55 protein-coding genes and 3 tRNA genes are annotated in these 57,671 nt (G+C 42.2%); 53 read left to right on the top strand and 5 right to left on the bottom strand.

Annotation, left to right across the window (positions count from 1 at the left end; genetic code table 11):
* Nucleotides 1-134 precede the first annotated feature (134 nt).
* The 7 genes from FC30_RS00450 (at nucleotide 135) to FC30_RS00420 (ending at nucleotide 3,814) form a co-directional block, all read left to right on the top strand.
* Entirely contained in the window at nucleotides 135-371 is a 237-nt protein-coding gene (locus FC30_RS00450; RefSeq protein WP_004048435.1) for a hypothetical protein, read from the top strand.
* A 20-nt stretch (nucleotides 372-391) separates the two neighbouring features.
* Entirely contained in the window at nucleotides 392-667 is a 276-nt protein-coding gene (locus tag FC30_RS00445) for a hypothetical protein (protein WP_010688561.1), read from the top strand.
* A gap of 46 nt (nucleotides 668-713) precedes the next feature.
* Nucleotides 714-798 (top strand) — tRNA-Leu (locus FC30_RS00440).
* A gap of 155 nt (nucleotides 799-953) precedes the next feature.
* Nucleotides 954-1,409: a universal stress protein gene (locus tag FC30_RS00435; protein ID WP_010688562.1), complete on the top strand. Its 456-nt coding sequence runs from the start codon at nucleotides 954-956 to the stop codon at nucleotides 1,407-1,409.
* 31 nt (nucleotides 1,410-1,440) lie between these two features.
* Nucleotides 1,441-1,779 (top strand): hypothetical protein, encoded by a 339-nt coding sequence (locus FC30_RS00430; protein ID WP_010688563.1) that lies wholly within the window; start codon nucleotides 1,441-1,443, stop codon nucleotides 1,777-1,779.
* Between the two features lie 40 nt (nucleotides 1,780-1,819).
* Complete coding sequence (locus FC30_RS00425) at nucleotides 1,820-2,152, top strand: hypothetical protein (RefSeq protein WP_010688564.1); 333 nt, start codon at nucleotides 1,820-1,822, stop codon at nucleotides 2,150-2,152.
* A 234-nt stretch (nucleotides 2,153-2,386) separates the two neighbouring features.
* Nucleotides 2,387-3,814, top strand: a complete 1,428-nt coding sequence (locus FC30_RS00420) for an APC family permease (RefSeq protein ID WP_010688565.1) — start codon at nucleotides 2,387-2,389, stop codon at nucleotides 3,812-3,814.
* 53 nt (nucleotides 3,815-3,867) lie between these two features.
* On the opposite strand, the gene FC30_RS00415 is transcribed toward FC30_RS00420, so the two are convergent.
* Nucleotides 3,868-4,428, bottom strand: a complete 561-nt coding sequence (locus FC30_RS00415) for a nucleotidyltransferase family protein (protein ID WP_010688566.1) — start codon at nucleotides 4,426-4,428, stop codon at nucleotides 3,868-3,870.
* A gap of 164 nt (nucleotides 4,429-4,592) precedes the next feature.
* Here FC30_RS00415 and FC30_RS00410 point away from each other — a divergent pair, with 164 nt between their 5' ends.
* The 10 genes from FC30_RS00410 to FC30_RS00365 all read left to right on the top strand — a co-directional run bounded on the left by FC30_RS00410 (nucleotide 4,593) and on the right by FC30_RS00365 (nucleotide 15,654).
* Nucleotides 4,593-5,042 carry a universal stress protein gene (locus tag FC30_RS00410; RefSeq protein ID WP_010688567.1) on the top strand — a complete coding sequence of 150 codons (450 nt, stop codon included), beginning with the start codon at nucleotides 4,593-4,595 and terminating at the stop codon, nucleotides 5,040-5,042.
* 131 nt (nucleotides 5,043-5,173) lie between these two features.
* A complete protein-coding gene (locus FC30_RS00405) occupies nucleotides 5,174-5,377 on the top strand; it encodes a hypothetical protein (protein WP_010688568.1) in 204 nt (67 codons plus the stop codon).
* 165 nt (nucleotides 5,378-5,542) lie between these two features.
* Nucleotides 5,543-8,149, top strand: a complete 2,607-nt coding sequence (mutS, locus tag FC30_RS00400) for a DNA mismatch repair protein MutS (protein WP_010688569.1) — start codon at nucleotides 5,543-5,545, stop codon at nucleotides 8,147-8,149.
* A 15-nt stretch (nucleotides 8,150-8,164) separates the two neighbouring features.
* Nucleotides 8,165-10,153, top strand: coding sequence for a DNA mismatch repair endonuclease MutL (gene mutL / locus FC30_RS00395; RefSeq protein WP_010688570.1), 1,989 nt, complete (start codon nucleotides 8,165-8,167; stop codon nucleotides 10,151-10,153).
* Nucleotides 10,154-10,224: 71 nt separating this feature from the next.
* A complete protein-coding gene (gene ruvA / locus FC30_RS00390) occupies nucleotides 10,225-10,830 on the top strand; it encodes a Holliday junction branch migration protein RuvA (RefSeq protein ID WP_010688571.1) in 606 nt (201 codons plus the stop codon).
* Nucleotides 10,831-10,849: 19 nt separating this feature from the next.
* The gene (gene ruvB / locus FC30_RS00385) at nucleotides 10,850-11,857 is read left to right on the top strand and encodes a Holliday junction branch migration DNA helicase RuvB (RefSeq protein WP_010688573.1); all 1,008 of its coding nucleotides are present in this window, start codon (nucleotides 10,850-10,852) and stop codon (nucleotides 11,855-11,857) included.
* Nucleotides 11,858-11,871: 14 nt separating this feature from the next.
* Nucleotides 11,872-12,915, top strand: a complete 1,044-nt coding sequence (gene queA, locus FC30_RS00380; RefSeq protein WP_010688574.1) for a tRNA preQ1(34) S-adenosylmethionine ribosyltransferase-isomerase QueA — start codon at nucleotides 11,872-11,874, stop codon at nucleotides 12,913-12,915.
* 129 nt (nucleotides 12,916-13,044) lie between these two features.
* A complete protein-coding gene (gene tgt / locus FC30_RS00375) occupies nucleotides 13,045-14,190 on the top strand; it encodes a tRNA guanosine(34) transglycosylase Tgt (protein ID WP_010688575.1) in 1,146 nt (381 codons plus the stop codon).
* A gap of 81 nt (nucleotides 14,191-14,271) precedes the next feature.
* Nucleotides 14,272-14,619 (top strand): preprotein translocase subunit YajC, encoded by a 348-nt coding sequence (gene yajC / locus FC30_RS00370; protein ID WP_010688576.1) that lies wholly within the window; start codon nucleotides 14,272-14,274, stop codon nucleotides 14,617-14,619.
* Nucleotides 14,620-14,739: 120 nt separating this feature from the next.
* Nucleotides 14,740-15,654: an L-lactate dehydrogenase gene (locus FC30_RS00365; RefSeq protein WP_010688577.1), complete on the top strand. Its 915-nt coding sequence runs from the start codon at nucleotides 14,740-14,742 to the stop codon at nucleotides 15,652-15,654.
* 134 nt (nucleotides 15,655-15,788) lie between these two features.
* On the opposite strand, the gene lacZ is transcribed toward FC30_RS00365, so the two are convergent.
* Nucleotides 15,789-18,785 carry a beta-galactosidase, LacZ type gene (lacZ, locus tag FC30_RS00360; RefSeq protein ID WP_010688578.1) on the bottom strand — a complete coding sequence of 999 codons (2,997 nt, stop codon included), beginning with the start codon at nucleotides 18,783-18,785 and terminating at the stop codon, nucleotides 15,789-15,791.
* Between the two features lie 294 nt (nucleotides 18,786-19,079).
* On the opposite strand from lacZ, the gene FC30_RS00355 reads away from it, so the two are divergent.
* On the top strand, nucleotides 19,080-21,008 hold the full coding sequence (locus FC30_RS00355) for a sugar MFS transporter (RefSeq protein ID WP_010688579.1): 1,929 nt from the start codon (nucleotides 19,080-19,082) through the stop codon (nucleotides 21,006-21,008).
* Between the two features lie 129 nt (nucleotides 21,009-21,137).
* Complete coding sequence (gene glyA, locus FC30_RS00350; protein ID WP_010688580.1) at nucleotides 21,138-22,376, top strand: serine hydroxymethyltransferase; 1,239 nt, start codon at nucleotides 21,138-21,140, stop codon at nucleotides 22,374-22,376.
* Nucleotides 22,377-22,436: 60 nt separating this feature from the next.
* Here the strand turns inward: glyA and FC30_RS00345 are convergent, their stop codons facing one another.
* The gene (locus FC30_RS00345) at nucleotides 22,437-23,447 is read right to left on the bottom strand and encodes a LacI family DNA-binding transcriptional regulator (RefSeq protein WP_010688581.1); all 1,011 of its coding nucleotides are present in this window, start codon (nucleotides 23,445-23,447) and stop codon (nucleotides 22,437-22,439) included.
* Nucleotides 23,448-23,694: 247 nt separating this feature from the next.
* On the opposite strand from FC30_RS00345, the gene FC30_RS00340 reads away from it, so the two are divergent.
* The 29 genes from FC30_RS00340 to trxA all read left to right on the top strand — a co-directional run bounded on the left by FC30_RS00340 (nucleotide 23,695) and on the right by trxA (nucleotide 52,919).
* The gene (locus FC30_RS00340) at nucleotides 23,695-24,858 is read left to right on the top strand and encodes a galactokinase (protein WP_010688583.1); all 1,164 of its coding nucleotides are present in this window, start codon (nucleotides 23,695-23,697) and stop codon (nucleotides 24,856-24,858) included.
* A 19-nt stretch (nucleotides 24,859-24,877) separates the two neighbouring features.
* Entirely contained in the window at nucleotides 24,878-26,359 is a 1,482-nt protein-coding gene (gene galT, locus FC30_RS00335) for a UDP-glucose--hexose-1-phosphate uridylyltransferase (protein WP_056938448.1), read from the top strand.
* A gap of 28 nt (nucleotides 26,360-26,387) precedes the next feature.
* Nucleotides 26,388-28,586 (top strand): alpha-galactosidase, encoded by a 2,199-nt coding sequence (locus FC30_RS00330; protein WP_056938447.1) that lies wholly within the window; start codon nucleotides 26,388-26,390, stop codon nucleotides 28,584-28,586.
* A gap of 115 nt (nucleotides 28,587-28,701) precedes the next feature.
* On the top strand, nucleotides 28,702-29,553 hold the full coding sequence (locus tag FC30_RS00325; RefSeq protein WP_010688587.1) for an alpha/beta hydrolase: 852 nt from the start codon (nucleotides 28,702-28,704) through the stop codon (nucleotides 29,551-29,553).
* Nucleotides 29,554-29,941: 388 nt separating this feature from the next.
* Nucleotides 29,942-30,379, top strand: a complete 438-nt coding sequence (gene fabZ / locus FC30_RS00320) for a 3-hydroxyacyl-ACP dehydratase FabZ (RefSeq protein ID WP_033193014.1) — start codon at nucleotides 29,942-29,944, stop codon at nucleotides 30,377-30,379.
* Between the two features lie 78 nt (nucleotides 30,380-30,457).
* Complete coding sequence (locus FC30_RS00315; RefSeq protein WP_010688589.1) at nucleotides 30,458-30,898, top strand: MarR family winged helix-turn-helix transcriptional regulator; 441 nt, start codon at nucleotides 30,458-30,460, stop codon at nucleotides 30,896-30,898.
* A 22-nt stretch (nucleotides 30,899-30,920) separates the two neighbouring features.
* Complete coding sequence (locus tag FC30_RS00310; RefSeq protein ID WP_010688590.1) at nucleotides 30,921-31,898, top strand: beta-ketoacyl-ACP synthase III; 978 nt, start codon at nucleotides 30,921-30,923, stop codon at nucleotides 31,896-31,898.
* A 21-nt stretch (nucleotides 31,899-31,919) separates the two neighbouring features.
* Nucleotides 31,920-32,165, top strand: a complete 246-nt coding sequence (locus FC30_RS00305; RefSeq protein WP_010688591.1) for an acyl carrier protein — start codon at nucleotides 31,920-31,922, stop codon at nucleotides 32,163-32,165.
* Between the two features lie 15 nt (nucleotides 32,166-32,180).
* On the top strand, nucleotides 32,181-33,110 hold the full coding sequence (locus FC30_RS00300; RefSeq protein WP_010688592.1) for an ACP S-malonyltransferase: 930 nt from the start codon (nucleotides 32,181-32,183) through the stop codon (nucleotides 33,108-33,110).
* Nucleotides 33,111-33,112: 2 nt separating this feature from the next.
* Nucleotides 33,113-33,844, top strand: coding sequence for a 3-oxoacyl-[acyl-carrier-protein] reductase (gene fabG / locus FC30_RS00295; protein ID WP_010688593.1), 732 nt, complete (start codon nucleotides 33,113-33,115; stop codon nucleotides 33,842-33,844).
* A 27-nt stretch (nucleotides 33,845-33,871) separates the two neighbouring features.
* On the top strand, nucleotides 33,872-35,104 hold the full coding sequence (fabF, locus tag FC30_RS00290) for a beta-ketoacyl-ACP synthase II (RefSeq protein ID WP_029507294.1): 1,233 nt from the start codon (nucleotides 33,872-33,874) through the stop codon (nucleotides 35,102-35,104).
* Nucleotides 35,105-35,109: 5 nt separating this feature from the next.
* The gene (accB, locus tag FC30_RS00285) at nucleotides 35,110-35,553 is read left to right on the top strand and encodes an acetyl-CoA carboxylase biotin carboxyl carrier protein (protein WP_010688595.1); all 444 of its coding nucleotides are present in this window, start codon (nucleotides 35,110-35,112) and stop codon (nucleotides 35,551-35,553) included.
* Nucleotides 35,554-35,976 carry a 3-hydroxyacyl-ACP dehydratase FabZ gene (gene fabZ / locus FC30_RS00280; RefSeq protein WP_010688596.1) on the top strand — a complete coding sequence of 141 codons (423 nt, stop codon included), beginning with the start codon at nucleotides 35,554-35,556 and terminating at the stop codon, nucleotides 35,974-35,976.
* A 13-nt stretch (nucleotides 35,977-35,989) separates the two neighbouring features.
* Complete coding sequence (accC, locus tag FC30_RS00275; protein ID WP_010688597.1) at nucleotides 35,990-37,369, top strand: acetyl-CoA carboxylase biotin carboxylase subunit; 1,380 nt, start codon at nucleotides 35,990-35,992, stop codon at nucleotides 37,367-37,369.
* The gene (gene accD / locus FC30_RS00270) at nucleotides 37,356-38,216 is read left to right on the top strand and encodes an acetyl-CoA carboxylase, carboxyltransferase subunit beta (protein ID WP_010688598.1); all 861 of its coding nucleotides are present in this window, start codon (nucleotides 37,356-37,358) and stop codon (nucleotides 38,214-38,216) included. The genes accC and accD overlap by 14 nt, the downstream gene beginning before the upstream one ends.
* Complete coding sequence (gene accA, locus FC30_RS00265; protein ID WP_010688599.1) at nucleotides 38,206-38,985, top strand: acetyl-CoA carboxylase carboxyltransferase subunit alpha; 780 nt, start codon at nucleotides 38,206-38,208, stop codon at nucleotides 38,983-38,985. The genes accD and accA overlap by 11 nt, the downstream gene beginning before the upstream one ends.
* 18 nt (nucleotides 38,986-39,003) lie before the next feature.
* Nucleotides 39,004-39,768: an enoyl-ACP reductase FabI gene (gene fabI / locus FC30_RS00260; protein WP_010688600.1), complete on the top strand. Its 765-nt coding sequence runs from the start codon at nucleotides 39,004-39,006 to the stop codon at nucleotides 39,766-39,768.
* A 256-nt stretch (nucleotides 39,769-40,024) separates the two neighbouring features.
* Nucleotides 40,025-41,503, top strand: a complete 1,479-nt coding sequence (gene zwf, locus FC30_RS00255) for a glucose-6-phosphate dehydrogenase (RefSeq protein ID WP_029507295.1) — start codon at nucleotides 40,025-40,027, stop codon at nucleotides 41,501-41,503.
* Between the two features lie 74 nt (nucleotides 41,504-41,577).
* On the top strand, nucleotides 41,578-42,660 hold the full coding sequence (gene dinB, locus FC30_RS00250) for a DNA polymerase IV (protein WP_010688602.1): 1,083 nt from the start codon (nucleotides 41,578-41,580) through the stop codon (nucleotides 42,658-42,660).
* A gap of 66 nt (nucleotides 42,661-42,726) precedes the next feature.
* Nucleotides 42,727-43,677 carry a DHH family phosphoesterase gene (locus FC30_RS00245; protein ID WP_010688603.1) on the top strand — a complete coding sequence of 317 codons (951 nt, stop codon included), beginning with the start codon at nucleotides 42,727-42,729 and terminating at the stop codon, nucleotides 43,675-43,677.
* 14 nt (nucleotides 43,678-43,691) lie between these two features.
* A complete protein-coding gene (locus FC30_RS00240; protein ID WP_010688604.1) occupies nucleotides 43,692-45,023 on the top strand; it encodes a DEAD/DEAH box helicase in 1,332 nt (443 codons plus the stop codon).
* Between the two features lie 273 nt (nucleotides 45,024-45,296).
* A complete protein-coding gene (alaS, locus tag FC30_RS00235) occupies nucleotides 45,297-47,942 on the top strand; it encodes an alanine--tRNA ligase (protein ID WP_056938446.1) in 2,646 nt (881 codons plus the stop codon).
* Nucleotides 47,943-48,116: 174 nt separating this feature from the next.
* On the top strand, nucleotides 48,117-48,380 hold the full coding sequence (locus tag FC30_RS00230; RefSeq protein WP_010688607.1) for an IreB family regulatory phosphoprotein: 264 nt from the start codon (nucleotides 48,117-48,119) through the stop codon (nucleotides 48,378-48,380).
* Nucleotides 48,380-48,820, top strand: a complete 441-nt coding sequence (gene ruvX / locus FC30_RS00225) for a Holliday junction resolvase RuvX (RefSeq protein WP_010688609.1) — start codon at nucleotides 48,380-48,382, stop codon at nucleotides 48,818-48,820. Before FC30_RS00230 ends, ruvX begins: the two co-directional genes overlap by 1 nt.
* Before the next feature lie 19 nt (nucleotides 48,821-48,839).
* Nucleotides 48,840-49,130, top strand: a complete 291-nt coding sequence (locus FC30_RS00220; protein WP_005920432.1) for a DUF1292 domain-containing protein — start codon at nucleotides 48,840-48,842, stop codon at nucleotides 49,128-49,130.
* A 270-nt stretch (nucleotides 49,131-49,400) separates the two neighbouring features.
* Complete coding sequence (gene zapA / locus FC30_RS00215) at nucleotides 49,401-49,652, top strand: cell division protein ZapA (RefSeq protein ID WP_005920434.1); 252 nt, start codon at nucleotides 49,401-49,403, stop codon at nucleotides 49,650-49,652.
* Between the two features lie 7 nt (nucleotides 49,653-49,659).
* The gene (locus tag FC30_RS00210) at nucleotides 49,660-50,178 is read left to right on the top strand and encodes a CvpA family protein (RefSeq protein WP_010688612.1); all 519 of its coding nucleotides are present in this window, start codon (nucleotides 49,660-49,662) and stop codon (nucleotides 50,176-50,178) included.
* Complete coding sequence (locus FC30_RS00205; RefSeq protein ID WP_010688613.1) at nucleotides 50,168-52,528, top strand: endonuclease MutS2; 2,361 nt, start codon at nucleotides 50,168-50,170, stop codon at nucleotides 52,526-52,528. Before FC30_RS00210 ends, FC30_RS00205 begins: the two co-directional genes overlap by 11 nt.
* A 79-nt stretch (nucleotides 52,529-52,607) precedes the next feature.
* Entirely contained in the window at nucleotides 52,608-52,919 is a 312-nt protein-coding gene (gene trxA / locus FC30_RS00200) for a thioredoxin (RefSeq protein ID WP_010688614.1), read from the top strand.
* Nucleotides 52,920-52,986: 67 nt separating this feature from the next.
* On the opposite strand, the gene FC30_RS00195 is transcribed toward trxA, so the two are convergent.
* Entirely contained in the window at nucleotides 52,987-53,472 is a 486-nt protein-coding gene (locus tag FC30_RS00195; protein ID WP_010688615.1) for a YslB family protein, read from the bottom strand.
* A gap of 134 nt (nucleotides 53,473-53,606) precedes the next feature.
* Here FC30_RS00195 and FC30_RS00190 point away from each other — a divergent pair, with 134 nt between their 5' ends.
* The 4 genes from FC30_RS00190 to FC30_RS00175 all read left to right on the top strand — a co-directional run bounded on the left by FC30_RS00190 (nucleotide 53,607) and on the right by FC30_RS00175 (nucleotide 55,530).
* Nucleotides 53,607-54,209: an XTP/dITP diphosphatase gene (locus tag FC30_RS00190; protein ID WP_010688618.1), complete on the top strand. Its 603-nt coding sequence runs from the start codon at nucleotides 53,607-53,609 to the stop codon at nucleotides 54,207-54,209.
* A 1-nt stretch (nucleotide 54,210) separates the two neighbouring features.
* The gene (locus FC30_RS00185; protein WP_010688619.1) at nucleotides 54,211-54,744 is read left to right on the top strand and encodes a metallophosphoesterase family protein; all 534 of its coding nucleotides are present in this window, start codon (nucleotides 54,211-54,213) and stop codon (nucleotides 54,742-54,744) included.
* A 221-nt stretch (nucleotides 54,745-54,965) separates the two neighbouring features.
* A tRNA-Glu gene (locus FC30_RS00180) sits at nucleotides 54,966-55,038 on the top strand.
* A gap of 162 nt (nucleotides 55,039-55,200) precedes the next feature.
* Complete coding sequence (locus FC30_RS00175; protein WP_010688621.1) at nucleotides 55,201-55,530, top strand: thioredoxin domain-containing protein; 330 nt, start codon at nucleotides 55,201-55,203, stop codon at nucleotides 55,528-55,530.
* Nucleotides 55,531-55,664: 134 nt separating this feature from the next.
* On the opposite strand, the gene FC30_RS00170 is transcribed toward FC30_RS00175, so the two are convergent.
* A tRNA-Gln gene (locus tag FC30_RS00170) sits at nucleotides 55,665-55,737 on the bottom strand.
* A gap of 208 nt (nucleotides 55,738-55,945) precedes the next feature.
* Here FC30_RS00170 and yjeM point away from each other — a divergent pair.
* The gene (gene yjeM / locus FC30_RS00165) at nucleotides 55,946-57,436 is read left to right on the top strand and encodes a glutamate/gamma-aminobutyrate family transporter YjeM (protein ID WP_010688622.1); all 1,491 of its coding nucleotides are present in this window, start codon (nucleotides 55,946-55,948) and stop codon (nucleotides 57,434-57,436) included.
* Nucleotides 57,437-57,671 lie beyond the last annotated feature (235 nt).

The raw sequence follows: 57,671 nt of genomic DNA, 5'->3' as shown, positions 1-57,671 counted from the left end.
AAAATGTGAAGCTGGGATTACTTGAGATAAGGACCGCGGGCCATGTTTGCGGTAATTATAGAAGGGAAAAACTATATTTCTTTCGCAAGTATGAACGATGTACTTGTTTGCATTTTATATAGCAGGGATTTAAGATGAAGAAAGGTTTTTTGGAAAAGAATTCAGCCCAAAGCGATGAGAAAACAACACTATTTAAAGTTTTAAGTCGGCGTGAAGATCTTTTTTTGCGAGTTGATAACAGCTTGTTGCCTAAATTAGACGATGATGCCAAGCTAAAAAAGATGCTTGATACTTTATTACGCAAGCGGTCTAAGGCAAATCGGCGCGAGATCATAAATATCACTCAGCATAATTACCGAATCTTTCTTTAATGATCAATGAGGTGAAGCAATTGTTTTTAACTACAGGTGAAGTCAAGCAAGCTTACACGATCAAAGGGATCGTAAATGCGACCGTCAAGAAAACTTTGACAGCAGAACAACTTGATGAAGTTGATAATTTCGATGAGCTCTATCGGCAAGTTCAAGATATTTTGATCGAACGCGCAGTCGCTAAAGACGGTGACGGGATCATTGGTGTTAGTTTTGAGCCCCAGATCGTCCGCGTTTCAGTGGGGCCTAAATATTTGATGTTGCATGGTTACGGAACTGTGATCAGTTTAAACTAGGTTGCTTGACTATTTGGGTTTTTAGTGTAAAATAGTAGAAGTTAATGCCACTATGGCGGAATTGGCAGACGCGCAACGTTCAGGTCGTTGTTTGGTTTATCCAAGTACAGGTTCGACTCCTGCTAGTGGCATAAGACTTTACCGTTCTTGTAGACTTGTAGGCCAGTGTTTACTGGCTTACAGGTCTTTTTTTAGCTTACATGTGTCGCTCAGGACAATTAACAGAAAAAATGCTATAATCTAAGTGTAGTTAAACATTTAAATAACCAGTTGGGAGTGGAGAATTATGGAATTGATCAAACAAGAATACCGCAACATTTTAGTGCCAGTTGATGGTTCCAAAACAGCTGAAAAAGCTTTAGAGCGTGCAACTGAGATCGCGTTACGAAATAAAGCACACTTAGATATTTTAAATGTGATCGATCTCAAGCAATTTTCCGTTAGCTTTGGTGGGATGGTCGACGCTAATGGTGATGCAGTCTACCAAGCATTTGAAGATGTTGAAGGCTATTTGAATACCTTAGTTGAACGTGTAAAAAAACAGGGGCTAGAAGATGTAACGGCTCACGCACGTTTTGGATCGCCACGGGCCGTGATCGCGCGCGAATTTCCTGATGACCATGAAAATGATCTCATCATCATGGGACCAACTGGCTTAAATCCAGTCGAACGGTTATTAGTTGGGGCGGTAACTGACTATGTTACTCGTGTCGCTAAGTGTGATGTTATCATTGCACGTTAAGAATTAATCTATTTTCAGAGAAAGGTCAAGAATGCAAATCAATACTATTTCACTTGTGATCTATGCAGCACTGATCGTTTTATCGGCGTATAATTTACGCTTAGCTTGGCGTTTATCTAAATTACAGACTTCGGCCTTGTTGCGCCGACCAGAAGATATTTTGCCTGATGAAAGTGCGCGCTTGCAAGCGATCAATCAAGACAAGAAGAAATGGAATATTTTAGGGCGAGTCTTTTTTTGGGTGGCGTTGTTAGTTGCTTTTGTCGGTGAGATGGAAGAATTAGCGTTCTTTCTCAGTTTATATTCTATCTGCAATATCGTTGTATTGCGTGGAAATATTGCAACCCTAAATATTTTAGTAGCTAAATAATAAGTTTGTATGTGAGGCAGAGAAAATCAAACGATACAGTATGATATTATTAGATGGACTAGCGGCTGTGATCGTCTTATTGGCGTTATGTCGTTTAGTGCCTGACCAAGCTTGGCGGTCAGTATTGTATTACTATACGATCAGTAATTATTTGATGTTATTTCCATATAACCGACGCCAACAACTACTAACGAAACAAAGTAAGGTAGTCGTTGAAGAGAGTGGCCCATTGCGCCGTTCTAAACCCAAGACAAAGCGTCAGATCGATAGTGAACTTTTAACTAATTTAGTAAAATCATTTGCGAAAATTTGTTTAGAGATAATTATAGCTCCGTACTATTTTATGGGCTATTACTTTAAGACTGAAAAATAGTGACTTCGATGAGTGAAGTCACTATTTTTTTAGGCTTTATTAAATTAATTTACTATTAATGACTAGTAGAAGAAGAGATCGAAAAGGAGAAAATGCTGGTAGAGATTCAGAAGAGATATGAAAATATAATGAAATTTATTTAATTTTTCGTATTGACTAATCTCTAAATGCTTTGCTATAATCTGTTTATTCTAATGTAAACTTTCAGAAAAAATTTATATAGGGGGATTTTCTATGGGTAAACTGTGGAAAAAAATGACGCATAAAAAAGATCCGAAAGAGTATCAAAAAAAGGATGCCCATCTACTTCAAGTTTTAGGTGTTAAGGACTTTTTAGCGTTAGGTGTAGGGACGATCGTATCGACCTCAATTTTCACACTTCCAGGGATCGTGGCAGCACAACATGCGGGTCCTGCCGTTGTTTTATCCTTTTTAGCAGCAGCAGTTGTTGCAGGGCTAGTTGCCTTTGCATATGCTGAAATGTCTTCGGCTTTACCATTTGCTGGTTCAGCTTACTCTTGGATAAACGTTGTCTTTGGTGAAGGCTTTGGCTGGATAGCTGGTTGGGCTTTGCTAGCTGAATACTTTATCGCAGTCGCCTTTGTTGCTTCGGGACTTTCAGCCAATTTACAAGGTCTTTTGGAACCACTAGGCTTTAAATTACCAGTGCAGTTATCCGCAGCTTTTGGAACTAATGGTGGTGTAGTTGATATTTTGGCGATCTTAGTGGTCGTTTTAGTTGCTATTTTACTTTCACGCGGAACATCTGGTGCGGCAGCTGTTGAAAATTTATTGGTTATCTTGAAAGTGGCTGCGATCTTAGTTTTCATCGCTGTTGGTGCAACAGCTATCAAAACAGCTAACTATCATCCATTTATTCCAGCTCACAAAGTCAATGCTGATGGGACTTCGTTTGGTGGTTGGCAAGGGATCTATGCCGGTATTTCATCGATCTTTTTATCATATATCGGTTTTGATTCGATCGCAGCTAATGCGGCCGAAGCTAAGAATCCGTCTAAAACGATGCCACGCGGGATCTTGGGTTCCTTGTTGATCGCGGTCGTGTTATTCTCAGGTGTTTCTTTAGTCTTAGTCGGGATGTTCCATTATTCAAACTATGCTGGTAACGCTGAACCAGTTGGTTGGGCGTTACGCCATGCCGGTTATCCGATCGTTGCGACAGTTGTCCAAGCAATCGCTGTGATCGGGATGTTTACTGCTTTGATCGGGATGACCTTAGCAGGTTCGCGTCTGCTCTATTCATTTGGGCGTGATGGATTATTACCTAAGTGGTTGGGTGAGTTAGATAAGAATAACTTACCAAATCATGCGTTGATCTTACTGTCTGGTGTTGCGATCGTTTTAGGGGCAGTCTTCCCGTTTGCCTTTCTATCACAATTGATCTCAGCTGGAACATTGATCGCCTTCATGTTTGTGACGATCGGGATCTACCGCTTACGTCCCCGTGAAGGTAAAGACTTACCAGTGCCAGGATTTAAGATGCCACTTTATCCGGTCTTACCAGCAGTAGCATTTTTAGGTGCGTTGTTTGTTTTCTTAGGTTTAGATCACATGGCAAAATTTGTTACCGGGATCTGGTTTGTCCTAGGACTTTTAGTTTATATTTTCTATGGAATGAATAATGTAGAAAAACAAAAATAGGTAAGAAAAAATGCGTGAAAATCTTTCACGCATTTTTTGTTTCTAAAAGGGTATCAAGGCAAGACTAAAGTTGTATTTTCAAAGTTTTGCAACCATTTTTTACGCTCGACTCGCTTTTGAAAGGCTTCGAGCGTATTTTTTTCAAGATAAGCCGGTGTAGGGACGATCTTTTCTGAAAATAGATCAGTTAGCCCGTATGGCGCAATGAATTCAAAATCTGTTGCTGGCGAGTGGCAGATCCCAACGGCACTACAGGTTTCGGGGAAAGTTGCGATCACGTCAGCTATCGTATCTTTACCTTGAAAGTCTGGTCTATGAGGATTATTAAGCGAAATATTAGTCAATTCCCACAGATATTTAGAGTGACGCTGATTTAGTTCAGTTTTACGGGTTAGATATTGTTCATAGGACTCATTAGGATCACGGTAATAGATGTCTAAATTTCCAAGCATCAAATTGAATGGTTTTTCTTCGCGTTCAGACCAAACTAGGTCGCGGATACTGCCAGCACAAAGAAAAGCGTCTCCGAGATGCATTTTATCTAAGATCGTAAAAACTTCACGAAATTCAGGTCTTTTCTGGATCAATGTTAACAATTGTTCATCTAATGTCATAGGTAATGCGGCTTCCTTTCAAAGTGTTTCGCATTTTTCTACAATAGCACATCAGTTTGGATTTGGCAAAAAGAAAAAAGCAGTCTTTTTGCTGTTAATTGTCAAGGGATTGAACTAAAATATAAGCGAAGATGTAGCTATATTTTGAAAAGAGGTCTTTACAGATGAAACACTATAAAACGATCTTAGTTGGCCTAGATGGTTCGACTAATTCACTTAGTGCCCTTGAAAAAGCCGGGGAATTGGCACAACTCATGGATGCTAAGTTGGTTTTGGTCACTGTAGTCAAACCAGAACTTCAAGTTGGTTTTGGTGGACCTGGACTTGAGGTCAACACTTTGTCAGCTAAGCAACTTGAAGAAAAACAAGCGCAAGCACAAAAAATGTTGACCGAATATCAAGCAAAGCTACCTGGGCAAGTCAAGCAGCAAGCAGTGGTCGTTCTCGGTGATCCTAAGGTGATGTTGAGCGAAACATTACCGCAGAAGTATCAAGCTGAATTGGTGATCGTTGGTGCAACTGGCTTAAATAAGCTCGATCGTTTTATTTTAGGTTCGACGGCATCGTATGTAGTTCGAAATACCAAGGCAGATACGCTGGTCGTCAATGAATAGTTAAATTTTTTGATTATTACAGACGAAACTTTTTTGTAACGAAATCTTAAAAAAAGATGGTTAACAAATGCATTCAAAAGTGGTAAATTAGTCAAGTCGAGATCAATTTATATTTTTTGGGAGGATTTGTGATGGGCAACAAACTTGATATTTTACATGAGTATCAGTTAGCGGAGCAAAAATGTGCCGAGCTCACCAATGTTTGCGAAAAATTACATGGAACTAAACGTGGTAGCCATCTGGTGGCTGTATATGATGCTAAGCTAAAAGATACAAAAGACCGCCGAGATCATTTAGGTGTGATCTTAAAAGCGATGGATGCTGCAGAAGATTAGAATTTGAAAAACAATTACGGGAAGTGATACGTCGCTTCCTGTTTTTTTTAGCATCTGACAGCATGGTGCAAAATGTAGCTTAAAATGATAAAATTAACAAGAGAATCAGTTTAGTAAGTGGGTGGAGCGGGCCCATTTTTTAGTTTAGAAAGGATTTTTGGATAGATGCCACAAAAGACAAAAAAGACGCCAATGATGGAACAGTATTTGGCGGTCAAAAAACAGTATCCCGACGCCTTTTTATTTTATCGTTTAGGGGATTTCTATGAAATGTTTTACGACGATGCGGTCAAGGGAGCTCAGATCCTTGAGTTGACTTTGACGACGCGCAATAAAAATGCGGTCGATCCGATCCCGATGTGTGGTGTACCGCATCATGCTGCACAAAATTACATTGATATTTTAGTTGACCAGGGCTATAAGGTAGCGATCTGTGAACAAGTCGAAGATCCTAAGACAGCTAAGGGAATGGTCAAGCGTGAAGTGGTCCAACTAGTGACACCTGGGACGATCATCGACCAAAATGCAAGTGAAGCTAAAGAAAACAACTACTTAACAGCGCTACACGAAGAAAAGGGACAGTATGGTTTTGCGTATGCTGATCTATCGACGGGGGAGATCAAAGTTGCGACCTTAACAAGTACCGAATCGCTCTTAAATGAATTGATGAGTTTGCAGACTAAAGAAGTCGTGATCGATGATTCACTCAGTCAGCCAACGCAAACATTATTAGAACAGTTGAAAGTTTTGACGTCAACTCAGCCAGAAGTGACACCAAGTGCAGAAGTTTCGTATGTAAGTCAAGACCTCCAACAGACTTTAGAAAAGCAAACGGTCAAGCAATTGCTAGCATATTTGACGACAACGCAAAAACGCTTTTTAGCCCATCTACAAAAAGCTGTCCACTATGAACCATCCCACTATTTGAAATTAGATCACAATGCCCAACGTAATTTAGAATTATTGAAAAATTTACGGACACATAAAAAATCCGGGACCTTACTTTGGCTGTTAGATGAGACTAAAACAGCCATGGGAGCGCGTTTATTGAAACAATGGATCGGGCGCCCATTATTAGATCTCAAACAGATCGAGCAACGCCAAGCGATCGTGGAAGATCTATTAGATAATTATTTTGAACGCTCTGGGATCATTGAACAATTGACCCAAGTTTATGATCTTGAGCGTTTAGCCGGGCGCGTAGCATTTGGCAATGTCAATGGTCGCGATTTAGTCCAGTTGCGGACCTCACTCGCTCATATTCCGCAGATCCGCTATATTTTAGAACAACTAGATCAAGATATTTATCGTGATTTCTTAGCTGAATTAGATCCAGTCGAAGACGTCGCTGATCTGATCGAACAGGCGATCGTCGACGAGCCACCACTGTCGATCACTGAAGGTAATTTGATCAGAGCTGGCTATAATTCTCAGTTAGATGAGTACAACGATGCGATGAAAAATGGTAAACAGTGGTTAGCTCAGTTAGAAGCGCGCGAACGTCAAGTAACAGGGATCTCAAATCTAAAGATCGGTTTCAACCGGGTGTTTGGTTATTATATTGAAGTTTCGAAAGCTAATGTCAAAAAACTTCCGCAAGATCGTTATCAACGAAAACAAACGCTGACAAATGCTGAGCGCTTTATCACGCCTGAATTAAAGGAAAAAGAAGAATTGATCTTAGGTGCGGAGACTAAAGCTTATGAGCTAGAATATCAATTATTCACCCAGATCCGTGACCAGATCAAAGATCAGATCAAACGCCTGCAAAAATTAGCAGCTAAGGTCGCTCAATTAGATGTCTTGCAAAGTTTTGCGACTGTTAGTGAGGATAACCATTTTGTCCGCCCAGTGTTGAGTCAAAATGAGCGAACTTTGGATATCGTTGAAGGTTGGCATCCAGTCGTCGAAAAAGTTTTAGGTAAGCAAAGTTATATTCCAAATGATGTCAAAATGTCTTCGGAGTTGGATATCTTATTGATCACTGGGCCAAATATGTCTGGGAAAAGTACCTATATGCGACAATTGGCACTCAGTGTGATCATGGCGCAGATGGGATGTTTTGTACCAGCTAAACAAGCCAAAATGCCGATCTTTGACCAGATCTTTACCCGGATCGGGGCAGCTGATGATCTGATCTCAGGGGAATCCACTTTCATGGTCGAAATGAAAGAAGCTAATTTAGCTTTAAAACAGGCGACCCCAAATAGCTTGTTGCTCTTTGATGAGTTAGGACGTGGGACGGCTACTTATGATGGAATGGCCTTAGCCCAAGCGATCATCGAGTATGTGCATGATAAAGTCAAAGCTAAGACATTATTTTCGACGCACTATCACGAACTGACTGTCCTCGAACAAGAATTACCACATTTGGCAAACATTCATGTTGGCGCAGTCGAAAAAGACGGTGAATTAGTCTTTTTACACAAGATGCAAGCCGGTCCAGCTGATCGCTCTTATGGGGTCCATGTTGCAAAACTAGCTGGTATGCCCGCAAGTTTATTGACCCGAGCCGATACGATCTTACATCAACTAGAAGGAAAAGAGGCACCTAAGATGACGACCACACTTAAGGAGGTCGCTCCAGTTCAAGTTGAAGCTGATGATAGTGAGGCCCAACTTTCGCTCTTTAGTCCCGAAGTTGTAACAACAAAAGAACCTGTTGGCAAAGAAATGGACGTCTTAAACGAGATCTTGGATCTGAATTTAATGGCAATGACGCCGATGGATGTAATGAATGCAGTCTTTAAGTGGCAAGAAAAATTAAAATAGCAAGGTGAGACGAAAATGGCTAAAATCCATGAGTTAGCGACTGTTTTAGCCGATCAGATCGCAGCCGGCGAAGTTGTTGAAAGGCCAGCCTCAGTGGTCAAAGAGTTGGTCGAAAATGCGATCGATGCTAACAGTACGCAGATCGATATTTATGTTAAAGAAGCAGGTATCAAAGAAGTTACTGTGATCGATAATGGTGAAGGGATCGCTGCTGAAGATGTCCCACTGGCATTTTTTAGGCATGCGACAAGTAAGATCAAGGATCGCCAAGACCTTTTTCAGGTAAATACGTTAGGCTTTCGGGGCGAAGCATTACCAAGTATTGCCTCAGTGGCCGACGTTTGTTTGGAGACTGCACTTCAGACTGAAACGCAGGGGACATTTTATCACGTGCGTGGCGGCGAAGTTACGGCTCATAAGCCAGCAGCCATGCGCCAAGGTACAAAGATCACGGTAACTGATCTATTTTATAATACACCTGCCCGTTTAAAGTACCTCAGTTCGCTTCAGACCGAGCTAGCAGCGATCAGTGATATCGTCAACCGTTTGGCTTTAAGTCATGGTGAGATCGCTTTTGCACTATATAATAATGGTAAGCGGATCTTGCAAACGGCAGGAAATGGGAAATTGATCCAAACGGTAAGTGCGATCTACGGGATCCAAAATGCCCGACAGATGGTGGCCTTTTCGGGCGAAGACCTAGATTTTAAGGTCCAAGGTTACGTGTCGTTACCTAAATTGACGCGTGCATCCCGAAATTATATCAGTTTACTGATCAATGGCCGGTACATCAAAAATAAGCAATTGCTAAAAGCAGTTTTACAAGGCTATGGCTCAAAGTTGATGGTCGGACGCTATCCCATTGGAGTTATCGATATCCACTTGGATCCTTTGTTAGTTGATGTCAATGTGCATCCGACCAAACAAGAGGTCAGGATCAGCAAAGAAGAGCAGTTAGCAAATTTGATCGAACAAACGATCTACGCGCGTTTAGCTAAAGAAAATCTGATCCCGAGTGCCTTAGAAAATCTCGGCTCAAAACCTAAAACTAAACGTGAACCTAAAGCCGAACAGTTGGATTTTACCTTAGCTGAAACTAGTGATAGTTATGAAGTAAAGCCAAAGCCAAAGCGTTCAACGGCTGAAATAACCCAGGTTTTAATGGGGAGCTCTTTAGCACAGACTCAAGAAACTACGCCTAAGCCTGCTAAAGCACAAGATGTGGCGCTAACTAAGCCAGTGATCATTGAAGATAAGCGCCAACTGGATTCTGACGAACTCAAAGCGTGGGATGAAAAGTATCGAGCAAAAGTGCAAGCCAAGCCAATAAATACCGCTGAGTTAGAAGTTGAACATGCTGATGATCAGAGTAGTCAAACGCCGGTAAAAGAAAAATTTCCTGGGTTAACTTATATCGGACAACTCCATGGAACTTATTTATTGGCGCAAGCAGCAGATGGCTTATACTTAGTTGACCAGCATGCTGCCCAAGAGCGGTGTAAATATGAATACTACCGTGAAGCGATCGGTGAAGTTTCCAAAGCTCAGCAGGAGTTGTTAGTGCCGATCATCTTATCTTATCCGACGACAGATACGCTAAAGATCAGTGAAAATCGCGCTAAATTAGCCGAGTTAGGGATCGAACTAGAAGAGTTTGGACAAAACACTTTTATCGTAAGGCGTCACCCGACATGGTTCATCAAGGGACAAGAAGAAGACACGATCAGAGAAATGATCGAATGGTTTTTAGAAGATCATAAATTGACAGTTGCAAAATTTCGCGAAAAAACAGCGATCATGATGAGCTGTAAACGATCGATCAAGGCCAATCACCATTTAGATGATTTCCAAGCTAAGGCTTTATTGGAACAGCTGGCTAAATGTAATAATCCATTCAATTGTCCGCATGGTAGACCAACTTTAGTGCATTTTAGAAATTCAGAGCTTGAGCGGATGTTCAAACGGATCCAAGATCCCCACCAAGGAAAACAGACAGAATTGTAAAAAAGTTCGGTCAAGGTGCTGTTTCTGTGGTAACATTAAAAGGCATGTAGAAAAAGAACAGGTGAAAATTTATGTATGAATATATCATTGGGACGATAGTTAAAGTTACTCCGCGTTATATCGTAGTCGAGCGTGATCAAATGGGGTATTTAGTCTTTGTGGCTAATCCATTTCGCTATCAAGTCGATCTTGAGCGCCAGCAAAAGATCTATTTGCACCAAGCTGTTCGTGAGACTGAGATCATGCTTTACGGTTTTGTCGACGAAGCTGAAAAGCAACTTTTCTTGAAGTTATTGAATGTTTCAGGGATCGGGCCGAAAAGTGCGCTAGCGATCTTAGCTAGTGAAGACCACAGCGGTTTGATCAATGCGATCGAACAAGAAGATGATGGTTATCTGACTAATTTCCCTGGTATTGGTAAGAAAACGGCTAAGCAGATCATTTTAGACTTGAAGGGCAAGTTAAATGATCTAGACCAGACTAAGTTCGTCGGCCAACAAGGGATCGAGTTGACCACGACTGAGCAACCATATTTACAAGAGGCGATCGAAGCCTTGACCGCATTAGGGTATACGAAAAATGAGATCAAGCGCGTTGCTAAGAAGTTGGAAAATTACACTGGCGATTCGACCGATGCTTATTTGCGGCAAGGTTTACGCTTGATCATGAAAAAATAAGTAGAAGGGACTGATTTGGATGGAAGATGAGCGTCTGATCTCAAATGCGGCTTTTGATCAAAATGATGAGCAAACAGAATTGAGTCTACGTCCGCAAAAATTAGCGCAATATATCGGCCAAGAAAAGATCAAGCAAAAAGTGGCGATCTATATCGAAGCTGCCAAAAGTCGCCAAGAGTCACTCGATCATGTCTTGCTCTATGGGCCACCTGGTTTAGGTAAGACGACATTAGCGACGATCATTGCTAATGAATTGGAAGTTAAGATCAAGACGACGACAGGGCCTGCTATTGAGCGACCAGGTGATCTAGTGGCGTTATTAAATGAGCTTGAACCAGGCGATGTGTTATTTATCGATGAGATCCATCGGATGCCAAAGAGTATTGAAGAGATGCTTTATTCGGCGATGGAAGATTTTTATATCGATATCATCGTTGGCCAAGATGCGACCGCTCATCCAGTCAGATTCCCGTTGCCACCATTTACTTTGATCGGAGCTACGACTAAGGCTGGCATGTTGTCGGCCCCTTTGCGCGCGCGTTTTGGGATCGTCGAGCATATGAACTACTACACTGATGCTGAACTAGCGCAGATCGTTACCCGGTCTGCAAGTGTTTTTTCAACTGCGATCAGTGAGCAAGGCGCCTTGGAGATCTCGCGCCGTTCGCGGGGGACTCCGCGGGTGGCTAACCGCTTATTAAAGCGTGTGCGTGATTTTGCACAAGTAGCGGCCAAAGATCAGATCGACCTTGAGATCGTGAAATTTGCTTTGGAAATGCTACATGTTGATGATCGGGGCTTAGATGAGACCGATCATAAAGTTTTAAGAACAATGATCGAATTATACGGCGGTGGGCCAGTGGGCTTGAACACTTTAGCTGCCAATATCGGTGAAGATACGGAAACGATCGCCGATATGATCGAACCTTATCTCTTACAGATCGGGTTTATCAAACGAACTGCTCGGGGGCGTGTGGTGACCCCGTTGGCGTATGAGCATTTACACCTACCACATAACAAAAATTAAAGAGGATGATTTTTTTGACAGAAGAACATTTAACGACCGAAGATTTTGATTATGATCTACCCGAAGAATTGATCGCACAAACACCGTTAGAGCATCGCGACCAATCACGGATGTTAGTTTTAGATTCTAAAACAGGAGAATATCAAGATGACTATTTTTACAATGTGATCGACCGCTTAAACCCTGGTGATGCTTTAGTCATGAACGATTCACGCGTTTTACCAGCTCGGATCTATGGCGTCAAACCAGATACTGGTGGACATTTAGAAGTGCTACTTTTAAATAATATCAAAGGTGATCAATGGGAGACCTTGGTCAAACCAGCTAAACGGGCTAAAGTTGGTACTAAGATCAGCTTTGGCAACGGTGAATTAACGGCCGTTGTCAAAGAAGAACTTGAACATGGAGGTCGCATCGTTGAATTTGAATACGACGGTATCTTTCTAGAAGTCTTAGAAAGCTTGGGTGAAATGCCATTACCACCATACATCAAGGAAAAATTAGACGATCCTGAAATGTATCAAACAGTTTATTCTAAAGAAGTCGGTTCGGCAGCTGCTCCTACAGCTGGGCTCCACTTTACGGAAGAATTACTGGCTAAGATCGAAGCTAAAGGTGTCAAATTAGTCTATCTGACACTACATGTTGGTTTAGGAACTTTTAGACCAGTCAGTGTGGACAACATTGAAGAGCACAAGATGCACAGTGAATTTTACCGTTTGTCAGAAGAAGCAGCAGAAACATTAAATGAAGTTCGCAAAAATGGTGGTCGGATCGTAGCTACGGGTACGACTTCGATCCGGACGCTAGAAACGATCGGAAGCAAGTTTAACGGTGAGATCAAGGCTGATAGCGGTTGGACCGACATCTTTATCAAGCCAGGTTACGAATGGAAAGTGGTCAATGCCTTTATCACTAATTTCCATTTACCAAAATCAACCCTAGTAATGTTAGTTTCAGCCTTTACAGGGCGTGAAAATATTTTGAATGCTTATCGCCACGCAGTTGAAGAAAAGTATCGCTTCTTTAGCTTTGGTGATGCAATGTTTATTTATTAAAACAAGTATGAGTTCCCTAGAAAGATGAAATGTGGGGGATAAGATAAACAAGAATCAAGAAAGGAAGTATATAATTCTTTCTAAATGGCATAATGTATATGCTATTCCACATTTTTATAGCACGAATAGATGACTGAACCAGCAATTAAATATCGTTTGATCAAAAAAGAAAAACATACTGGCGCACGTTTAGGTGAGATCATCACCCCACATGGAACATTCCCAACACCGATGTTCATGCCAGTTGGGACCCAAGCGACCGTAAAAGCTATGTCACCAGAGGAACTAAAAGCCATGGGGGCTGGGATCATTTTATCCAACACCTATCACTTATGGTTACGTCCTGGTGAAGATCTAGTCAAAGAAGCCGGTGGTCTGCATAAATTTATGAACTGGGATCAAGGTATCTTGACTGATTCCGGTGGCTTTCAGGTCTTTTCACTAGCTGATATGCGTAATATTACAGAAGAAGGCGTCCATTTCAAGAGCCACTTGAATGGGGCACCGCTTTTCTTGTCACCGGAAAAGGCGATCCAGATCGAAAATGCTTTGGGCTCGGATATCATGATGAGTTTTGATGAATGCCCACCGTTTTACGAAAGTTATGATTACATCAAAAAATCAGTTGAACGGACAAGTCGTTGGGCCGAACGTGGCTTAAAAGCACACCAAAATCCTGAAAAGCAAGCATTATTCGGGATCGTTCAAGGGGGCGGGCACGAAGACCTACGTAAGTTAAGCGCCCGTGACCTCGTTTCGTTAGATTTCCCAGGTTATTCGATCGGGGGACTATCAGTTGGTGAATCTAAAGCCGAGATGAATCGCGTCTTAGACTTTACGACACCGTTACTTCCTGAAGACAAACCACGTTACTTGATGGGTGTCGGTTCCCCAGATGCTTTGATCGATGGGGTCTTACGTGGGGTCGATATGTTTGATTGCGTCTTGCCAACACGGATCGCACGCAATGGTACATGTATGACATCACATGGACGTTTAGTCGTTAAAAATGCTAAATATGCGCGTGACTTCTCACCGATCGATGATAACTGTGATTGCTACACTTGCCGCAATTACACACGCGCTTATGTGCGTCACTTGTTCAAAGCTGATGAGACCTTTGGCTTGCGTTTGACGAGTTATCATAACTTGTATTTCTTGCTCAATTTGATGAAGCAAGTTCGCCAAGCGATCATGGATGATAATCTGCTCGAATTTAAAGAACATTTCTTTGAAGAGTACGGTTTGAATGTTAAAAATCCAAAAAACTTTTAGTTCTTAAGGCAATTACGCTAGTTTTTAACAGATTTTTTTGATACAGTTATAAAGAACACATATACTAAGGAGGCAAATATTGTGAATTCTTCAATTTCAACAATTGTAATGTTTGTTGTTTTGATCGGTTTGATGTATTTTATGATGATCAGACCACAAAAGAAGCAACAACAACAACATCAAGAAATGATGAACGCATTGAAACCAGGCGATGAGATCGTAACTATCGGTGGTTTACATGGGGTCGTAAGTGAAGTAAATGCAGATAAAAACATCGTAACGATCGATTGCGATGGGGTTTACCTTGACTTTACTCGTTCAGCTATCGCACGCGTTTTAAAGAAAGCGGCTGAAACAACGACAACAGCCACAACGACTGAAGCCAAAAATGACTCAGTTGTGGCAGATGAAACAAAAGAAGATAAATAATTTTGGGGGATGTCTGTGTGACATCCTTTTTTAGTAGACTTTACTTGCGAGTTTTAGTAAAACGGAGTATTATGAAACAAACTAAATTGATGCCTGAGCATCAGCGGGGAGGAATTTTAAATGAGAAAATTAGGTGTTATCGGAATTGGTAATGTTGGTGTAACTGTGGCTTATACGATCGTTTCTCAAGGGATCGCTGATGAACTTGTGATGATCGATGCCAATGATAAAAAAGTCTTGGCTGAAAAGTTGGACTTTGAAGATGCAATGCCACGGATGCCATATCACACCGAGATCAAGATCCAAGATTATGCTGATCTAAAGGATGCCGATGTTGTGATCACTGCCTTTGGTGATATTCAAGCCAGTGTCAGAACCGGTAATCGTTTTGCCGAATTTGAGATCAACAGCAAAAATGCGGTCGAAGTAGGGCGTAAGTTAAAAGAAGCTGGTTTTAATGGGGTCTTGATCAATATTTCCAACCCATGTGATGCGATCACGACGATCTTGCAACAAGAGACTGGTTTACCCCGCAACCGTGTCTTTGGAACGGGGACTTTCTTGGATACCGCGCGGATGCAACATGTAGTGGGTGACTACTTGCATCAAGACAGTCGTAATATCGATGGCTATGTTCTAGGTGAACATGGTAATTCCCAATTCAACGCTTGGTCAACGGTTCGGGCTAATAATAAGCCGATCACGGAGATCTTGAGTCAAGCTGAGATCGAAGCTTTGGATAGTAAACCATCTGAAGGGGCTTGGACCGTGGCAAGCGGTAAGGGTTATACTTCTTATGCGATCGCAACTTGCGGGGTGCGTTTAGCGCAAGCAGTCATGTCTAACGCTAAATTGTTTGCTCCGGCTTCAGTATATGTTGAATCTCTAGGGACATACATCGGTTATCCAGCGATCATCGGAGCTGATGGGGTCGAAGAAGTAGTTGAGCTCAAGTTGAATGCTAAAGAAGAAGAACAATTGGCACGCTCAGTCCAATATATCAAAGATCACGTAGCCCAACTCGGTAAGGATTAAACCAAGCGTGTGAGAGCCTAAAGAAACGTCAGGATGCAAGTGCATTCTGGCGTTTTTTTAGTATTTGTTAGGTGTTATAGCATAAAAAAATAGGCACCTTGCCAACGCAAAGTACCTATCTAAAAATTAAACTTTTAATTTAAAGGTTCGAGTGTAAAACTAAGTTCCAGTGGTTTATCAGCTTTGAGCCAGTAAGCTTCGTGAACTGGTGCGCCCCAAGAATCATCCCCGCCGACACCCATTTGGTCAGCCATGAGACGTAACCAAGCAAAGCGCATTGGTGGTAATTCATCTTGATGGAGCGCTTCTTCAAGCATCATCGTGCTATACGGTAAAAGGCTAGCTGAAAATGCGTGTTTATCAGCGCTGATCGTTAAGCCAAGGTCTTTGTCATCCGTAAGTGCTAAGGCACGGACATCACAGTGGTTACCGGTCTCTTGTGGAACTAAATAAGGAGCGACACTATCTTTTGCAGTCGTAGTAAATGTTCCTAAGCGAGCTCCTAGTTTACGGTCGAGATAATTTTCGGCTGGACCGCGACCATAGTAAGTCATGTTGTCGTACTTAGCAGGTAACTTGAATTCAAGCCCAAATGTCGGTAAGGATGGCAAGTCGGGATGCCCTGGATATTTGGCATTGACGTTGACTTTACCTGTCCCATCGACCAAATATGTGACCTGAACAGTGACTTGCTTTGGTAATGGCAGTTCATAGGTGTAGCTTACTTCAACGGCGTGTTCTTTAGGTGTGACTTGAAGATCAACGACCTTGGCAAATTTGCCAGCACCTAACCACATTGCACGTTCAAAGCCATGACCACAGCCACGGTCATTATCAGTCATTGGACGCCAGAATAATAGTTGTGGCGTTCGCGTGATAAATTCTTGGCCACTGTATTTAAGTGAGACTAAACCACCTTTGTCTTTAGATAAGAGCACTTCGAAGTTCTTACCCGAGATCCCGATATTGACATCACCCATAGCGACTTTAGGTGTACCCTGAGCTTTAAATTTAGGTAAGGCTTGGCGGATCACTGTTTGTCCAAAGTTGATCTCAAAGCCAGCTTTAGCCCAAGCTGTATCCTTGGCTAAATGTTGTTGAACTTCATAGATGATCTCACCTGTTTCGGGTAGTGGAAGCTCAAGGTCAAAGTGCTTGCTTTCTTGCGGTAAGACGATCAATTGATAGTCTTTTTCAAAAATAACTTTGCCGTCTTGTAAGACCCGAGCAGTAAAGTAGCTATCGGCACTATTAGTGAACAAGCCATCATTAGTCAAGGTGACACCCGTTTCATCGGGTTCGATCTTAATGTCAGCGTATAGATGCTTGACTTCCTGGGCTTTAGGTGAGATCGTCCGGTCAGCAAAGACCAAGCCATCGCCACAGAATTCATAATCACTTGGGCGGTCGTTAAAATCGCCCCCATAAGCTAAGCGCGTCGTATCACCTAATTTTTGATAGATCGCTTGGTCAATGTAATCCCAAATAAAGCCACCTTGATAGTGTGGATATTTTTCGAGTTTAGTGTAGAGGTCTAAGCCACCGACTGAGTTCCCCATCGCATGCATGTATTCACATGAGATATATGGCTTTTTAGGCTCGTTTTGGAGATATTCTTCGATCTCATGTGGTTTAGCGTACATTCGACTTTCGATATCTGTAATGTAGTCAAATTCGCGGTTCCAAGTCACACCTTCGTAATGAACGACACGGGTTGGATCTTTGTGACGTAAATAATCGCCCATGGCTGCAATATCTGTTCCAGCATAAGATTCATTACCTAACGACCAGATGAGCACGCTAGGGTGGTTTTTATCACGTTCAAACATGCTGTTTGTACGATCGATACAGGTCGGTTCCCATTCTGGGAGGTTGCCAGGGATGTTCCACGATGGTTCGCAGGCACCGAGTTTTTGCCAAGAACCGTGGGATTCAAGGTTAGCTTCATCGATCAAATAGATCCCATATTCATCACATAAACGATACCAAAGCGTTTGGTTAGGGTAGTGCGATGTCCGCACGGCGTTAATGTTATGGCGCTTCATAAATTTGATATCCCATAGCATATCTTCTTTGGTGATCGCCCGGCCGAGTTTAGGATCAAATTCGTGGCGGTTGACCCCTTTAAAGAGGATACGTTTACCATTTAACAACATTAGCCCATCTTGGATCTCGAAGCGTCTAAAGCCGACTTTTTCCGGAACAAATTCGAAAACAGCTCCGTCTTTATCTTCTAAAGTCAATTCGAGTGTATATAGATTTGGAAGTTCAGCACTCCAAGGCGCTACTTGACTCAATTCTTGGCCTAAATTGATCGTTTGGGTCAAAGGTACTTTGGTCTCAAAAGCAACGCGCTTATCGGGATCTAAGAGGCGCGCATGTAAAAAGTTATCGTCAGTTTGCCCAGTTACAGTTGCTTTTAGTTCAAAAATGCCGGTCTCGTAATCATCATCTAAGTTTGCGGTAACATGGATATCAGCTAGATGAGCTTTAGGCAAAGCATACAAGAAGACATCCCGGAAGATTCCGTTCAAGCGCCAGAAATCTTGGTCTTCGATCCAGCTAGCACTGCTGTATTTAAAGACTTCAACGGCTAAGTGGTTTTGACCTTCAACTAAATATGGTGTCAGATCAAAGTCACTTGGAGTAAAGGAATCTTCACTATAGCCGATAAAGTGGCCGTTCAACCAAACATAAAAGGCAGTCGCGACCCCTTGAAATGAAATATGAACGGGCTTATCTTTTAGCGCATGATCTAATTCAAAGGTCTTGATATAAGATGCGATCTTATTTTTCTTAGGTAATTTAGGGGGCCGGAGTTCTTCGTGACCATCCCATGGATATTGGGTATTAACATATTTATGACCATCAAATCCTTGTGTTTGCAAATGACCGGGAACTTGAATGTAGTCAAAACGGCCAAAGTCAAAATCTGGTTTGATAAAATCAAGTTTTTGACTAGCGATATCAGGTTCGAGATGAACGCGCCAAGTTCCATTTAGACTTTGGTTTAGTGAATTTTTACCTGTTTTAGCACTGTAAAACTCGTGGTCGGAATGAGCGGCTAAACGATTTACGGCAAAGACAGTTGGGTCTTCAAGCCAAGATAATTTTGGTTTTGTTACATGCATCAGTAGGCTTCCTCCTTGGATAGATAGTAATTTTTAAGTTCTTGCTACATCTCTATCGTAAACGATTACATTTAGATATTCAAGTTATATTTAGTAAAAATATTACTTTTTAGGAAAAATTAAATTACTAAAATATCTGATAGGTTATGGATAGAGTGCAGTGTTAAAAGTCAAGTGATACGACTTCAAATATGAATTTAAGTAATTTTTAGTAAATAATCCTTGATTTATCTTTTGAAAGCGGTTAATATTAGAGTTGTAAAAGAAATAGTAATTATAGTTAGGAGAATTATGATGGAAACAAAAGAACGCCCTGTAAGTAAATTTACTTCACGTTTATCATATACTTTTGGCGCTTTTGGTAATGACGTATTTTATGCTGCCTTATCAAGTTATTTGATCATGTTCATTACCTCACACCTTTTTAATACAGGTGATAAAGCAACTAATAACCGTTTGATCAGTTATGTGACTTTGATCATCATGATCTTGCGGATCGTTGAGTTATTGATCGATCCTTTTATCGGAAATGCGATCGATCGAACAAAAACGCGTTGGGGACATTTTCGTCCTTGGGTCGTAGTCGGTGGGACGATCAGTTCGATCGCACTTTTGATCTTATTTACTAATATGGGGGGCTTGAATAAATCAAACCCTTGGTTATACCTCTTTATCTTTGCCGTATTGTATATCACGATGGACATCTTTTATTCCTTTAAGGATATCGGTTTTTGGTCGATGCTACCAGCGCTTTCCTTTGATTCACGGGAACGTGAAAAGATCGCAACGTTAGCTCGTATCGGTTCAACGATCGGTGGTTCTTTAGTCGGGGTCGTCGTAATGCCATTGGTGTTATTCTTCTCACTTCAAAGTAATGGTGGGACTGGTGATGATCGTGGTTGGTTCTGGTTTGCCTTTATCGTCTGTGCTACCGCCTTTCTTAGTGCGTTGGCTGTTGGTTTTGGGACCCGCGAAGTTGAAAATGATCTCCGGAAAAACGAAGAAGATACAGCTGGTATCGGCGCTGTCTTAAAGATGTTAGTCAAAAATGACCAATTGTTATGGGTAGCGATCGCTTATCTCTTCTATGGTATCGGGATCAACTTGGTAAATGCGCTTGAATTGTATTACTTCACGTATATCATGGGCTTTTCTAAAGGCTTCTCGATCCTTTCATTCATCAATATGATCGTCGGGCTTTTCTCGGTCGCTTTCTTCCCATTCTTAGCGAAGAAGTTCAGCCGTAAGCCATTATTTATCGGATGTTTAACAATGATGTTGATCGGTCTAGCAGTCTTTTCTGTTGCCGGAAGCAATTTGGCTTTAGTTTTATTTGCAGCTGAATTGTTCTTCATCCCACAACCAGTCGTCTTCTTGATCATTTTGATGATCATCACTGACTCAGTTGAATATGGTCAATGGAAATTAGGTCACCGTGATGAATCATTAGCCTTATCCGTTCGTCCGTTAGTCGATAAATTCGGTGGGGCTATCTCCAACGGTGTTGTTGGTCAGATCGCTGTTTTAGCTGGGATGACTACGGGTGCGACAGCTTCTTCTATCACAGCAAGCGATCAATTTACCTTCAAGATCATGATGTTTGCGATCCCAGCAGTCATGATGTTGATCGGGATGTTTATCTTTGCTAAGAAGATCACTTTGACCGAAGAACGTCACGCACAGATCGTGGCTGAGTTGGAAAAAACTTGGGGTGATCAATTTAGCAGTGAAAGTAGCGAAGCCGGTGTCTTGATCAAAGATGATGAATTGACAGCCATGGTACCTGTAGCTGGTAAAGTAGTAGCTTTAAATGATGTCTCTGATCCAACCTTTGCTTCGGGCAAGATGGGAGCCGGTGTTGCGATCGTTCCTAGTGATGGTAAAGTTTATGCTCCATTTGATGGGGTCATCAAGACAGTCTTTGTCACACGCCATGCGATCGGCTTAGTTTCCGACAATGGGATCCCAGCCTTGATCCACGTTGGTATCGGAACTGTTAAGATGAAAGGGACAGGTTTTGTAACTTATGTCAATGAAGGACAACATGTGACAAAAGGTGAACAGATCATGGAATTCTGGGATCCAGCGATCAAGAAGGCTGGCTTAGATGATACGGTGATGTTTACATTTGCTAACTCAGATCTCTTTGAAAAATTTGAAGTTGAAGTCAAGCCTGGGACAGAAGTAAGTCATACAGATGTCGCAGTCGAGATCGAAAAATAGTTTTACTAAAAACCTCGCTGGTAACCCGGCGAGGTTTTTTGCGGTCGATAAGTAAACTATTTTAGTTGAAAAAAGTTTAATTTTCGGCTACAATACAGGAAATTATACCAACGAAAAGAGGGCGCTTAGATGAACTATCAAGAACAAGATCCACAATTATGGGCAGCTATTGCAGCAGAAAAGAAACGCCAACAAGGAAATATCGAGTTGATCGCTTCAGAAAATATCGTTTCTGAAGGGGTCTTAGCAGCGCAAGGCAGTGTTTTGACCAACAAATACGCTGAAGGTTATCCAGGGAAACGTTATTACGGTGGTTGTGAGTACATCGACGTTGTAGAAGACTTGGCGATCGACCGTGCAAAAGAACTTTTTGGAGCTAAATATGCTAATGTTCAACCGCACTCTGGTTCACAAGCTAATGCAGCCGCATATCGTTCCTTGATCGCACCAGGTGATACGGTCTTGGGGATGGATCTTGCTAGTGGTGGTCATTTGACGCATGGATCGCCCGTCAACTTTAGTGGGCAAACATATAATTTTGTCAGCTACGGTGTTGATAAGGAGACAGAACGCTTAGATTATGATGCGATCTTAGCTTTAGCCAAAGAGGTCAAGCCTAAGTTGGTCGTAGCTGGTGCCAGTGCGTACCCACGTGAGATCGATTTTGAACGCTTTGGTCAGATCGCTAAAGACGTCGGAGCTTACCTGATGGTCGATATGGCGCATATCGCAGGCTTAGTTGCAGCGGGTAAACACCAAAATCCAGTGCCGTATGCTGATATCGTAACGACTACGACACACAAAACTTTACGCGGACCACGGGGCGGTTTGATCTTGACCAACGATGAACAATTGGCTAAGAAGATCAATAGTGCTGTTTTCCCTGGCTTACAAGGTGGTCCTTTAGAACATGTTATCGCGGGTAAAGCAGTTGCTTTTGGTGAGGCATTGCGTCCCGAATTTAATGATTACGCTGCTCAAGTTATCAAGAATGCTCAAGCGATGGCAGAAGTGTTTGCACAAAATGATAAAGCCCGACTGATCTCTGGTGGGACAGATAATCATTTGTTATTAGTTGATGTTTTAGGCTTTGGCTTGAATGGTAAAGAAGCAGAGCAATTGCTCGACAGTGTTTCTTTGACCGTCAACAAGAACTCGATCCCATTTGAAACGCTTAGTCCATTTAAGACGAGTGGGATTCGCTTAGGTACGCCAGCAATCACGAGCCGTGGCTTTGATGAAGCCGATGCTAAGCAAGTTGCTGAATTGATCTTAGCAGTCCTTGAATCAAAAGGTGAAGCCGAAGTTTTAGCTGATGTGAAAGCTAAAGTAGCTCAGTTGACAGCCACTCATCCGATCTATGAATAGAAAATAATACAAAAGACCGTAAAAACGCAACCACGTTTTTACGGTCTTTTTTGGTATGAACTAATTTAAGCTACTGTCACGCTTGATCAATTTAGTTGCCAAGGTCACCATTTCGGGTGTCTCTTGATCTTGTTCAGCTAAGGTACTGAGTAAAGTCACCGCTGAACGTCCCATTTGTTCGGTGAAGACTTTGATACTGCTGAGAGCGGGGAAAGCAAATTTAGCTAAAGATGTGTCATTAAATGAGATCAAGCTGACACGCTCGGGTACAGGAATATCATTTTCTTGTAATGCGCGTAAAGCTCCGACGGCGATCGCATCGTTAGCGATGAAGAAAGCTTGCGGTAAGTCTTCGCCTAACTCTTTGATCGCTTGATTCATCATCTGATAACCTGATTCAGGTGAGAATTTTCCGATGTAAACATAACGCGGATCGTAAAGTTTTAGATCGCTCAAATAGTTTTTAAATGATCTAAAACGGGGATCGATCAAGGAATCGGTTTGATCGGCGGTTTTTTCTTCCCCCGCTAAAAGTCCGATCTTGGTTTGGTCTTGGTTCAAAAAGTGGTCTAAAGCCATTTTAACAGCACCATCAAAATCAGAAACGACACAATTGTAGCCCAAATTCAAAGTGTTGCTATCGACAAATACTAAATTTGAGTTTAAAGCAGCAATGTCGTGGCTTTCTTGGCGACTGTATTTCCCGATCGCGATCACGCCATTAGCTTGGGTAGCTTTTTCCAAAGGATCATTATGGAAGATCCGTGTGATCTCATAACCGAGCTTGTGAGCTTGTTTTTCGATCCCCAAGCGGATCGCGTAGTAATAAAGATCGTGGACTTCTTCTTGTTCGGTGTACCATTGAATGATCGCTAAACGTTTCTCTAAAGGTCGATCTGTTATTTGCTTTTTATTTTGAGTGTGCTTGACGTAATTTAGTTCTTCAGCGATCTTAAATATCCTGTTTCGAGTATCAGGACTGACAGACATTGTTTCGTCATAGTTTAAAACGCGTGAGACTGTAGCAGCAGAAACACCTGCTTTAATTGCGATATCTTTGATCGTAGCCATATTTTCCTCCATTCATGATCGTTACGTATAAGTATATGTAATCTAGTATAGCATAAGCTTAGTAAAAAAACGCCTACAAGTTGTATATATTTTAGTAAAGGCCAGAATGAGCTTTTTTAAGAATGGGAAAAGAGACAGATTTATTTTTTACTAAATTTTAAGTAAAAAAGTTGATAAATTCCGAAATTGTCTCTATAATTATAACTGTAAATAAAACGCTTGCACAAATGAAGAGAGGTAATAAAAAATGGAAAAAACAGAATTAAAACAACGCTTTGAAGAGATCTTTGGTCGGCCCTCAGAGGCAGAATTCTTCTCACCTGGTCGGATCAATTTGATCGGTGAACATACCGATTACAATGGAGGCCATGTTTTTCCATGTGCGATCACTTTAGGGACTTATGGTGCTGCTACTAAACGTGACGATCAAACATTGCGCTTTTACTCAGAAAACTTTGCGGATGAAGGGATCATTGAAGTTCCATTAGCTGACCTACATTTTGATAAAGCCGATAAATGGACGAATTATCCTAAGGGCATGATCCATTTCTTAAAAGAAGCTGGACATAAGATCGATACTGGGATGGATGTCTATGTCAACGGTAATATCCCTAATGGTTCCGGTCTATCATCATCAGCTTCATTGGAATTGTTGATGGGTGTCATTGCCCAACATTTATTTGATCTCGACCTTGAACGCCTCGATCTAGTAAAGATCGGGATGAAGACTGAAAATGACTTCATCGGTGTAAATTCAGGGATCATGGATCAATTTGCCGTGGGTATGGGCCAAGCAAACAAAGCGATCTTGTTAGATACTAACACTTTGAAGTATGATCTTGTGCCTTTGGACCTAAAAGACAACGTGATCGTGATCATGAATACAAATAAACGCCGTGAATTAGCTGATTCTAAGTACAATGAACGTCGCAGTGAATGTGAGACTGCGTTAGAAGAGTTGAACACTAAATTAGCTGCTAAGAGCTTAGGTGCTTTGGATGAGCAAACATTTGATGAATACAGTTATTTGATCGCTGATGAAGATCGTTTGAAGCGCGCACGGCATGCAGTTTGGGAAAATCAAAGAACTTTACAAGCACGTGAAGCTTTACAAGCAGAAGATCTCGAAAAATTCGGGCGTTTAGTAAATGCCTCACACGTTTCATTGGAACACGACTATGAAGTAACGGGTAAGGAATTGGATACGCTAGCTCATACAGCTTGGCAACAACCAGGCGTTTTAGGTGCCCGGATGACAGGTGCTGGTTTTGGTGGTTGTGGGATCGCGATCGTAAATAAAGCCGATGTGGAAGCCTTTAAGGAAAATGTTGGTAAAGTTTACGAAGAAAAGATCGGCTATGCACCAGCATTCTATATTGCTGAGATCGCCGACGGAACAAAGAAATTGTAAAAAAATGGGGGCATAAGAGATGAAGGTAGATGTAGTGGCACGCTTTGTAGATGGCGTTATCGCAAATAGTGACTATACCCAAATGGATAAGCCTTACCTGTATAATCGAGTTTTAGCGCTAGTTGGTGAAGGCGAGCTTGAACAAGAAGTGGAAACGACTGACTTGATCGCGTTGAAAGATGAATTATTAACCATCGCGGCTAAAAATGGTAAAGTGGGCGAAACTCAAAATGAACGCGATAATTTAGGCGCTGAATTGATGAATTTCATCATGCCAGCACCGAGCGTTTTGAATCAACGTTTCTGGCAAACATATGAAACAGATAAACAAAAGGCGATCGCAGATTTCTATGCTTTGAGTAAACAAAATGATTATATCAAAACTAAAGCGATCGCTAAAAATATCGCCTATAGTGTGCCGACACAATATGGTGATATCGAGATCACGATCAATTTATCTAAGCCGGAAAAAGATCCTAAAGCGATCGCAGCTGCTAAAAAGATGAAACAAACAGGTTATCCTAAGTGCCAATTATGTATTGAAAATGAAGGTTATCAAGGGCGGCTCGATTATCCAGCACGGGCTAACCACCGGATCATTCGCTTTGATCTAGGTAACAAGACCTGGGGCTTTCAATATTCACCTTATGCATACTTTAATGAACATTGTATCTTTTTAGATGGCAAACATGAGCCAATGGCGATCACAAACAAGACATTTAGCCAATTATTAGCGATCGTGGACCGATTCCCAGGCTACTTTGCTGGGAGCAATGCGGATCTGCCGATCGTTGGTGGTTCGATCTTGACACATGAACACTACCAAGGTGGTAACCATGAATTTGCGATGCAAAAAGCACCGATCGAAAAAGCCTTACATTTTGCGGGCTTTGCCGATGTTGAGGCTGGGATCGTTAAATGGCCGATGTCTGTCATCAGACTACGAGCTAAAGATCAAGCTCGCCTAGTTGAACTAGCAAGTAAGATCTTGGATAAGTGGCGCACTTATTCGGATGAGAGCGTGGATGTCTTAGCCAGCTCAAATGGCGAACCACACCACACGATCACTCCGATCGCACGTAAGTCAGGTGCTGAATTTGAACTAGATCTAGTGTTACGGGATAATCAAACTTCCGCTGAATATCCAGATGGTATTTTCCATCCCCATCAAGATGTACAACACATTAAAAAAGAAAACATTGGTCTGATCGAAGTGATGGGCTTAGCGATCTTACCACCACGTCTAAAAGACGAGCTGACTGAAGTTGAAAAATACTTACTAGGAAAGCCCAACCAAATGGCCGACTACCATGCTAAGTGGGCTGAAAAGATCAAGGCTGATCATCCAGAAGTAAGTGAACAAAATGTTGATAATTTAGTCAAAGCTGAAGTCGGTAAAGTCTTTGCACGCGTTTTAGAGGATGCAGGAGTCTTTAATCGCGACCAAAAGGGGCAAGCAGCATTTGTGAGATTTGCTGAATTTGTAGGCTTAGAGGGGTAATTTAATTTAGAAAGTAGAGAGTGTATTGATGAACAAGTTGATTGAATTTGATGAAAAAAATAAAGTCTTTCATTTGCATAATGATAAGATCTCATACATTTTATCGGTAGAAGAAGGTGGCTATTTAAGTCACTTATACTTTGGGAAAAAAGTGAATGGGTATCATGGTCAGTTGCGTTATCCGCGGGTAGATCGAGGCTTTTCAGGGAATTTACCTGAGAGTCTAGACCGGACATATTCACTTGACTCGTTACTTCAAGAGTATAGTGGTGTTGGGAATTGTGATTATCGCACACCGGCTTTGGATCTACAAAATGCGGATGGTTCATTTGCAGCTCGTTTAGTCTATCAAGGCTACGAGGTCACAGCGGGTAAACCTAAACTTGAAGGCTTGCCAGCGGCCTATGCTAACGCTGATGAAGCTCAGACCCTAGCGCTCTTTCTTAAAGATGAGGTCAGTGGTGTCGAAGTTACCTTGTTATACACGATCTTCAAAGATCTAGCCATTGTAGCCCGTTCCGCTAAGGTCACTAATGCAGGTGCTGAACCGGTAGAACTCAAAAAAGTCGCTTCTATGCAACTTGATTTTATCAAACAAGATATGGATGTCATCTCCTTACCTGGAGCTCATGCTAATGAACGCCATATCCAACGTGAGGCGATCGGACAAGGTAGAAAAGTCTTTGAAAGTCGCCGAGGTGCTTCAAGTCACCAAATGAACAGTTTTATCGCGGTCTTAGAGCACAACGCCGATGAATTTTCGGGTGAAGTTTACGGCTTTAACTTAGTGTATTCCGGTAATCACAGTTTTGAGATCGAGAAAGACCAATTCGAACAAACACGTGTGGTCGCTGGGATCAACGATTATAATTTTAGCTGGCACTTAGAAGCCGGTGAAAGCTTCCAAGCACCGGAAGTTTTACTAGCTTTCTCAGCTAACGGCTTGAATGAGATGAGTCAAAATTACCATGAATTGATCAGAGAACATATCGTCCGTGGTAAATTCAAACATCAAGAACGTGAGATCCTCGTAAATAACTGGGAAGCAACGTATTTTGAATTCAATGAAGATAAGTTAAAGACGATCGTTGATGATGCTAAAGAATTAGGGATCGAAATGTTTGTCCTAGATGATGGCTGGTTTGGTCATCGAGATGATGATAATACTTCGTTAGGGGATTGGACCGTTTATGAACGTAAATTCCCTCAAGGCATCAAGCATTTTGCTGATTATGTCCACGAACAAGGCTTGAAGTTTGGACTTTGGTTCGAACCAGAGATGATCTCCATCGATTCAAAGCTCTACCAAGAGCATCCTGAATATTTGATGCAAGTTCCTGGAAGAAAGCCAAGTCCTTCGCGAAATCAATTTATCTTGGATCTAACGCAAAAGGCTGTACGTGAAAACGTAGTAGCCCAATTGAGTGCTCTATTAGATGGTGGCTTTATCGATTACATCAAGTGGGATATGAACCGTCATATCTCAGATGTTTATTCGGTGTCCTTGCCAAAACAACGCCAAGGCGAAGTCTACCACCGCTATATGCTAGGGCTTTACGAGATCTTAGAAACATTGACGACCAAATATCCAGATATCTTATGGGAAGGTTGTTCAGGTGGCGGTGGCCGTTTTGACACGGGTTATGCTTATTACATGCCACAGTCATGGACAAGTGATAATACCGATGCGATCGCACGTCAAACGATCCAATATGGTACTTCACTAGTTTATCCACCATCTGTCTTCACCGCGCATGTTTCGGCCGTGCCTAACCATCAAACTGGGCGGATCACGCCATTTGAAACTCGTGGTGCAGTAGCAATGAGTGCCGTCTTTGGTTATGAGCTCGATCTGACTCAATTGACAGCCGATGAAAAGGAAGCGGTCAAAGAACAGGTCAAGACTTATAAAGCGATCCGACCATTAGTCCAATTTGGTGATTTTATCCGCTTGAAAGATCCAGCTAAGGGTAACCAATGTGCCTGGATGTTTGTTTCCAGAGATAAAAATGAAGCTTTGGTCTTTGTCTTTGACCGCTTAGCTTCAGCACAACCAACCTTGACCTTGACTAAGTTAGCCGGTTTAGACCCAGCCAAAAATTATCAAGATCAAAAAACTAAGGCGCTCTTTAGTGGGAACGAATTGATGGAGTTAGGGTTCTATGATCCCGTTAAACGCCATGATTTCACGGCGGATATGTACCACTTTAAAGCCGTAACAGATTAATAATATCTCTTTTAAGGGCAAACTCATATGATGGAGTTTGCCTTTTTAGCTTGAAGAATAACCTTAGTATATGGTATCTTATCCGATAAACAGGCATAAGAAAGGAAGGTCGTGGATGAAAAGAAAGTTTTGGTGGCCGATATTACTATTGGTAGTCCTCATTTTTGGTGGCTGGTTGATCGTTTCACAAAGTTTACGTGATAATGCAAGCCAGCAATATGAAAAAACTAAAGTGCCAACTTTATTTTTGCACGGTTATGGCAGTAGTCATCGTGCAGAAGAGCATATGACGCAGGCAATCGTCAAGGCCGGAGTTACCCAAAATGTGATCCGGGCGACAGTGGCTAAAGATGGGACAGTCAAATTGCAAGGGGCGCTACCGCAAAGTGCATATAATCCACTAGTCGAAGTGGAATTTGAAGATAATAAAAATGCGAATTATCGTCAAAATGGGGTCTGGCTCAAAAATGTTTTGGTCAAACTCCAAAAAACGTATGGCTTTAAGAAATTTAATGCTGTTGCGCATTCGATGGGAAATCTGACTTTGGCCTACTACATGTTGGATAATGGTCAAAATAAAAAATTACCTCAATTGCAAAAGCAAGTCAATATTGCAGGGCATTATAATGGGATCATTGGTATGGATGATCAAGCCAATCAAATGCAGTTAGAAGAAGATGGTGCTCCTAAACAGATGACAGGAACTTACCAACAGCTATTGAAATTGGATGATAGTTATCCTAAAAAGCAGGTCTCGGTCCTAAATATCTATGGTGATCTAAATGACGGATCTGATTCTGATGGTCGAGTAAGCAATAATTCTTCACGATCAGAGAAATATCTTTTGCAAGAGGTTTACCGCAGTTACCAAGAGCTTGAGATCAAAGGTGAAGGCGGACAACATAGTAAGTTGCATGAAAATCGTCAAGTTGACCGAGCTATCATTAATTTTATTTGGAAAAAATAGTTTAAAAGAGATGTTTGCTGCAAAAACGAGTGGTAGGCATCTTTTTTATTATATTTTAATTAGAATTTTGGATAACAAAATAAATATCAGGAGAACAAGTTGCTAAAAAACATTTGTTATTTTTTATTGATGGATAATTTTTTTGTTAAGTATAAAGTGTGGATAAATATCAGTTCATTGGACAAAAAATGTGATCACAAGTCATTTATTTTGAAGTTATTAACTATTTTTCGGTTTTTTAGATAAATATAAATTATTTTAAATATCATTCGATATAAGAGCGGTTTTTTAGCAGTTTGACACCCAAAGCTAAATATAATAACATTCGACTATCGAATATTTTGGTATTCGAAATAAATTGAAAGAGGTGGCGTGTTTGAAAAAGTTAATGGACGCTCAAGAAGTAATGGAGTTGATCCCTAACCGCTATCCGATCTGTTATATTGATTATGTCGAAGAATTGGTTTTAGGTGAGAAGATCACCGCTGTGAAAAATGTGACGATCAATGAGTCATTTTTCCAAGGCCATTTTCCTAAAAATCCAGTCATGCCTGGGGTCTTGATCATTGAGACCCTAGCGCAAGCGGCTTCGATCATGATCTTAAAAGATCCTAACTTTTTAGGTAAGACCGCCTATTTAGGCGCAATCCATAATGCACGTTTTCGTCAAGTAGTTCGTCCAGGGGATGTCTTACAACTGGAAGTAACGATGGACAAACAAAAAGAAAACATGGGGATCGTCAAAGCTAAAGCCCTCGTTGAAGGGAAAAAGGTCTGCACGGCTGAGTTGATGTTTATCGTTGGTCAGTCTAAGGATAAAATTTAATGGTGTTAGGTACTTTTTTCTGGTATTATTTTGATAACCAAACAATATGGTAATCAAAATATTCAAGGTGAGGTAGTTATGGATAAAAGAAGTAGGTACATCAATGATGCTTTGGTCAAGATCTATAGTGATATTCTTTGGATCGAGGAAAAAGAACTTAAGAAGAGCCGTTTCAATGATTTAACGATCAAGGAGATGCATGCGATCAGTGCTATTTCAATGTATAACCATAAAACTGCTTCTGAAGTGGCTAAAGAACTCCATTTAACACCGGGTTCGTTAACTGCGACCGTTGATCGCCTCGTTAAAAAGGGTTATGTTGATCGGATCAGAAGTAGTGATGATCGCCGGGTCATTCGCTTAGGTTTGACTAAAAAGGGCCGCGTAATGTTTCGCGCACATGATGCTTTTCACCATAAAATGGTCGAAGGGTTTCTCAAGGATACGACGCCGGCTGAGTTACAAGTGGTCGAAAAAGCGATCCGAAATTTGGAGTCGTTCTTAGCCGAGCATTCTTAAATCAAAAGACGGAAGTGGCGTAATGGACGAATTGAAAATTGTTGCAAGTGCGAGTTATATACCGCCAACAGTCATCACAAATGACCAATTAGCACAAATAATGGACACTTCAGACGAATGGATCACGACGCGAACGGGGATAAAAGAGCGTCGCGTGAGTTTGAAGGCAAATACGTCAAGTCTGTGCGTCCAAGTTGCTAAAGAATTATTAAAAAAAAGTAAGATCAAGGCAGAAGAAGTCGATCTGATCATCGTGGCTACCATGTCACCTGATAGTAATACACCGGCAACTGCTGCGATCGTGCAGGGAGAAATTGAAGCTAAAAATGCATTTGCCTTTGATATCTCGGCTGCTTGCTCGGGCTTTGTCTACGGGTTAAAAGTGGCAGCTAATTTCTTAAAGGATGAACAGATCAAAAATGTTTTGTTGATCGGAGGCGAGGTCTTATCCAAGTTAGTTGATTGGACTGACCGCAAGACAGCTGTTTTATTTGGCGATGGAGCGGCAGGAGTTTTACTGACTAGTGCTGACACACAGCAGAGTTATTTATTGAGCTCTGATATCAAAACTTTTGGAGCTTCGCATGCTAAATTGACGGCTGGATGTGACCAAGTATCACCCAGCTTTCCGCCTACTGGACCACAAAGACCGACAGCTTTTGGGATGGATGGACGTGAGGTCTATAACTTTGCGACCCGTCAAGTACCTAAGTCATTGGTCCGGGCCTGTGAACAAGCGGGGCTGACGCCAGATCAAGTCGATCTATTTTTATTACATCAAGCAAATGCACGGATCATTCAAAGTGTAGCTAAGAAGATGAAGTTACCATTGGAAAAATTTCCAACTAATATCGCTAAATATGGAAATACCTCGGCGGCAAGTATTCCGCTTTTACTAGCTGAGCTAAGTGAGCAGGGCGTGCTTGAACGCGGGCAGATCATTGCCTTTAGTGGTTTTGGTGGGGGCTTGACTTTGGGGACAGTTATCATCAAGTATTAATGATTTTTGGAGGAATAAAAAATGACAAAAGAAGAAATTTTAAACAAAGTACAAGAGATCGTAAGTGAACAATTAGATGTTGATGCAGCTGATATCGTTTTGACAGCTGACATCAAAGAAGATCTTGAAGCTGATAGCTTAGATGTGTTTGAGATCATGAACGAGCTTGAAGATGAATTGGATATCCAACTTGAAGCAGATGAAAGCATCAAAACGATCCAAGATGTTGTTGACCATGTGGCTAAACAACTCGAAGCTAACGACTAAGGTCAGGTGAGCTAAATGAAAAAAGCGGTCATCTTATTTAGCGGTCAAGGAGCGCAATTTGATGGAATGGGGCTTGATTTTTATCAAGCAGATCCTGATTTTCAAGCTGGGATCGCTCGAGCCACACAGCTGACGGGGCTTCCGCTACTAAAAATCTTTCAAAACAGCCAACAAGCAAGTACGTTAGAATTACAACCCGCCTTGACTGCTTTTGCATATAATGTCTATCAGCTCTTGGCCCGTGATCTAAAGCTTGAAGTTGGCGGTGCTTTGGGCTTGTCATTGGGGGAATATCCCGCTTTGATAGCTAGTCGAGCGCTGAGTGAACAAGCTGGTCTAGAGCTAGTGAAAAAGCGAGCTCAATACATGGAAGCAGAAGTAGCTCAAAAGCCAGGGGCGATGTTAGCTGTGTTAAAGCCCGAGCTCGCTGAATTGGAGCGGTTATGTGTCAAATGCAGTACCCCAGAAGAAGGTGTTTGGATCGCAAATTACAATGCGCCCAAACAAGTTGTTGTTGGGGGACATAAGCCAGCAGTTGACAGGTTAGCTCAAGCTTTAGCTGCTGCAAATAAAAAAGTGATCGCTTTGAACGTAGCTGGGGCATTTCATACACCACTTTTTTCAACATCTGAACAGCAATTAAAACAAGCTGTCGTCCAGATCGAGTGGCAAGAACCGGGATTTACAGTCTTTAGTAATACGATCGAAGCTCCATTTACCAAGGCTAACTTAGCCCAGATCTTACCAAGACAAGTTGCTGCCCCGACCCATTTTGCGACCTGTCTATCTCAGATCGTTGCCCAAGAAAAGCCAGATGTCTTACTTGAGATCGGACCGGGTGATGCCTTGAGCAAATTTGCGCGTCAGATCGCTAAAAAAATCCCACGTTATCGGTTGGATACGTGGGAGCATTATCAAGCCACATTGGCAGAATTGAGGAATTAAAGATGGAATTAACGGGAAAAAATGTTTTTATCTCGGGTTCTTCGCGCGGGATCGGAGCTAGCATGGCGGTCGCTTTTGCTAAAAAAGGAGCTAATGTTGCGCTTAACGCTCGCAAAATAGTCCCAAGCGAATTGCTTGATGAATTAAAGCAGACTGGTGTTCAAGTCGAAGTTATTTTAGGTGATATTTCCCAGCCCGCTGACGTTAAGCGAATGGTCAAAGAAGCTAAAGCCAAATTTGGTCAGATCGACATTTTAGTCAACAATGCGGGGATCACCGATGATAAGTTACTGATCGGTATGAAAGAAGCAGATTTTACCAACGTGATCGATGTTAACTTGACGGGAACATTTCGCATGACGCAAGCTTTTTTAAAGCAAATGTATAAAAAACGTCAAGGGGTGATCATCAATGTCGCTTCTGTGGTCGGGCTTTACGGCAATGTAGGTCAGGCTAATTATGCTGCCAGCAAGGCGGGGATCATTGGCTTGACCAAAACGACGGCTAAAGAGGGTGCTTTGCGCAACATTAGATGTAATGCGATCGCACCGGGAATGATCGCCAGTGATATGACAGCTATCTTAAGCGATAAAGTCAAAGACCAAGTTAAAGAGCAGATCTTATTAAAACGCTTTGGGACACCGGATGAAGTGGCACATGCAGCGATCTTTTTAGCTGAAAATGATTATTTGACAGGCCAAGTGCTCACGGTCGATGGTGGGTTAGCCTTTTAAAGCAGAACAAAACGAGAGGTGTTTTAGATGACAAGAGTAGTAATTACAGGAATGGGGGCGGTCACCCCGATCGGTAATGATGTGACTGAATATAGTGACAATTTATTTCAGGGAAAGTTGGGGATCGCTCCGATCACTAAATTTGATGCCACTGAGACTGGAGTCACCAATGCGGGTGAAGTCAAAGATTTTGATACCACTTTACGGGTCGGTAAAAAAGCGGCCAAACGCATGGATCTTTTTTCACAATATGCCGTTGATAGTGCCCTTCAAGCAGTGAAGCAAGCTCAAATCACCTCTGAAAATACCGCTTCTAAAGATCTTGGCGTTATTTTTAGTTCGGGGATCGGGGGCTTGACGACGATCCAAGAACAAGTGATCAAGATGCATGAAAAAGGTCCTAAGCGGGTCTCACCGATGTTTGTTCCGACCTCGATCGTCAATATGGCAGCCGGGAATATCGCTTTGCGGATCGGGGCTAAAAATATCTGTACTTCGATCGTAACGGCATGTGCTTCAGGGACCAATGCGATCGGTGAAGCTTACCGCCAGATCAAAGAAGGGCGGGCCAAGGTGATGGTCGCTGGTGGGGCAGAAGCATCAGTCAATGAGATCGGGATCGCTGGTTTTGCAGCATTAACGGCTCTATCGACGCAAACTGATCCGCAAAAAGCCTCTATCCCATTTGATAAAGACCGCTCTGGCTTTGTCATGGGCGAGGGTAGTGGTGCTTTAGTCTTGGAGAGTTTAGAACATGCTAAGGCACGGGGCGCTAAGATCTTAGGTGAGGTCGTTGGTTATGGTAGCAACTGTGATGCCTTTCATATGACGGCACCTGATCCGACGGGCGAAGGAGCTGCGACTGCAATGCAACTGGCCCTCGCTGAAGCAAAGATCGAGCCAGCGCAAGTTGATTATATCAATGCTCATGGGACGGCAACTAAAGCTAATGATGCTGCTGAAGCAAAAGCGATCAATTTAGTTTTTGGTGAAGATAGTAAAGTTTTAGTCGGAAGTACCAAAGCGATGACAGGGCATTTATTAGGTGCTGCTGGGGCGATCGAAGCCATTGCGGTAGTTGCTAGCTTACAAAAGGGGCAATTACCTGTTAATATAGGTATGACAGAACAAGATAAAGAGTGTAAAGTTAATGTAGTAACACAGGCTAAAGCCCACCCTGAAAAACTTGAATATGCCTTGAGCAATTCATTAGGTTTTGGGGGCCATAATGCAGTTTTAGCTTTTAGAAAATGGAGTTGAGAGACTTGGACTTTAATGATATTGAAAAATTAATGGATGATTTTAAAAAGTCAGAAATGCGTGAATTAGAGATCACGACGGATGGCTTTCATATCCATTTGAGTAAAAATGAGATCCCATTTTTACCAGTGCGTGAAAAAGCTGAGCAACCAGCGATCACCGCCGTTGAAGAAAATGTGCCACCGGTAACAAAAGATACCAAGGCTGAAGGGGAATTCATCAAATCGCCGATGGTCGGTAGTGTTTATTTACAACCTAAACCTGATCAAGATCCTTATGTAACGGTGGGTTCACGTGTTCATAAAGGGGACGTGGTCTGCATCATCGAAGCGATGAAGATGATGACTGAGATCAAAAGTGATCAAGATGGTATCGTGACTGAGGTCTTGGTCGAAAATGAAGACTTAGTCGAATTTGATCAACCGCTGTTCAAAGTAGGGCGAGGTTAAATGATGAAGTTAAGTAGTGCAGAGATCAAAAAGATCTTGCCCCATCGTTACCCGTTGTTGCTGATCGATCGGGTCGAAGAATTAGAACCCGGAAAGTCAGCGCGGGCGCTTCGCTGTGTGACAGAACATGAAGCTTTGTTTGCAGGACAGGAATTATCTGTCTTGCCTGAAACTTTGATCATCGAGTCTTTAGCACAGACAGGGGCCTGTGCGTTGCTGACGTTGCCAGAGTTTGTTGGTAAGACTGCTTATTTTGGCGGGATCAAAGCAGCAGAATTTATACGCCCTGTGTACCCAGGGGATGTGTTAGAACTTGAGGTAAAACTTGAAAAGATCAAGAGCAGTATCGGCAGTGGTAAAGCGACCGCCAAAGTGGCTGGTCAAGTAGTTTGCCTAGCTGAATTGACTTTTATGATCGGATAAAAGAGGTAGTTACATGTTTTCTAAAGTATTGGTGGCTAACCGTGGTGAGATCGCGGTCCGCATTATTCGCTCTTTAAAAGAGCTTGGTATCAAATCAGTTGCGATCTACTCGACTGAAGATCGTGAAAGTTTGCATGTCAAACTGGCAGATCAAGCGGTCTGTGTTGGATCGGCTAAACCAAAAGATTCATATCTGAATATGAAAAATATCTTGGCAGCTGCTGTTTTGACGGGTGCTGAAGCGATCCATCCCGGATTTGGCTTCTTATCAGAAAACAGTCGCTTCGTAGAGTTGTGTGAGGCTTGTGGCTTAGTCTTTATCGGGCCACGTTCCGAGACGATCGAATTGATGGGAAATAAAGCCAATGCCCGGATCCAGATGCAAAAACACGATATTCCGGTGATCCCTGGCAGTACTGGCTTTTTAGAAGATGTTGCAGAGGCTAAGCGGGTCGCTAAAGAGGTCGGTTATCCGGTCTTATTGAAGGCGGCAGCTGGTGGCGGTGGTAAAGGTATCCGGCGGGTCGATACAGAAAAAGAGCTCGCTAATTCCTTTAATGAGGCTAAACGTGAAGCCCAGATGGCCTTTGGTGATGCGCGGATGTATTTGGAAAAGATTATGGAAGATGTTAAGCATATCGAAGTCCAGATCTTTCGCGATGATGCCGGCAACACGGTCTATTTCCCAGAACGGGATTGTTCATTGCAAAGAAATAAACAAAAGATGATCGAAGAAAGTCCGTGTGCGTTGATCACGGAAGCTGAACGCAAATACTTAGGTGAATTGGCGGTCAAAGCAGCTGAAGCGATCGATTACCGTAATACTGGGACGATCGAATTTTTGATGGATCAAGACCATAAATTTTATTTCATGGAAATGAATACGCGGATCCAAGTGGAACATACTGTCACAGAAATGGTGACTGGCGTTGACCTGGTCAAGGCCCAAGTCAAGGTCGCTTTTGGCCAAGATCTACCATTTGAGCAGGCTGATATCAAATTACTGGGGACCGCGATTGAATGTCGGATCAATGCTGAAGATCCCGCCAAGAATTTTACGCCTTCTGTTGGTAAAGTCGACTATCTGTACTTCCCGGTGGGTAACTTAGGGATGCGGATCGATTCTGATTTGTATGCTGGGGTCAAGATCTCACCATATTACGATTCGATGATCGCTAAAGTTATCGTTTTGGGTGAAAATCGCCATGAAGCGATCGAAAAGCTAAAACGTTTATTAAGTGAGATGGTGATCTCGGGTATCAAGACTAACCAGAATTTCTATCTGACTATTTTAGAAGACCAAGGTTTCTTGGATGGAACGTTTAACACTGATTATTTAGAACGTGTTTTATTACCAGAGTGGAAACGAGGAAATACCGATGAAACTGTTTGATGAGGCCAATACAGTCCAAAATAAACAAATAAAGGCCAATAAAGCCGCTGAAAAAAAGGTTCCAGCTGGCTTGTGGGTCGCTTGTCCTAAATGTGGCTATGAGATCTTTCATCAAGATTTAGGCCCATTACAAGAATGTCCACAATGTTTTTATGGTTTTAGAATAAAGGCTAAAAAGCGTCTATCGTGGCTGGTCGATGAGTTTATTCCTTGGGATGAAGACTTGGTGACCGATGATCCGTTGGACTTTCCTGAGTATGCTGAAAAATTAGCTAAAGCGCAAAAAACGACAGAGTTGAATGATTCCGTTTTGACAGGTCTGGCTCAGATTGCAGACCAAAAATTTGCTTTAGGGATCATGGATCCATATTTTATCATGGGTTCATTAGGCAAAGTTACTGGCGAAAAATTGACGCGTTTATTTGAGCGTGCGACTAAAGAATGCTTACCTGTCGTCGTTTTTACGGCGTCAGGGGGCGCACGGATGCAAGAAGGGATCCATGCCTTGATGCAGATGGCTAAAGTTTCAAATGCCGTCGCTAAGCACTCAGAGGCTGGCTTGTTGTATATCTCAGTCTTGACCGATCCGACAACTGGCGGAGTTACGGCTAGTTTTGGGATGCAAGGTGATCTGATCTTGGCTGAGCCTCATGCTTTAGTCGGATTTGCCGGTAAGCGGGTGATCGAACAGACGATGCATCAAAAGATCCCAGCTGATCTGCAAAGTGCCGAAACGGTGTTGCAAAATGGCTTTATCGATACGATTGTTAAGCGGCGCGAGCAAAAACAAACTTTGGCACAGTTATTGAGATTCCATCAAAAGGAAGGTGAAGCTAATGGCAAATAGTAAGACGCCAGCTCAGGTAGTAGCTGCAGCTAGATCACAAGCTAAGATCACCACCCCTGAACTTATTGAGCATTTATTTGATGATTTTTTTGAATTACATGGTGATCGTCAAGGTTCAGATGATCCTGCGATCGTTGGTGGCTTGGCCCGATTTTGTGGCCGTCCAGTCACTGTCGTCGCAACTGACAAGGGTAAAACTCCTAAGCAGCGTGTGGCTAAGCATTTTGGCTCACCTGAACCAGCGGGGTACCGCAAATTATTGCGGTTAGCTAAACAAGCCGAAAAATTTGGTCGTCCAGTAGTGACTTTTGTCAATACAGCCGGTGCTTATCCGGGGCGTAGTGCCGAAGAACAAGGACAAGGTGAAGCGCTCGCCCGCTGCTTGTTAGAACTTGGACAATTGGAAGTGCCGCTGATCACGTTTATCTTTGGTGAGGGTGGTAGTGGAGGCGCTCTTGCCATGGCCTGTGGTGATCGGGTGTATATGTTAGAAGATAGCATGTACTCTGTTTTATCACCTGAAGGGTTCGCGTCTATTTTGTGGAAGGATAGTCAGCGAGCAGATGAGGCCGCTGAAGTGATGCAGTTGACCCCAGAAGCGTTGTTAGAGCACGGCGCGATCGAAGGGGTGATCGCAGAAGATGAAAATGACCATTTGGCGACGGTAGCAGCGATCAAGGTTGTTTTAAAACGTGATCTAGAGCTTTTAGTAAAAAAAGATCCAACCGAATTGTTAGCCGAGCGGTATGAACGTTTTCGGAAATTTTAAAGTAAGGAAATTATGATCATGGGAGATTTATTAGCAAATAAAACGATTTTGGTAATGGGTGTCGCTAATCGACGCTCGATCGCTTGGGGTTGTGCCCAAGTAATGCAAGAGCAAGGCGCTAATTTGATCTATACTTATCAAAATGAGCGCTTAAAAAAAGGTTTACTCAAGTTGACGGGCGATGAAGCTTCCTTACTTGAGTGTGATGTTGCAGATGATAACAGCATCGCCCAAGCTTTTAGTGAGATCAAAACACGATATGGCAAGATCGATGGGATCGTTCATGCGATCGCTTATGCTCCAAAAGCAGAACTTGAAGGTGAGATCACGAATGCGACTCGTGATGGTTTTCAAACGGCACTCGATGTTTCAGCATACTCTTTGATCGCTGTTAGCAAGGTGGCGATGGAGTTAGAGCTTTTAAATGATCCTGCCAGTTTAGTAACTTTGACCTATATGGGTTCGACTCGGGCGATCCCAAGCTATAATACGATGGGGATCGCCAAAGCCGCTTTAGAATCTAGTGTGCGTTATCTAGCACGTGATCTGGGTAAGTTTGGGGTCCGGGTAAATGCGATCTCAGCGGGTGCGATCAAAACACTAGCTGTGACGGGGATCAAGGGTCACTCTGACCTCCTAGAGATCTCCAAGCAACGAACGGTCGATCAAGAGGCTGTGACGATCAGAGAAGTCGGGGGAACTTGTGCCTTTTTGATGAGTGACTTAGCGACTGGTGTAGTTGGCGATGTCATTTATGTAGATAAGGGTGTCCACTTGATCTAATGAAAACAAAGTAATACGCTCACGAGTGATTCGGGGCGTTTTTTTGTGCAATGGATCATACATGCAATTCTCCGCACTGAATTATGTCGGGCTGCGAATTGCAGGATCTAGAAAATAACAATGATATCCCTTCGAGGCCAAAAGTGCCTCCAAGTGATATTACCGTTATTTTTACGCTCCTTTTCGTAATTCTCCGCACTGAATTACTTGTTAAATATTAGCTGAATTAGTAAAATAAACATAACTATAATTAATCATGAAAGTGGTGCTTAACTTGGCTAAGAAAGAACAAAAAGCATTGTTTGTTATTTTTGGTGGGACTGGTGATCTTGCACAACGCAAATTGTATCCTGCCTTGTTTAATCTGTATAAGCGTGGCTACTTAAAAAAACACTTTGCAGTTATCGGTACAGCAAGACGCCCTTGGTCAAACGGCTATTACCGTGATGTAGTTAGATCATCGATCGATGGGATGGTCAACTCCCAGACCCAGATCGATGAATTTGCTAGCCATTTCTACTATCAATCACATAATGTCAATGATGTTGACCACTATGAGACTTTACGTGTTTTGGCCGATAAGTTAGACCAAGATTACGGCTTAGAAGGCAACCGCTTGTATTATTTAGCGATGTCACCTAGTTTCTTTGGGACGATCTGTGAACATTTGAAATCACAAGGTCTAACTAAAACGGCAGGTTATAATCGTGTGATCATCGAAAAACCATTTGGGCATGACTATGCTAGTGCTAAAGAATTAAACGATGAGATCAGTAAATATTTCCCAGAAGAAGCGACCTTCAGGATCGACCACTATCTAGGTAAAGAAATGATCCAAAATATTATGGCGCTGCGCTTTGGCAACAGCATTTTAAGTGCGATCTGGAACAATAAGATGATCAGTAATATCCAAGTGACACTCAGCGAATCATTAGGTGTCGAAGAACGTGGAGGCTATTATGATACAGCCGGCGCTTTGCGGGATATGGTCCAAAACCATATTTTACAGATCGTTGCGTTACTTGTGATGGATCGGCCGGATTCTTATTGTGCTAAAGACGTCCGGAAGCGAAAAGTTGAAACTTTTGAGGTGTTGAAGATCTATTCACCCGAAGAAGTCGCACAAAATTTTGTCCGCGGTCAATATGGTGAGGGTAAGGATATGGTGGCTTACCGTGATGAAAGTATGATCGCTCCCGATTCAATGACTGAGACTTTTGTAGCGGGTAAACTTGAAGTGGATAACTGTGATATGGCGGGTGTACCGATCTATATCCGGACAGGTAAAAGATTAGCTACGAAAGCTACACGGATCGATATCGTCTTTAAACAAGATGATGATTCCTTATTTGGCGGCCAAGGTTTAGCCGATAATACTGTGACGATCAATGTTGAACCCGATACTGGGATCGACTTTACTTTGAACACCAAAAAGATCGGTCAAGAATTTGCAACACGGCAAACTAATATCGGTTATCGCTTGACTGAAGAACAAGTTGCTAAAGTTCCTGAAGCTTACGAACGCTTGATCTTAAATGCGTTGCAAGGTAATTCGGTAAACTTTACGCACTGGGACGAATTGGAATATTCTTGGAAATTCGTTGATGCGATCAGAAATGCTTGGGATCAAGAAGACCTACCAGTTGATTATTTCCCAAATTATGCCTGCGGGACGATGGGACCACAAGCATCAGATGAATTATTGGCTAAAGCAGGTCACCATTGGATCTTCTAAAAAAGTTGAATGATTAAATATTTGGGACCTTGGGATGTTTTAGCCTGGGTCCTATTTGTGATGTGAGGAAACTGATGAAACAACGTGATATCATCCATGTGGATATGGATTGTTTTTATGCTTCGATCGAGATGCGCGATGAGCCTAAGTTACGTGATAAACCAGTTGTGATCGCCCGTGACCCGCGTAAAACCGGGGGACATGGAGTCGTAGCAACGGCCAATTATCAGGCGCGGGCTTTTGGGATCCATTCGGCGATGAATGCGCAACAAGCCTTAAAACTTTGTCCTAAAGCAGTTTTTGTAACACCAAATTTTGAAAAATATCGTAAAGTATCGCGCCAGATCCATGCGATCTTTGCTGAGTTTTCCGATCTAGTTGAACCGATCGCTTTTGATGAGGCTTATTTAGATATTACGGCTGATAAACAAAAACTTGGCTCAGCGGTCTTGACCGCGCATCGCTTACAGCAAAGGATCTATGATGAAACGCAACTGACGTGTTCGATCGGCGTTTCGTACAATAAATTTTTAGCAAAATTGGCTTCGGATTTTTGCAAGCCGGTGGGAATGACCGTGGTCAGGCCAGAGGAGGTAAAAGCTTTCTTATTCCCACTACCGATCGAAAAATTTCGTGGCGTGGGTAAAAAGACTGCGCCTAAGATGCATGCTTTAGGGATCGAGAAGGGTGAAGATCTCTATGCCAAATCAGAGCGCTATTTAAATAAACATTTTGGCAAGATCGGTACGGTCTTGTACCAGCAGGTGCGGGGGATCGATGAACGACCAGTCGAAGTTCGGGAACGCAAATCGATCGGGACGGAGCGGACATTTATTCGCCCGTTAGTGAGTGAAGCCCAAGTCAATGATGAATTTAGGCAATTAGCCACACGTCTGGCAAAAGAATTAAATAACAAGCAAAAGCATGGCAAGACCTTGGTTTTGAAATTGCGGACAGCTTCATTTGAAACGGTCACGAAACGCTTGACTAAGCAAGACTATTTCTTAAATGATGTCGCGACCATCGTCTATTATGCCATGCAGTTATTTGAAGAAGTAGCCCCGGCAGAGTTAGAATTACGCTTGTTGGGCCTGACGATGACGGGGTTAGCCCCACTGGAATTTGAAAACTTGAGTCTACCATTGTTTGAACAATAGGGAAATAACGTGGTATACTACATTGTTATAGGTATTTAACTACAAAAAAAGATAAGGAAACGAAAAATGAAGGTTGAAGAAGAAATCTTAGCACAGATCAAACAGTATGATACGATCATTATCCATCGCCACCAGCGTCCCGATCCAGATGCCTATGGATCACAATGTGGGTTAGCTGAAATTATTCGCGAAACATTTCCGACTAAGACAGTCTATCAAGTCGGTAAAAATGTCAAAGGCCTAAGTTGGCTCGATACGCCCCAAGAGATCAGCGATGAATGCTATCGGGATGCTTTAGTGATCGTCACTGATACAGCTAATCAACCGCGTGTCGATGATGACCGCTATACTAAGGGCAAGTTTTTGATCAAGATCGATCATCATCCAAATGATGACCCTTATGGTGATATTTGTTGGGTCGATAGTTCAGCTTCTAGCTGTTCTGAGATCATCACGCGTTTAGTAGAAAATTTAGATGGCAAATTAAAACTAAATGCAAAAGCGGCGCGTCTATTGTATGCGGGGATCGTTGGGGATACGGGACGTTTCATGTATAATGCCACGACCCCAGCTACTATGCGGGCAGCGGCTAAATTGATGGAATATGATTTTGATGCCAGTCAAGTAAATCGGACTTTAGACGAAGTGACGCCAGAGGTTGCGCGGTTATCAGCCTATGTTTTAGAAAACATCAAGTACACTGAACACAATGCAGCTTACGTGGTTTTAGATAATGAGACGCTGGAACAATTCACATTAGAGGATGCTGGCACAGCTCCAATCGTACCATTAGTGGGTAAGATCTCTTCTGTCATTTGTTGGACCGTGCTCGTGCAACAAAAAGACGAGACCTATCGTTTACGGATCCGCTCCAAGGGGCCTGTGATCAACGAATTAGCTAAGGAATATGAAGGTGGCGGTCATCCCCTAGCCAGCGGAGCAATTCTGAGGAGCCTAGATGAGCTGCCAACTTATCTTGCTAAATTAGATAAGATTGCTGCAAGCGCAGAAAAATAGAAATTGAGGATATTATGAATAAGACATTTAAAGATTTTAACTTAAAACCCTTCTTAAATGAAGCGTTGACCGAGATCGGATTTCAAGCACCGACTGAAGTGCAAAAACGCTTGATCCCGGTGATCAAAAAGGGCAAAAGTGTTGTCGGACAATCGCAAACGGGGAGTGGTAAGACTCATACTTTCTTGCTACCGATCTTTAATGCGATCGATCCAGCTGTCCATGCAGTCCAAGCTGTTATTACGACTCCGAGTCGGGAATTAGCCTATCAGATCTATGGTGCGGCTAAGCAACTAGCTAAGCATTCCGAAACTGAGATCTTAGTCCAAAACTATGTCGGTGGGACTGATAAATTACGCCAGATCGAAAAATTAAAGCATCACCAACCACAGATCGTGATCGGGACACCGGGACGGATCTTGGATCTGATGCGTTCAAATGCTTTAGATGTGCATAATGCGCATTATTTAGTCGTTGATGAAGCTGATATGACGTTAGACTTAGGTTTCTTAAAAGAGACCTATGCGATCGCGTCAGCTTTGCCAAAAGATCTCCAAATGTTGGTCTTTTCAGCAACGATCCCCCAAAAATTAAAACCATTCTTACAAAAATATATGAATGATCCCGTGGTTGAAGTGGTGGAAAATAAAACAGTTATCAGTCCGACGATCGATAACTGGTTACTTTCGACTAAAGGACGCGATAAAAAGCAATTGATCTATCAATTGTTGACGATGGGTGAGCCATATTTGGCATTAGTTTTTGCTAACACCAAAGAACGGACTGACGAATTGACGACTTATTTGCGTCATCAAGGTCTAAAAGTCGCTAAGATCCACGGGGGTATCCAACCACGGGAACGCAAACGTTTGATGCGTGAGATCCAAAATCTCGAATATCAATATGTCGTTGCAACTGATCTCGCAGCTCGTGGGATCGATATCGAGGGGGTCTCGCATGTGATCAATGACGATCTACCAGAAGACCTTGAATTTTTCGTACACCGTGTTGGTCGGACTGGGCGTAACAACCTTAAGGGCATAGCGATCACATTGTATGTCCCAAGTGAAGAAGCTCAGATCGAAGAATTAGAAAAGATGGGAGTCACTTTTGTCCCTAAAGCGCTCAAAAATGGTGAGATCGTGGATTCGTATGATCGCAATCGGCGCCAAAAACGCCGGACGAGACAAGAAAGTCTTGATCCTAAGATGATCGGGATGGTCAAAAAGGCTAAGAAGAAGCGCAAACCAGGCTACAAGAATAAGATCAAGTGGGCGTTAAAACGTGATGCTCAAAAAAAACGCAAGATCGCACGCCGACAAGAACGTAAAAATCAACGTTCGTAAGCTTGACAAAAGGGTGATTTTTGCCTATACTTTGCATTGACTCAGGATATGTCAGTCAGCTATTTTGCTAAAGCGAGGGTCCGGTGGGTGAAAGGACTTGCAAAAACTGATTGGTGCTCCCTGAAACTAATATTATTACATGAAAATAACGTGCTCACGTATTTGAGCAGCTGAGAGGTTACGACTAACATCGTTGCAAGCAAGGTGGTACCGCGCTAAGGCGTCCTTGCTAGCAGCGGTGTTTTTTTGCCTTCAGCCCAGAAAGGATCAAAGATGAAAGAATTATCAAGTGCCCAAATCCGGCAAATGTATTTAGATTTCTTTGCACAAAAAGGTCACGATATCATGAAAAGTGCACCTTTAGTTCCTCAAGATGACCCAACTTTACTTTGGATCAACTCTGGGGTCGCTACGATGAAAAAATATTTTGATGGTTCTGTTGTGCCTAAGAACCACCGCATGACGAGTTCTCAAAAATCGATCAGAACTAACGATATCGAAAATGTTGGGCGGACTGCGCGCCACCATACGTTATTTGAAATGTTAGGTAACTTCTCGATCGGTGATTACTTCAAAAAAGAAGCGATCAATTGGGCCTGGGAATTGTTGACGAGTGAGGAATGGTTTGCTTTGGATCCCGAAAAACTTTACATCACAGTTTATCCAAAAGATACTGATGCTAAGAAGATCTGGCTTGAAGCTGGTGTCAAAGAAGATCATATCTACGAAGACGAAGACAACTTCTGGGATATCGGGGAAGGTCCATCTGGTCCCGACTCTGAGATCTTCTATGACCGTGGCCAAGCGATGAACAACGTGGCTGAAGATGATCTACAAAACTATCCAGGGGGCGAAAATGAACGTTACCTTGAGATCTGGAATATCGTGTTCTCTCAATTCAACCACAAGCCAGACGGCACTTACGAAGAACTACCACATAAAAACATTGATACGGGCATGGGCTTAGAACGTGTCGTTTCTGTTTTCCAAAACGCTAAGACAAACTTTGAGACTGATCTTTTCATGCCACTTATCAAGGAAACTGAAAAGTTAAGTGGTAAGTATCATTATGGTCAAGACCCTGAAAAAGATATCTCATTTAAGGTCATCGCTGATCATGCACGGGCTGTGACTTTTGCGATCGGCGACGGTGCTTTACCTTCAAACGAAGGACGTGGCTATGTTATCCGCCGTTTGATCCGGCGAGCTGTTATGCATGGTCAAAAACTTGGGATCGACCAAGCATTCTTGTATAAATTAGTGCCGATCGTGGGTCAGATCATGGAAGCCGCTTATCCAGAAGTTTTGGAACAAGCTGACTACATTCAAAAAGTCATCCGCATGGAAGAAGATCGTTTCAATGAGACCCTAAAAGATGGGGTCGCTTTATTGGATGACTTGATCGAACAAACTAAAGCTGCTGGTCAAACTGAACTTTCTGGAGCAGGTGTCTTCAAGCTTTACGATACTTACGGTTTCCCATATGAATTGACACTTGAATATGCAAGTGATAATGGTCTAGGTGTGGATAAAGCTGGTTTTGATACTGAAATGGAAAAACAACGTGAACGTGCGCGAAATGCGCGTTCTGGGGCTAAATCCATGGGCGTTCAAAATGGCTTATTGACTGATATCACGACCCCAAGTCAATATGTCGGTTATAGCGAATTAAATGCTTTAGGGACTGTTGAAGATATCATTTTAGATGATGCTTTGGTAAATGAAGCACAAGCTGATACGACGGTGCAAGTTATCTTTGACAAGACACCATTTTATGCTGAAATGGGGGGCCAGGTAGCCGATAAAGGTCTCGTCAAAGATGAAGACGGCAATGTGGTAGCTGAAGTGATGGACGTGCAACATGCACCAAATGGCCAAAACATGCATACCTTGAAATTACGCCAAAAATTGGTTAAGGGCATGACTTACCGCTTAGAAGTAAACCGTGAATTCCATAATAAGGTCAAAAAGAACCATACAGCAACTCACTTGTTAGACCAAGCCTTGCGTGATGTTTTAGGCGAACACACACATCAAGCTGGTTCATTGGTGGAACCAACTTACTTGCGCTTTGACTTCACGAACCTTGGCGCAGTTACAGCTGAACAATTGCAACAAGTTGAAGATATCGTTAATGCTAAGATCTGGGCTAATTTACCAGTCGAAACAGTGGTCACGGACCTTGAATCTGCTCAAAAGATGGGTGCGATCGCATTGTTTGGCGATAAATATGGCGATACCGTGCGTGTTGTTAAAGCCGGCGACTACTCCATGGAATTCTGTGGTGGTAATCACGTTGACAATACTAACGAAATTGGTCTCTTCAAGATCGTTTCTGAATCCGGTGTTGGTGCTGGGGTTCGACGGATTGAAGCGGTAACTTCTAAGGAAGCTTTTGAATTCTTAGAACAACGTAATAATTTATTGCAAGAAACAGCTGCTGAAATGAAAGTCGTACAATTAAAAGAAGTGCCACGTAAGGTCGAAGCTTTACAAGCACAGATCAAAGAGTTAGAACAACAAAAACAAGCACTTGAAGCTAAGTTTGCAAGTCAACAAGCACAAGATATCTTCAAAGATGTTAATGAAGTCAACGGTCATACGTTGATCGCGGCTAAAGTCAACGTTTCTGGAATGGATCAATTGCGTCAATTAGCTGATCAATGGAAAGAAAAAGATCTATCCGAAGTGTTAGTCTTAGCGACAGCACCAGCTAAGGATAAGGTCAACTTGATCGTGGGTGTTTCCGATGCCGGCATCAAAGCAGGCATCAAAGCAGGGGACTTGATCAAAGGCATCGCTCCACTTGTTGGTGGTGGCGGTGGTGGTCGCTCTAACTTAGCCCAAGCTGGTGGTAAGAACCCAGCTGGTATCGGTGAAGCTTTAGCTAAAGCCAAGACTTGGTTGGCTGATAAATAATTTAGCGTTAAAAGATCTTAGAAGGTGATTTCTAAGGTCTTTTATTCGTTAGCATGACGTTTAGTTTACAAACATAATCTTTTTGTAATATACAAATTGAGAGATATTCATTGTAGCGTAAGCATTTGTTTAGTAAAATAGAACTAGTAGACAAGATCACGGAGGTGTTTTGAGATGAGTTCGTTGGATAAAACAATGTATTTTAACTTTGATGACGGCGATAAAAAGGATGTGCGCGAGACGCTGGAAACCGTTTATGCGGCTTTGGAAGAAAAAGGCTATAATCCGATCAACCAAATAGTAGGCTATCTATTATCAGGGGACCCAGCCTATATTCCGCGGTTAAACGATGCGCGCAACCTGATCAGAAGACATGAACGTGATGAGATAATCGAAGAGTTGGTTCGTTCATATCTCAACAAGGAGGAAGAAAATTAATGGCGCGATTGATGGGGCTAGACGTAGGTTCAAGAACCGTCGGAGTAGCAGTCAGCGACGAATTGGGCTGGACAGCTCAAGGTGTTGAGATCGTTAGGATCAATGAAGATGAAGAACAGTTTGGGATCGACCGGATCGCTGAATTGGTCTTAGAATATGATGTTAAGGGTTTTGTTCTCGGATTGCCTAAGAATATGAACAATACTTTAGGACCTCGAGCAGAAGCTTCTAAAAATTATGGTAAACTTTTAGAAGAAAGATTTGCTTTACCCGTTGATTTTTGTGATGAGCGATTGACAACGGTCGAAGCAGAACGTATGCTAGTTGAACAAGCTGATACTTCACGCAAGAAGCGCAAGCAAGTTATCGATAAACTAGCTGCGGGCTTGATCTTGCAAAACTATCTTGATAGCAAAGGCAAGTTACTCTCAGAATTATAAGAAAGAGCAGGTATTGATAATGAGTGAACAAGAAGAAAAGATGATCACATTAGTTGACGCAGATGGCAACGAAACTTTATACGAAATTTTATTCACATTTGAATCAGAAGATTACGGCAAGGCTTATATCTTGTTGATCCCAGCCGGTTCAGAACCTGAAGAACAAGTTGATGTTTTAGCCTTCTCCTTTAACCCTGACGAAGATGGTCAAGCTAAGGATGCTGAACTTTACGATATCGAAAGTGATGAAGAATGGGATATGGTCGAAGGTGTCTTAGATACTTTCTTGAATGACGAAAATCTCCAATAATTCTTTTCGCTTACAGGCCCTGGATATCTTTTGGATATTGAGGGCCTTTTTCTGTAAGTGGTGTACGGTGCGATCCGCATTTCTCCACACGTAGATATTGACGTGTTGCAAAAATCTAAGCCTAGCGTATAGCTACAGTCAAGCAATAATGCAAAAAACACATCATCGTTTGATTTAGGCTATCCGTACGGCTCAAAACGATTTTCTCCACACTTAGATATTATGCTAAAATATAGTATGTTAATTTTTAATTAGGGGGCTTTTTTGAGAATGCCTGAAAATAAGCGACGTTTTAAAGTTAAGATTGCAAATGAAGTTTATACGATCATTGGTAAAGCTGAACCAGATCATATGGCAGCTGTTGTCAAGATCGTGGAAGAACAATTGGCGGAGATCAAGGAATTGATGCCGTCATTGAATAATGAAAAAGCAGCGATCCTATTAGCGATCAATGCAGTCTCAGATCAATTATATAAACAAGAAGAATTGCTGAAATTAAAGCAAACAGAACCAAAAGAATAGAGAAAAAATGATTTTAACAATAGGTATTTTGATCGTACTAGTAGCAGCTTTTCGTCATGGAACGCATAAAGGACTAGCAGCGATCTTTATCAAGCTAGTTGGCTTTGTAGTGGTCGCAGGTCTGGGGCTTTACTTTGCGCCTAGTTTGGGACAAAAGTTAAGTAGTATATTTGCAACGACAGGAGTGAATCGGATCTTCTACCAGATGCTGGCCTTTTGGATGATCGCGCTCATCGGTGGCCTAGGACTACGGCTCATTACAAATGCAGTACGCCAAACAGCTAAGAAGATACCGATCATTTCCCAAGCTGACCGTCTATTAGGTGGGCTTTTTTCGTTGGCAATGATGTATGGGGTGATCTTCTTTTTGTTGCTACTAGTGGATACTTGGCCTGGTGTGCAACCAAAGCCATTTATTGCCGAATCTAGCGTAGCACAGTTTATGCTAAAAAAGACACCAGTCATCTCACAACAAGTATTAGATAACTGGTTACTTGAACCACAGGGGGATGGAAATGAATCGTAAAAGTTTAGCGATCCTCGAATACGACAAGATCAAACAAAAGTTGTTCCAACATGCGACAACTGAAATGGGTAAGCGGCAAGTCAAACGCTTAAGACCCAGCACCGATCTTGATGAGATCCAGGTGAAGCTCTTACAAACAAAAGATGGCGCAGATATTTTGCGCTTAAAAGGTGGGGTACCAGTCCCACAGTTAACGTTGATCACCGATCATCTCAAGCGCTTAGAGATCGGAGCAACGCTAAATGGCAAGGAATTAGCTGAGATCAGTCAGGTATTGCGCTCAGCTAACGAAGTGCATCGCTTTTTTATGGCTCTAGCCGATGAAAAAGTTGAATTGAACTATCTATATGAACTCGAAGAACAACTCGAGACGCTACCGCAATTAGCTAAGCGACTGCAAGTATCGTTGGAAGCTGATGGCTATGTGACCGATGACGCCTCTAGCCTCTTACGCTCATTGCGCCGTCAGATCTCAACGACTGAAGCCACGATCAGAAACCGTTTAGTGGCACTGACCCGTGGTAATAATGCCAAGTATCTAAGCGGAGCCAATGTGACGATCAGAAATGACCGCTATGTTATCCCTGTGCGAGCTGAGCATAAGGGCAAATTTGGTGGGATCGTTCACGACCAAAGTTCTTCGGGGCAGACCTACTTTATCGAACCACGTGAGATCGTAGAATTGAATAATCGCCTCAAGCAAGAGCAAGTGGCTGAAAAAGAGGAGATCTTGCGGATCTTGCGCGAACTATCGGAAGAGACGATGCCTTATACGGCTGAATTAGCCCACGATGCTAAGATCTTAGGTGAATTTGATTTTATCAATGCTAAAGCCAAATATGCTAAAGAGCTCAAAGCAACGCAACCTTTATTGTCAGAACAAAAAGATATTTACCTGCGCCAAGTTTGGCATCCGCTTCTAGAGATGGATAAAGCGGTCAAAAACGATATTATCCTAGGAAAAGATTATCAAGCAATGGTGATCACCGGACCTAATACAGGTGGGAAGACGATCACGTTAAAGACTTTGGGGTTAGTGCAAATGATGGGCCAATCAGGGCTATTTATCCCGGCTTTTGAAAATAGTCGGATCGGAGTCTTTAAGGATATTTTTGCTGATATCGGGGATGAACAATCGATCGAGCAAAGTTTAAGTACGTTCTCCTCTCATATGACAAATATCGTCAATATTTTAGAGCATGTCGATCAAGACTCCCTTGTTTTATTCGATGAGTTGGGGGCTGGAACTGATCCGCAAGAAGGGGCTGCGCTTGCGATCGCGATCTTAGACGCTATCGGGGCCAGTGGGGCTTACGTTTTGGCAACGACGCACTATCCCGAACTCAAGACATATGGCTTTGAGCGGACCCAAACGATCAACGCTTCGATGGAATTCAACGAAGAAACATTACGGCCGACATATCGGTTACTGATCGGGATCCCGGGCCAAAGTAATGCGTTCAATATTTCTGAGCGCTTGGGTCTATCCCAAACGATCGTCGCAGCTGCGCGGAATTTAGTCGCTAAAGACAGCCAAGATCTCAATAATATGATCGCTGATCTGGTCGCAAAACGACGTCAAGCAGAAGAAGAGGCGATCAGTTTACAAGCTAACCTTGATGAGGCACAAAAATTGCACCACGATTTGGCAACGGCCTATGAACGTTTTGTCAATGAGCGAGAGCAAATGCAAGATCAAGCTAAGCAAAAAGCTAACGAGATCGTCGAACAAGCTAAACAAAAAGCGGATGAGATCATCGGTGAATTACGTGCCTTGAAACAAAATGCGGCGACTGAGATCAAGGAAAATGAATTGATCGATGCCAAAGCGCAGTTAAATGCGCTTGAGCAAAAACGAGCTTTGAAGAAAAATAAAGTCTTGAAACGTGCTAAGCGCAAACAAGCTTTCAAGCCAAATGATGATGTGATGGTGACCTCTTATGGCCAACGTGGGGTCTTGGTGCAAAAAGTCGGGGAGCATGTTTGGGAAGTGCAGTTAGGGATCTTGAAGATAAAGATCGATGAAGCTGATCTTGAAAAGGTCAATGTTGAACCAAAGAAAGTCAAACGTGCTGGGACTGTCTTGCGCTCAGCGTCAACGAGCCATGTTTCACCGCAACTTGATCTTCGGGGCAAACGCTATGAAGAAGCAATGACTGAGGTAGATCGCTATATTGACGCTGCTATCTTGGCGGGATATCCGTCAGTGACGATCGTGCATGGTAAAGGGACCGGGGCCTTGCGCCAAGGGATCACTCAGTATCTGCAATCTAATCGCGCTGTCAAAAGCTTTAATTTTGCAGCGCCAAATAATGGCGGCAATGGGGCAACGGTCGTTTATTTCCGCTAAAACAAATAAGTTGCTTTTTTGTTTAGATGTGATATATTCTTACTGAATAAATACGAAATGAAAAGTGAGGGAACAGCTTATGGTAAAAGAATGGACAGATGAAGATTTTGCACAAGAAACTGCAAATGGTGTGACTTTGACTGATTTTTGGGCAACATGGTGTGGCCCTTGTCGGATGCAAGCACCTGTAGTTGAAAAGCTTGCCGAAGAGATGGCAGGCCAAGTTAAGATCGGTAAAGTTGATGTTGATAAGAACCAAGCTACAGCTGCTAAATATGGTGTAATGAGTATCCCGACCTTATTGATCCAAAAAGATGGTCAAGTGGTCGATACTTTGATCGGTTACCATGATAAAGGCGCACTCAAAGCAAAATTAGAACAATATCTTTAAGATACAACGCGGGAGCCACCATGATGTTTTGCATCGTGGTAGCTCCCGCGTTATTTGTTAGACTATTTTATTTTGCTTCTGGTTCAGTCAAGATGTTAAGCGGTTTTTGTTCTTCGATAAAGTCGAGATCAAGGGGATCTTTAGTGTCGACTTGGACTAAGAGCGTTACAGTATCATGTGTCTTTTTATCAATGATCGCTTCGGTAATGAAACCGAGTTGATTTTGGATCGTTTCGGCTAAAAATCCCGCTTCGATCAAAAATTCACAAGCTGAGTTCAGTTTTTGTCGTGTCTCAACGATCTGACCGGTCAATTCAAAGTATTGTTGTTCTTTTTTGGCTTTGACGCGCTTTAAGTGCCCCCAATTTGCCTGTTCAAAGAAGATCGGTAACTCTTCATCCTTAGCTAAAGGAAAGAGGCGAGCCAAACGTCTACCTGCCCAATAGAGAATATTGTTATCCTTACCTAGGATATCGGGGATCAAGGCATCGCGGATCAAGGTCGCGCTGAGCTGATTTTGCGAACTTGCCAGTTCATAAAAATTATCTTGCATTAAAAAAGACACATCCTTAATAATAGTTATTACTCTAATTATACCGTGTTACTAATGATTTTTAAACTCGAGGGCTAGTAGTTAGTTTGAAATCGAGGTGTGATTTAGTGCATAATTGTAGTGAGGTGATGTTCATGGATAAGATTTTAATAGCGACCAAAAATGAAGGTAAGGCTAAAGAGTATCGTAAACTATTTGAACCAAAGGGCTTTGAAATTGTGACGTTAAATGACCTAAATGATCCGATCGAGATCGTTGAAGATGGTGAAACATTTGCGCAAAATGCGGCTATCAAAGCGACAGCCTTAGCTGAAAAGTACCAAGTGATCGCTTTAGCAGACGATTCAGGTCTCATGGTCGATCAGTTGGATGGAGCGCCAGGGATCTATTCAGCGCGTTATGCTGGTGATCACGATGATGAGGCCAATAAGCAAAAATTGTTAGCTGAATTAGCTGGTGTTGCCCCAGATAAACGAACAGCTCATTTTCATTGTGCGATCGTCGTTGCTAGTCCGGCTGGCAAACAGTTGACAGTTGAAGGTGAGGTCAACGGTATGATCCTAGAAGAACAACGCGGCCAAGGCGGATTTGGTTATGATCCACTGTTTTATTATCCACCATTTGAGCGCTCCTTTGCCCAATTGTCAATGGAAGAAAAGAACAGTGTCAGTCACCGTGGTCGAGCAGTCAAAGCTTTGATGGAGCGTTTTGACGCCTGGCTAAACGAGGTACGATAAAATGAAATATTTAGTTGTTAGTGATAGTCACGGTGATAAGGCGATCTTGCAAAAATTGATCACGACTTATGCGGGGAAAGTTGATCTGATGTTACATTGTGGTGATTCAGAGTTGCCCGCAATAGATGAAGTTTTCAAACATTTTAAAGTCGTTCGTGGTAACTGTGACTATGATCTGGAGTTACAAGATGAACAATTTTTTGATCGTGGTCAAGACAAGATCTTGTTAGTTCACGGGCATTTGCTCGGTGTAGGCTTTGGCTTGGGTGGTTTGCAAGCTAAAATGGAAGAGTTAGGTGCCAATATGGCTTTCTTTGGGCATACCCATCAATTAGGAGTCGAAGTGATCAATGGTAAATTCATTTTGAATCCGGGCAGTATCAGCTATCCACGTGGGAAATTCACTGCGCTCGGTGGCACATTTGCGATAGTTGAGACTTTCACTAGTGAAAATGGTAAGCGGATCGAGGTCCAATACTATGACCGTAAGTTAAATGCGGTCCCGGAATTGCAAGTGACATTTAATGCCAAATGAGAGTGCATATCTCAAACGTAAGTTAGTTATTTGGTGTGTTATCACATTGTTAGTGTTTGCGACTAGATTTTACCTTGCTTTTGCCTGGCTAGATCTAGTTTTTGTCCTCTGTGTTATTTGGACGGGACTGCTCTTTTTAGGCTATTGCTTTTTTGCGTTAAAAAATTTGGATAAATAGTTGACGTTATTTAAAAAGAGAGTATACTATTAAGAGTAGTCATTGCCCGTTGGTCAAATTGGTTAAGACGTCGCCCTCTCAAGGCGGAGTTACGGGTTCGATCCCCGTACGGGTGATAAATCAGAGCTGTTGGTTTAGCCAGCGGCTTTTTTTATAAAGTTATTGAATAATTCTTTTAAATTTGTTAATGTTAACAAATTGTTATCAAAAAATAAGTTTAAAGGTGCTATAATAGATGAAGTGAGTAAAAGGATTACTATCAAGTTAGGAGGAGAAACATGCTTAGAAAAACGAAAAATTTTCTACGTGCACACGGTGTCGAGTATGAAAAAGAGCACGTTAATCCGTTGATGGTGCCTGAGAGAGTATATGTACTGAAGTTTGGCAAAAAAGACGGTAAGTTTTTGAACCGTTTTATCGTTGAACATAGCTATACCTGGACAGGACGTGACAAGATCAATAAGATCACTTTAAGGTTGCACGGCCAACAACATCCACGTGAATTTGCCAACGAGGCTAAATTATTACAGTACTTGAAAAAGCATGCCCACCGTTACGTTAAGGAAGAAGACCGTTATAAGCATAAACATACGGTCAAACGTGGGTAGGATATAAGACGGAGAGCTTGGGTGCAGGAACGCCCAAGCTTTTTTTGTGGATCCGAGTAGCTGAGGTGCATATGTAAGATTATACAAAAAGATCACTCAAATTTGTCAAAAATTCGAGTGATCTTTTTAAGTAGTTGGGCATACAGGGTTCGAACCTGTAAATTATGGATTCAGAGTCCACTGCCTTACCGATTTGGCGAATGCCCAATAAAAACTCAACTATTACAGTTTATGCCTGTCGCGTAGCTTTGTCAATACTTATAAATAGAATTATTTTGTTGCACTAGTAGATCAGAACATAACTCTTTTTGCATAGATAATCGTTAAAAATATTTTGATATACACTTTTATGTTGTTACTAAAAGGTGTATAATGAATAAATATTAATAATTATGTATAAGAAGAAGGGTTTAATGTGAATAAAAAGAAAATCAAACTTTTTGGTTTGGTAATGATGATCTTTTCAACGATCTTTGGATTTGCGAATTCGACCGTCGCCTATGAACAGATGGGATATGGGAGTATCATGTGGTATATCTTAGCGGCGATCTTTTTCTTTCTTCCCAGTGCTTTGATGTTAGCCGAGTATGGTGCTGCCTTTAAAGAAGCAAAAGGTGGGATCTATTCTTGGCTAGCGGGCTCAGTTGGAGAAAAGATCGCTTTTATCGGGACCTTTATCTGGTTAGCCTCGTGGGTGATCTGGCTAGTCTCGACGTCAAATAAGGTCTGGATCCCGTTATCGGCTTTGCTTTTCGGTAAAGATACCACCCAAAGCTGGAATTTTTTAGGTCTAGGCGCAACGCAGACGATCGGGTTATTAGCGATCATTTGGATCTTGGGGGTCACATTCTTCAGTACTCGTGGGATGGATTTTGTGGCTAAAGTTGGCTCGATCGGTGGGATATTCACGATCGCTTTGAATGTGATCTTTTGCGTAGCTAGTATTGTGATCTGGATCGCTGATCATGGGGCTTTAAAGCAGCCGATCACAGGCTGGAGCAGTTTTACAACTTCACCTAATCCAGATTTTAGTACGCTGGTCGCTTTGCTATCCTTTGTGGTCTATGCGATCTTTGCTTATGCTGGGATGGAATCGCTCGGGGGCGTCATGGATGACGTTGAAAAACCGGAAAAGACTTTTCCGCGAGCTGTTTTGATCTCGACTTTAGTGATCGCTCTTAGTTATTCGTTGATGATCTTTATGTGGGGGATCAGTACTAATTGGCAAGAAGTCATTGGAAAAAATGAAGCTAACCTGGGAAATATTACATATGTTTTGATGAATAATTTAGGGGTCGTTTTAGGTCAAGCGTTGGGCTTAACCGCACAAACGAGCCAATTTCTCGGCGTCTTGATGACACGTTTTGCTGGTTTGGGAATGTTTATCGGTTATGTCGGGGCCTTTTTCATCTTAGTCTATTCGCCGATCAAGTCATTTATTTTAGGTTCTGACCCTAAGCTTTGGCCTAAAAAAATGACAAACTTAAACAAAGCGGGAATGCCAGCCTTTTCAATGTGGCTTCAGGCGTCGATCGTTTGTATCTTTATCTTTTTAGTTGCTTTTGGAGGCTCGGCTGCTCAAAAGTTCTATACGATCTTGACGGACATGGCTAATGTTTCAACGAGTTGTCCATATCTCTTTTTAGTTGGTGCGTTTCCGTTCTTCAAGCAAAGAACAGATATCGAGCGCCCATTTGAATTTTTCAAGAGTCGTAAATGGACCTGGATCATCACGATCATTGTTTTGCTCGTCCTTGTAGGTGGGATAATCTTCACTTGTGTTGAACCTATTTTACAACACGAGTATGATACTGCCTTTTGGACGATCATTGGACCGGTCTTCTTTGGCGTGATTGCTTGGATCTTTTATCATCAAGCAGTAGCTAAGGGAAAACTCAATAAATAGTTGTTAAAGTACGAATGTGTAGGCAAAAGTTTACATATTCGTACTTTTTAAGTGCTATAATCAGGAAAAATCAAGTACTGGAGTGGTTAACTATTACCAAAAACATAGAATAATATAGAAAAATGTGTTATAACAAATCATGGAAAGAAGTAAAAATGTGGGTGGTTATTATGACAATATTAAAACCGAAAGAAATGGCTGAACGTTTAGGTGTTACAGTCAGAACTTTGCAAAT

The sequence above is a fragment of the Ligilactobacillus animalis KCTC 3501 = DSM 20602 genome (assembly GCF_001434535.1).
Lineage (GTDB): Bacteria > Bacillota > Bacilli > Lactobacillales > Lactobacillaceae > Ligilactobacillus > Ligilactobacillus animalis.
The sequence above is the reverse complement of the archived record's forward strand: the minus strand, read 5'-3'. Positions and strand labels throughout refer to the sequence as shown.

What these genes read in the sequence shown, in the direction of transcription:
- mutS (WP_010688569.1), top strand. Translation starts at nt 5,543, where the DNA reads ATGCCACAAAAGACAAAAAAGACGCCAATGATGGAACAGTATTTGGCG.
- fabI (WP_010688600.1), top strand. Translation starts at nt 39,004, where the DNA reads ATGGGAGATTTATTAGCAAATAAAACGATTTTGGTAATGGGTGTCGCT.
- FC30_RS00305 (WP_010688591.1), top strand. Translation starts at nt 31,920, where the DNA reads ATGACAAAAGAAGAAATTTTAAACAAAGTACAAGAGATCGTAAGTGAA.
- FC30_RS00245 (WP_010688603.1), top strand. Translation starts at nt 42,727, where the DNA reads ATGAAGGTTGAAGAAGAAATCTTAGCACAGATCAAACAGTATGATACG.
- fabG (WP_010688593.1), top strand. Translation starts at nt 33,113, where the DNA reads ATGGAATTAACGGGAAAAAATGTTTTTATCTCGGGTTCTTCGCGCGGG.
- lacZ (WP_010688578.1), bottom strand. Translation starts at nt 18,785, where the DNA reads ATGCATGTAACAAAACCAAAATTATCTTGGCTTGAAGACCCAACTGTC.
- glyA (WP_010688580.1), top strand. Translation starts at nt 21,138, where the DNA reads ATGAACTATCAAGAACAAGATCCACAATTATGGGCAGCTATTGCAGCA.
- zwf (WP_029507295.1), top strand. Translation starts at nt 40,025, where the DNA reads ATGAAAGTGGTGCTTAACTTGGCTAAGAAAGAACAAAAAGCATTGTTT.
- mutL (WP_010688570.1), top strand. Translation starts at nt 8,165, where the DNA reads ATGGCTAAAATCCATGAGTTAGCGACTGTTTTAGCCGATCAGATCGCA.
- FC30_RS00340 (WP_010688583.1), top strand. Translation starts at nt 23,695, where the DNA reads ATGGAAAAAACAGAATTAAAACAACGCTTTGAAGAGATCTTTGGTCGG.
- FC30_RS00220 (WP_005920432.1), top strand. Translation starts at nt 48,840, where the DNA reads ATGAGTGAACAAGAAGAAAAGATGATCACATTAGTTGACGCAGATGGC.
- FC30_RS00410 (WP_010688567.1), top strand. Translation starts at nt 4,593, where the DNA reads ATGAAACACTATAAAACGATCTTAGTTGGCCTAGATGGTTCGACTAAT.
- FC30_RS00365 (WP_010688577.1), top strand. Translation starts at nt 14,740, where the DNA reads ATGAGAAAATTAGGTGTTATCGGAATTGGTAATGTTGGTGTAACTGTG.
- ruvX (WP_010688609.1), top strand. Translation starts at nt 48,380, where the DNA reads ATGGCGCGATTGATGGGGCTAGACGTAGGTTCAAGAACCGTCGGAGTA.
- FC30_RS00240 (WP_010688604.1), top strand. Translation starts at nt 43,692, where the DNA reads ATGAATAAGACATTTAAAGATTTTAACTTAAAACCCTTCTTAAATGAA.
- FC30_RS00345 (WP_010688581.1), bottom strand. Translation starts at nt 23,447, where the DNA reads ATGGCTACGATCAAAGATATCGCAATTAAAGCAGGTGTTTCTGCTGCT.
- FC30_RS00205 (WP_010688613.1), top strand. Translation starts at nt 50,168, where the DNA reads ATGAATCGTAAAAGTTTAGCGATCCTCGAATACGACAAGATCAAACAA.
- FC30_RS00330 (WP_056938447.1), top strand. Translation starts at nt 26,388, where the DNA reads ATGAACAAGTTGATTGAATTTGATGAAAAAAATAAAGTCTTTCATTTG.
- FC30_RS00355 (WP_010688579.1), top strand. Translation starts at nt 19,080, where the DNA reads ATGGAAACAAAAGAACGCCCTGTAAGTAAATTTACTTCACGTTTATCA.
- FC30_RS00425 (WP_010688564.1), top strand. Translation starts at nt 1,820, where the DNA reads ATGATATTATTAGATGGACTAGCGGCTGTGATCGTCTTATTGGCGTTA.
- FC30_RS00405 (WP_010688568.1), top strand. Translation starts at nt 5,174, where the DNA reads ATGGGCAACAAACTTGATATTTTACATGAGTATCAGTTAGCGGAGCAA.
- FC30_RS00230 (WP_010688607.1), top strand. Translation starts at nt 48,117, where the DNA reads ATGAGTTCGTTGGATAAAACAATGTATTTTAACTTTGATGACGGCGAT.
- FC30_RS00415 (WP_010688566.1), bottom strand. Translation starts at nt 4,428, where the DNA reads ATGACATTAGATGAACAATTGTTAACATTGATCCAGAAAAGACCTGAA.
- FC30_RS00210 (WP_010688612.1), top strand. Translation starts at nt 49,660, where the DNA reads ATGATTTTAACAATAGGTATTTTGATCGTACTAGTAGCAGCTTTTCGT.
- FC30_RS00315 (WP_010688589.1), top strand. Translation starts at nt 30,458, where the DNA reads ATGGATAAAAGAAGTAGGTACATCAATGATGCTTTGGTCAAGATCTAT.
- trxA (WP_010688614.1), top strand. Translation starts at nt 52,608, where the DNA reads ATGGTAAAAGAATGGACAGATGAAGATTTTGCACAAGAAACTGCAAAT.
- tgt (WP_010688575.1), top strand. Translation starts at nt 13,045, where the DNA reads ATGACTGAACCAGCAATTAAATATCGTTTGATCAAAAAAGAAAAACAT.
- fabF (WP_029507294.1), top strand. Translation starts at nt 33,872, where the DNA reads ATGACAAGAGTAGTAATTACAGGAATGGGGGCGGTCACCCCGATCGGT.
- FC30_RS00175 (WP_010688621.1), top strand. Translation starts at nt 55,201, where the DNA reads ATGCTTAGAAAAACGAAAAATTTTCTACGTGCACACGGTGTCGAGTAT.
- accC (WP_010688597.1), top strand. Translation starts at nt 35,990, where the DNA reads ATGTTTTCTAAAGTATTGGTGGCTAACCGTGGTGAGATCGCGGTCCGC.
- FC30_RS00435 (WP_010688562.1), top strand. Translation starts at nt 954, where the DNA reads ATGGAATTGATCAAACAAGAATACCGCAACATTTTAGTGCCAGTTGAT.
- fabZ (WP_010688596.1), top strand. Translation starts at nt 35,554, where the DNA reads ATGATGAAGTTAAGTAGTGCAGAGATCAAAAAGATCTTGCCCCATCGT.
- ruvA (WP_010688571.1), top strand. Translation starts at nt 10,225, where the DNA reads ATGTATGAATATATCATTGGGACGATAGTTAAAGTTACTCCGCGTTAT.
- FC30_RS00325 (WP_010688587.1), top strand. Translation starts at nt 28,702, where the DNA reads ATGAAAAGAAAGTTTTGGTGGCCGATATTACTATTGGTAGTCCTCATT.
- zapA (WP_005920434.1), top strand. Translation starts at nt 49,401, where the DNA reads ATGCCTGAAAATAAGCGACGTTTTAAAGTTAAGATTGCAAATGAAGTT.
- FC30_RS00430 (WP_010688563.1), top strand. Translation starts at nt 1,441, where the DNA reads ATGCAAATCAATACTATTTCACTTGTGATCTATGCAGCACTGATCGTT.
- FC30_RS00310 (WP_010688590.1), top strand. Translation starts at nt 30,921, where the DNA reads ATGGACGAATTGAAAATTGTTGCAAGTGCGAGTTATATACCGCCAACA.
- ruvB (WP_010688573.1), top strand. Translation starts at nt 10,850, where the DNA reads ATGGAAGATGAGCGTCTGATCTCAAATGCGGCTTTTGATCAAAATGAT.
- FC30_RS00420 (WP_010688565.1), top strand. Translation starts at nt 2,387, where the DNA reads ATGGGTAAACTGTGGAAAAAAATGACGCATAAAAAAGATCCGAAAGAG.
- FC30_RS00185 (WP_010688619.1), top strand. Translation starts at nt 54,211, where the DNA reads ATGAAATATTTAGTTGTTAGTGATAGTCACGGTGATAAGGCGATCTTG.
- FC30_RS00190 (WP_010688618.1), top strand. Translation starts at nt 53,607, where the DNA reads ATGGATAAGATTTTAATAGCGACCAAAAATGAAGGTAAGGCTAAAGAG.
- accA (WP_010688599.1), top strand. Translation starts at nt 38,206, where the DNA reads ATGGCAAATAGTAAGACGCCAGCTCAGGTAGTAGCTGCAGCTAGATCA.
- alaS (WP_056938446.1), top strand. Translation starts at nt 45,297, where the DNA reads ATGAAAGAATTATCAAGTGCCCAAATCCGGCAAATGTATTTAGATTTC.
- fabZ (WP_033193014.1), top strand. Translation starts at nt 29,942, where the DNA reads ATGGACGCTCAAGAAGTAATGGAGTTGATCCCTAACCGCTATCCGATC.
- FC30_RS00195 (WP_010688615.1), bottom strand. Translation starts at nt 53,472, where the DNA reads ATGCAAGATAATTTTTATGAACTGGCAAGTTCGCAAAATCAGCTCAGC.
- FC30_RS00300 (WP_010688592.1), top strand. Translation starts at nt 32,181, where the DNA reads ATGAAAAAAGCGGTCATCTTATTTAGCGGTCAAGGAGCGCAATTTGAT.
- dinB (WP_010688602.1), top strand. Translation starts at nt 41,578, where the DNA reads ATGAAACAACGTGATATCATCCATGTGGATATGGATTGTTTTTATGCT.
- FC30_RS00450 (WP_004048435.1), top strand. Translation starts at nt 135, where the DNA reads ATGAAGAAAGGTTTTTTGGAAAAGAATTCAGCCCAAAGCGATGAGAAA.
- galT (WP_056938448.1), top strand. Translation starts at nt 24,878, where the DNA reads ATGAAGGTAGATGTAGTGGCACGCTTTGTAGATGGCGTTATCGCAAAT.
- accD (WP_010688598.1), top strand. Translation starts at nt 37,356, where the DNA reads ATGAAACTGTTTGATGAGGCCAATACAGTCCAAAATAAACAAATAAAG.